This window comes from Streptomyces spinosus (assembly GCF_020400655.1).
GTDB lineage: Bacteria > Actinomycetota > Actinomycetes > Streptomycetales > Streptomycetaceae > Streptomyces > Streptomyces argyrophylli.
Window position 1 is genome coordinate 112,324 of sequence record NZ_JAINRC010000004.1, and the last position, 56,014, is coordinate 168,337.

General features: G+C 72.1%; 52 protein-coding genes (1 of these 52 cut by a window edge). 21 read left to right on the top strand and 31 right to left on the bottom strand.

Translation table 11 applies throughout. The features are described from left to right. Positions 1 to 129 precede the first annotated feature (129 nt). On the top strand, positions 130 to 1,362 hold the full coding sequence (locus LG395_RS09775; RefSeq protein WP_225809113.1) for an MFS transporter: 1,233 nt from the start codon (positions 130 to 132) through the stop codon (positions 1,360 to 1,362). 94 nt (positions 1,363 to 1,456) lie between these two features. Here the strand turns inward: LG395_RS09775 and LG395_RS09780 are convergent, their stop codons facing one another. Together LG395_RS09780 and LG395_RS09785 are read right to left on the bottom strand one after the other, a co-directional pair. Next, positions 1,457 to 2,620 (bottom strand): hypothetical protein, encoded by a 1,164-nt coding sequence (locus LG395_RS09780; RefSeq protein ID WP_171157492.1) that lies wholly within the window; start codon positions 2,618 to 2,620, stop codon positions 1,457 to 1,459. A 34-nt stretch (positions 2,621 to 2,654) separates the two neighbouring features. Further along, positions 2,655 to 3,596, bottom strand: coding sequence for a 5-dehydro-4-deoxyglucarate dehydratase (locus LG395_RS09785; protein ID WP_171157490.1), 942 nt, complete (start codon positions 3,594 to 3,596; stop codon positions 2,655 to 2,657). Between the two features lie 211 nt (positions 3,597 to 3,807). Here LG395_RS09785 and LG395_RS09790 point away from each other — a divergent pair, with 211 nt between their 5' ends. From LG395_RS09790 to LG395_RS09820, 7 genes are all read left to right on the top strand, one after another. Then, on the top strand, positions 3,808 to 4,617 hold the full coding sequence (locus LG395_RS09790) for an NAD-dependent epimerase/dehydratase family protein (RefSeq protein ID WP_171157488.1): 810 nt from the start codon (positions 3,808 to 3,810) through the stop codon (positions 4,615 to 4,617). A gap of 282 nt (positions 4,618 to 4,899) precedes the next feature. Beyond that, the gene (locus tag LG395_RS09795; RefSeq protein ID WP_171157486.1) at positions 4,900 to 5,670 is read left to right on the top strand and encodes a DeoR/GlpR family DNA-binding transcription regulator; all 771 of its coding nucleotides are present in this window, start codon (positions 4,900 to 4,902) and stop codon (positions 5,668 to 5,670) included. Between the two features lie 85 nt (positions 5,671 to 5,755). Beyond that, complete coding sequence (locus tag LG395_RS09800; RefSeq protein ID WP_171157484.1) at positions 5,756 to 7,126, top strand: ABC transporter substrate-binding protein; 1,371 nt, start codon at positions 5,756 to 5,758, stop codon at positions 7,124 to 7,126. Further along, entirely contained in the window at positions 7,123 to 8,061 is a 939-nt protein-coding gene (locus tag LG395_RS09805; protein ID WP_225809114.1) for a carbohydrate ABC transporter permease, read from the top strand. Before LG395_RS09800 ends, LG395_RS09805 begins: the two co-directional genes overlap by 4 nt. Further along, positions 8,058 to 8,885, top strand: a complete 828-nt coding sequence (locus tag LG395_RS09810; protein ID WP_171157482.1) for a carbohydrate ABC transporter permease — start codon at positions 8,058 to 8,060, stop codon at positions 8,883 to 8,885. Before LG395_RS09805 ends, LG395_RS09810 begins: the two co-directional genes overlap by 4 nt. Continuing rightward, positions 8,882 to 9,871, top strand: a complete 990-nt coding sequence (locus tag LG395_RS09815) for a zinc-dependent alcohol dehydrogenase family protein (protein WP_171157480.1) — start codon at positions 8,882 to 8,884, stop codon at positions 9,869 to 9,871. The genes LG395_RS09810 and LG395_RS09815 overlap by 4 nt, the downstream gene beginning before the upstream one ends. 64 nt (positions 9,872 to 9,935) lie before the next feature. Then, the gene (locus tag LG395_RS09820; protein ID WP_171157478.1) at positions 9,936 to 11,105 is read left to right on the top strand and encodes a TerD family protein; all 1,170 of its coding nucleotides are present in this window, start codon (positions 9,936 to 9,938) and stop codon (positions 11,103 to 11,105) included. Between the two features lie 111 nt (positions 11,106 to 11,216). Here LG395_RS09820 and LG395_RS09825 read toward each other — a convergent pair whose 3' ends face one another. The 3 genes from LG395_RS09825 to LG395_RS09835 form a co-directional block, all read right to left on the bottom strand. After that, positions 11,217 to 11,789, bottom strand: a complete 573-nt coding sequence (locus LG395_RS09825) for a TetR/AcrR family transcriptional regulator (RefSeq protein ID WP_171157477.1) — start codon at positions 11,787 to 11,789, stop codon at positions 11,217 to 11,219. Between the two features lie 196 nt (positions 11,790 to 11,985). Beyond that, positions 11,986 to 13,437 carry an alkaline phosphatase PhoX gene (locus tag LG395_RS09830; RefSeq protein ID WP_171157475.1) on the bottom strand — a complete coding sequence of 484 codons (1,452 nt, stop codon included), beginning with the start codon at positions 13,435 to 13,437 and terminating at the stop codon, positions 11,986 to 11,988. 188 nt (positions 13,438 to 13,625) lie between these two features. Further along, positions 13,626 to 15,053, bottom strand: a complete 1,428-nt coding sequence (locus tag LG395_RS09835; protein WP_225809115.1) for a hypothetical protein — start codon at positions 15,051 to 15,053, stop codon at positions 13,626 to 13,628. A 265-nt stretch (positions 15,054 to 15,318) separates the two neighbouring features. Between LG395_RS09835 and LG395_RS09840 the strand changes: the two genes are divergently transcribed. After that, on the top strand, positions 15,319 to 17,145 hold the full coding sequence (locus LG395_RS09840; RefSeq protein ID WP_225809116.1) for a DUF8508 domain-containing protein: 1,827 nt from the start codon (positions 15,319 to 15,321) through the stop codon (positions 17,143 to 17,145). A gap of 130 nt (positions 17,146 to 17,275) precedes the next feature. Here LG395_RS09840 and LG395_RS09845 read toward each other — a convergent pair whose 3' ends face one another. From LG395_RS09845 to LG395_RS09860, 4 genes are read right to left on the bottom strand one after another with little or no spacing between them, the layout of a single operon-like run. Next, a complete protein-coding gene (locus LG395_RS09845; RefSeq protein WP_171157469.1) occupies positions 17,276 to 17,809 on the bottom strand; it encodes a DUF3618 domain-containing protein in 534 nt (177 codons plus the stop codon). Next, positions 17,806 to 18,225: a phage holin family protein gene (locus tag LG395_RS09850; protein WP_171157468.1), complete on the bottom strand. Its 420-nt coding sequence runs from the start codon at positions 18,223 to 18,225 to the stop codon at positions 17,806 to 17,808. The genes LG395_RS09845 and LG395_RS09850 overlap by 4 nt, the downstream gene beginning before the upstream one ends. A gap of 53 nt (positions 18,226 to 18,278) precedes the next feature. After that, a complete protein-coding gene (locus LG395_RS09855; protein WP_225809117.1) occupies positions 18,279 to 18,974 on the bottom strand; it encodes a hypothetical protein in 696 nt (231 codons plus the stop codon). Further along, positions 18,971 to 19,120 carry a hypothetical protein gene (locus LG395_RS09860; protein ID WP_171157465.1) on the bottom strand — a complete coding sequence of 50 codons (150 nt, stop codon included), beginning with the start codon at positions 19,118 to 19,120 and terminating at the stop codon, positions 18,971 to 18,973. Before LG395_RS09860 ends, LG395_RS09855 begins: the two co-directional genes overlap by 4 nt. Before the next feature lie 167 nt (positions 19,121 to 19,287). Between LG395_RS09860 and dapA the strand changes: the two genes are divergently transcribed. Both dapA and LG395_RS09870 read left to right on the top strand, forming a co-directional pair. Continuing rightward, a complete protein-coding gene (dapA, locus tag LG395_RS09865; protein WP_225809118.1) occupies positions 19,288 to 20,187 on the top strand; it encodes a 4-hydroxy-tetrahydrodipicolinate synthase in 900 nt (299 codons plus the stop codon). 147 nt (positions 20,188 to 20,334) lie between these two features. Beyond that, complete coding sequence (locus LG395_RS09870) at positions 20,335 to 20,841, top strand: HAD domain-containing protein (protein ID WP_225809119.1); 507 nt, start codon at positions 20,335 to 20,337, stop codon at positions 20,839 to 20,841. Here the strand turns inward: LG395_RS09870 and LG395_RS41635 are convergent. From LG395_RS41635 to LG395_RS09890, 4 genes are all read right to left on the bottom strand, one after another. Continuing rightward, positions 20,801 to 20,998 (bottom strand): CHAT domain-containing protein, encoded by a 198-nt coding sequence (locus LG395_RS41635; RefSeq protein WP_225809261.1) that lies wholly within the window; start codon positions 20,996 to 20,998, stop codon positions 20,801 to 20,803. The two genes, LG395_RS09870 and LG395_RS41635, sit on opposite strands and share 41 nt — an antisense overlap. An 87-nt stretch (positions 20,999 to 21,085) precedes the next feature. Beyond that, the gene (dapD, locus tag LG395_RS09880; protein ID WP_225809120.1) at positions 21,086 to 22,072 is read right to left on the bottom strand and encodes a 2,3,4,5-tetrahydropyridine-2,6-dicarboxylate N-succinyltransferase; all 987 of its coding nucleotides are present in this window, start codon (positions 22,070 to 22,072) and stop codon (positions 21,086 to 21,088) included. Between the two features lie 45 nt (positions 22,073 to 22,117). Then, positions 22,118 to 22,672, bottom strand: coding sequence for a TetR/AcrR family transcriptional regulator (locus LG395_RS09885; RefSeq protein ID WP_171157457.1), 555 nt, complete (start codon positions 22,670 to 22,672; stop codon positions 22,118 to 22,120). Continuing rightward, positions 22,672 to 22,995, bottom strand: a complete 324-nt coding sequence (locus LG395_RS09890) for a DMT family transporter (protein WP_225809121.1) — start codon at positions 22,993 to 22,995, stop codon at positions 22,672 to 22,674. Before LG395_RS09890 ends, LG395_RS09885 begins: the two co-directional genes overlap by 1 nt. A 106-nt stretch (positions 22,996 to 23,101) precedes the next feature. On the opposite strand from LG395_RS09890, the gene LG395_RS09895 reads away from it, so the two are divergent. Beyond that, positions 23,102 to 23,860: an AbfB domain-containing protein gene (locus LG395_RS09895; RefSeq protein ID WP_225809122.1), complete on the top strand. Its 759-nt coding sequence runs from the start codon at positions 23,102 to 23,104 to the stop codon at positions 23,858 to 23,860. Positions 23,861 to 23,913: 53 nt separating this feature from the next. Here LG395_RS09895 and LG395_RS09900 read toward each other — a convergent pair whose 3' ends face one another. Genes LG395_RS09900 through LG395_RS09935 form a run of 8 tightly spaced genes read right to left on the bottom strand, consistent with a single transcriptional unit; the run spans position 23,914 to position 30,494 of the window. Continuing rightward, positions 23,914 to 24,246, bottom strand: a complete 333-nt coding sequence (locus tag LG395_RS09900; protein ID WP_171157451.1) for a metal-sulfur cluster assembly factor — start codon at positions 24,244 to 24,246, stop codon at positions 23,914 to 23,916. Beyond that, on the bottom strand, positions 24,243 to 24,710 hold the full coding sequence (gene sufU, locus LG395_RS09905) for a Fe-S cluster assembly sulfur transfer protein SufU (protein ID WP_171157449.1): 468 nt from the start codon (positions 24,708 to 24,710) through the stop codon (positions 24,243 to 24,245). Before sufU ends, LG395_RS09900 begins: the two co-directional genes overlap by 4 nt. Before the next feature lie 11 nt (positions 24,711 to 24,721). Further along, on the bottom strand, positions 24,722 to 25,978 hold the full coding sequence (locus LG395_RS09910; protein ID WP_171157446.1) for a cysteine desulfurase: 1,257 nt from the start codon (positions 25,976 to 25,978) through the stop codon (positions 24,722 to 24,724). Next, positions 25,975 to 26,739 carry a Fe-S cluster assembly ATPase SufC gene (gene sufC / locus LG395_RS09915; RefSeq protein WP_014671977.1) on the bottom strand — a complete coding sequence of 255 codons (765 nt, stop codon included), beginning with the start codon at positions 26,737 to 26,739 and terminating at the stop codon, positions 25,975 to 25,977. The genes LG395_RS09910 and sufC overlap by 4 nt, the downstream gene beginning before the upstream one ends. Positions 26,740 to 26,746: 7 nt before the next feature. Then, positions 26,747 to 27,067 carry a non-heme iron oxygenase ferredoxin subunit gene (locus LG395_RS09920; protein WP_171157444.1) on the bottom strand — a complete coding sequence of 107 codons (321 nt, stop codon included), beginning with the start codon at positions 27,065 to 27,067 and terminating at the stop codon, positions 26,747 to 26,749. After that, positions 27,064 to 28,284, bottom strand: a complete 1,221-nt coding sequence (gene sufD / locus LG395_RS09925) for a Fe-S cluster assembly protein SufD (protein ID WP_225809123.1) — start codon at positions 28,282 to 28,284, stop codon at positions 27,064 to 27,066. The genes LG395_RS09920 and sufD overlap by 4 nt, the downstream gene beginning before the upstream one ends. A 57-nt stretch (positions 28,285 to 28,341) precedes the next feature. After that, positions 28,342 to 29,763: a Fe-S cluster assembly protein SufB gene (gene sufB / locus LG395_RS09930; RefSeq protein ID WP_014671980.1), complete on the bottom strand. Its 1,422-nt coding sequence runs from the start codon at positions 29,761 to 29,763 to the stop codon at positions 28,342 to 28,344. Then, positions 29,760 to 30,494: a helix-turn-helix transcriptional regulator gene (locus LG395_RS09935; protein ID WP_225809124.1), complete on the bottom strand. Its 735-nt coding sequence runs from the start codon at positions 30,492 to 30,494 to the stop codon at positions 29,760 to 29,762. The genes sufB and LG395_RS09935 overlap by 4 nt, the downstream gene beginning before the upstream one ends. 182 nt (positions 30,495 to 30,676) lie before the next feature. On the opposite strand from LG395_RS09935, the gene LG395_RS09940 reads away from it, so the two are divergent. Genes LG395_RS09940 through LG395_RS09955 form a run of 4 tightly spaced genes read left to right on the top strand, consistent with a single transcriptional unit; the run spans position 30,677 to position 34,285 of the window. Next, on the top strand, positions 30,677 to 31,492 hold the full coding sequence (locus LG395_RS09940) for an AAC(3) family N-acetyltransferase (RefSeq protein ID WP_225809125.1): 816 nt from the start codon (positions 30,677 to 30,679) through the stop codon (positions 31,490 to 31,492). Between the two features lie 31 nt (positions 31,493 to 31,523). Continuing rightward, positions 31,524 to 32,447 (top strand): ABC transporter ATP-binding protein, encoded by a 924-nt coding sequence (locus tag LG395_RS09945; RefSeq protein ID WP_225809126.1) that lies wholly within the window; start codon positions 31,524 to 31,526, stop codon positions 32,445 to 32,447. 50 nt (positions 32,448 to 32,497) lie between these two features. Further along, complete coding sequence (locus LG395_RS09950; RefSeq protein WP_225809262.1) at positions 32,498 to 33,214, top strand: ABC transporter permease; 717 nt, start codon at positions 32,498 to 32,500, stop codon at positions 33,212 to 33,214. A 60-nt stretch (positions 33,215 to 33,274) separates the two neighbouring features. Continuing rightward, a complete protein-coding gene (locus LG395_RS09955) occupies positions 33,275 to 34,285 on the top strand; it encodes a COX15/CtaA family protein (protein ID WP_171157432.1) in 1,011 nt (336 codons plus the stop codon). A 1-nt stretch (position 34,286) separates the two neighbouring features. Here LG395_RS09955 and LG395_RS09960 read toward each other — a convergent pair whose 3' ends face one another. The 4 genes from LG395_RS09960 to LG395_RS09975 all read right to left on the bottom strand — a co-directional run bounded on the left by LG395_RS09960 (position 34,287) and on the right by LG395_RS09975 (position 37,695). Further along, on the bottom strand, positions 34,287 to 35,024 hold the full coding sequence (locus LG395_RS09960) for a nucleotidyltransferase domain-containing protein (RefSeq protein WP_225809127.1): 738 nt from the start codon (positions 35,022 to 35,024) through the stop codon (positions 34,287 to 34,289). Positions 35,025 to 35,042: 18 nt separating this feature from the next. Beyond that, the gene (locus tag LG395_RS09965; protein WP_225809128.1) at positions 35,043 to 36,149 is read right to left on the bottom strand and encodes an amidohydrolase family protein; all 1,107 of its coding nucleotides are present in this window, start codon (positions 36,147 to 36,149) and stop codon (positions 35,043 to 35,045) included. A gap of 199 nt (positions 36,150 to 36,348) precedes the next feature. Further along, positions 36,349 to 36,669, bottom strand: a complete 321-nt coding sequence (locus tag LG395_RS09970; RefSeq protein ID WP_225809129.1) for a hypothetical protein — start codon at positions 36,667 to 36,669, stop codon at positions 36,349 to 36,351. Between the two features lie 69 nt (positions 36,670 to 36,738). Beyond that, on the bottom strand, positions 36,739 to 37,695 hold the full coding sequence (locus LG395_RS09975; protein WP_171160106.1) for a heme o synthase: 957 nt from the start codon (positions 37,693 to 37,695) through the stop codon (positions 36,739 to 36,741). Between the two features lie 378 nt (positions 37,696 to 38,073). On the opposite strand from LG395_RS09975, the gene tkt reads away from it, so the two are divergent. The 5 genes from tkt to pgl are packed head-to-tail and all read left to right on the top strand — an operon-like array spanning position 38,074 to position 44,750. After that, positions 38,074 to 40,176: a transketolase gene (gene tkt / locus LG395_RS09980; protein ID WP_171157428.1), complete on the top strand. Its 2,103-nt coding sequence runs from the start codon at positions 38,074 to 38,076 to the stop codon at positions 40,174 to 40,176. Between the two features lie 33 nt (positions 40,177 to 40,209). Then, complete coding sequence (gene tal, locus LG395_RS09985; protein ID WP_171157426.1) at positions 40,210 to 41,328, top strand: transaldolase; 1,119 nt, start codon at positions 40,210 to 40,212, stop codon at positions 41,326 to 41,328. A 1-nt stretch (position 41,329) separates the two neighbouring features. Next, a complete protein-coding gene (zwf, locus tag LG395_RS09990; protein ID WP_171157425.1) occupies positions 41,330 to 42,868 on the top strand; it encodes a glucose-6-phosphate dehydrogenase in 1,539 nt (512 codons plus the stop codon). Beyond that, positions 42,865 to 43,971, top strand: coding sequence for a glucose-6-phosphate dehydrogenase assembly protein OpcA (gene opcA / locus LG395_RS09995; RefSeq protein ID WP_225809130.1), 1,107 nt, complete (start codon positions 42,865 to 42,867; stop codon positions 43,969 to 43,971). Before zwf ends, opcA begins: the two co-directional genes overlap by 4 nt. Then, complete coding sequence (gene pgl, locus LG395_RS10000; protein ID WP_171157421.1) at positions 43,968 to 44,750, top strand: 6-phosphogluconolactonase; 783 nt, start codon at positions 43,968 to 43,970, stop codon at positions 44,748 to 44,750. Before opcA ends, pgl begins: the two co-directional genes overlap by 4 nt. Positions 44,751 to 44,821: 71 nt before the next feature. On the opposite strand, the gene LG395_RS10005 is transcribed toward pgl, so the two are convergent. The 6 genes from LG395_RS10005 to LG395_RS10030 all read right to left on the bottom strand — a co-directional run. Further along, positions 44,822 to 49,720, bottom strand: coding sequence for a DUF3320 domain-containing protein (locus LG395_RS10005; RefSeq protein WP_225809131.1), 4,899 nt, complete (start codon positions 49,718 to 49,720; stop codon positions 44,822 to 44,824). A 162-nt stretch (positions 49,721 to 49,882) separates the two neighbouring features. After that, a complete protein-coding gene (locus tag LG395_RS10010) occupies positions 49,883 to 50,722 on the bottom strand; it encodes a carbohydrate ABC transporter permease (RefSeq protein WP_171157416.1) in 840 nt (279 codons plus the stop codon). 10 nt (positions 50,723 to 50,732) lie between these two features. Further along, positions 50,733 to 52,088: an ABC transporter permease subunit gene (locus tag LG395_RS10015; RefSeq protein WP_225809132.1), complete on the bottom strand. Its 1,356-nt coding sequence runs from the start codon at positions 52,086 to 52,088 to the stop codon at positions 50,733 to 50,735. An 11-nt stretch (positions 52,089 to 52,099) separates the two neighbouring features. After that, positions 52,100 to 53,425: an ABC transporter substrate-binding protein gene (locus tag LG395_RS10020; protein WP_225809133.1), complete on the bottom strand. Its 1,326-nt coding sequence runs from the start codon at positions 53,423 to 53,425 to the stop codon at positions 52,100 to 52,102. A gap of 31 nt (positions 53,426 to 53,456) precedes the next feature. Next, on the bottom strand, positions 53,457 to 55,067 hold the full coding sequence (locus tag LG395_RS10025) for a glycoside hydrolase family 13 protein (protein WP_171157411.1): 1,611 nt from the start codon (positions 55,065 to 55,067) through the stop codon (positions 53,457 to 53,459). A gap of 159 nt (positions 55,068 to 55,226) precedes the next feature. Beyond that, positions 55,227 to 56,014, bottom strand: the 3' portion of a protein-coding gene (locus LG395_RS10030) for an ABC transporter substrate-binding protein (protein WP_225809134.1). The gene runs 484 nt beyond the window's last position; 788 of the gene's 1,272 nt are visible here — the last part of the coding sequence; its start codon lies beyond the right edge, outside the window; the stop codon is at positions 55,227 to 55,229.

Sequence of the window (56,014 nt, forward strand, 5' to 3'; positions counted from 1 at the left end):
GTTCCGACGGATTGTCGCCGTCACGCCGGGAGGCGGCCGTCCGCCGTATCCAGGGCCTGATCCAGACGAGGGGTCTTAGGTCACCTGCCCGATCCGCCGCCCCCCGCCTTAGGCCCACGATGACCGGGCATGACGACTTCCTGGACCGTGTCCCGCGTGCTGCGGGACCGCAACGCGGGGCTGTGCCTCACCGGCCTGGTGGTGTCCGCCTTCGGCACCTCCTCGCTGTGGCTGGCGTCGGGTGTGTGGGTGAAGGAGCTGACCGGCTCGGACGGGCTGGCCGCCCTGTGCCTTCTCGCGCTGTGGGCGCCCACCCTCGCCGGCCCGGCGCTCGGCACGCTCGCCGACCGGTTCCGCCGCAAGCCCCTGCTCATCACGGTGAACCTGGGCCTCGCGGCGCTCCTGCCCGTCCTGTTCGCCGTCGACTCCCCCGGCCGCCTGTGGCTGCTGTTCGCCGTCCTGGTGGTGTACGGCGCCGCCGGTGCCGTCCATGACGCCGCCGAGTCGGCGCTGATGGCGGCGGCGGTCGGCCCGGAGCTGCTCGGTGACGTCAACGGGCTGCGGACGACGCTCACCGAGGGCATGAAACTCGTCGCCCCGCTGACCGGGGCGGGTCTCTACGCGGCCTGGGGCGGCCCGGCCGTGGCCTGCCTGGACGCCGTCACCTTCCTGCTCACCGCCGGGCTGTGCGGCCTGCTGCGGGTGCGTGAGGAACGGCCCGTCCGGTCCGGCGACGGCTGGCGGAAGCGGACCGCGGAGGGTGTCCGGCACCTGTGGGGCCACCCCGAGCTGCGCCCGCTGCTCCGGGCGGGCGGTGCGACGATGCTGCTGACGGCGCTGAGCGGCACCACGGTGTACGCCGTGGTGGACCGCCTCGGCCACTCCCCGGCGTACACCGGCGTGCTGTACGCCGCCCAGGGCGCCGGGTCGGTGACGGCGGGGCTGCTGGCCGGGCCGGCGCTGCGCAGGCTGGGCGGGCGGCGGTTCGCGGCGGCCGGGATCGCGCTGACCGGGGCGGCGGTGGTGGCACGGGCCGTGCCGTGGGACCCGGTGGCCCTGGCCACCAGCGTGGCGTGCGGCCTGGGCCTGCCCTGTGCGCTGGTCGCCGCGCTGACGGCGGTGCAGCGGGAGACCCCAGGCCCGCTGCTGGGGCGGGCGACGGCCACCGCCGGCACGCTGCTCTTCACCCCGAACGTGCTCGGCCTCGCCCTCGGCGCCGGCCTGGTCGAACTGGCCGGCCCCGGGGTGCTGCTGCCGCTCTACGGCCTGGCACTCCTCCTGACGGCCACCCTGCTGGCCCGGCTTCCAGCGAGCGCGTCCGGGACCACCGCCGGGCCCCCGTCCGACGCCGGCCCGGCGTGACACGACCGCGCTTCCACCGCGCCTTCCTCCAACACACGCGCCGCGACCGGCCGGCCCACACCGGCCCCACCGCCGCACACCCGCACGCCCCGCCTCAACGCACCGCCAGCGCCTCCCGGACCGCCGCCAGGTCCGCGTCCGACGCCAGCCCGGCGTGGTACAGCCGCAGTTCCGTCGCGCCTTCGGCACGCGCGCGTGCCGCGTCCGCCGCGAGGGTGGCGGGGCTGCCGCCCATCCCCGCGACGACCGTCAGGTTGGCGGCCAGCACCGTGTCCTCGCGCGCCTGGGCGGCGAAGGGTGCCAGCAGGGCCGTACCGCCGGTGCAGGGCACCACCACGCCGTCGGCGACGGACAGGATGTGGGCCGGGTCGACGCCCACGTTGGCACCGCAGTGGTACGGGACCGGGTCGGCGTGCAGCAGGATCCGGAAGCCGTCCGGTGCGGCGGCGCGCACGGCGGCGACGGCCTCCTCCTGGAGGCTGCGGGCGGTGGTGTCGCGCCACGCGCGCGTGGCGGCCGCCGTGTCCTGGCCGAGCAGCTTCTCCACCGTCGGCCAGCCCTCGTCGTCCGCCGTGCCCCGCCACAGCGGCTCCAGCGCCCCGCGCACGGCCCCGGCCAGCGCGTCGGCGTCCAGTCCCCGCTCGCCGTAGCCGGTGCGGCAGGACGGGCAGAAGCACAGGGACATCAGGTACTGCCCGGCGTCCCCGAGGCCGACGCCGGCGGTCTTGTCGTGGGCGTGCAGGTGCTGCAGCCCGTACCAGCCGAGGGATTCCAGTTCGGTGCCGCGCGCGCCGGGGCGCACGGCGGCCTCGGCGGCCAGGTCGACCAGGTACGCGCGCGTGGCGGGCTGGGCGACGCAGGGGGCCCACGGGTAGCGGTCGCCGTAGGCGTTGACGACCGAGGTGTCCGGATGCTCGGCGCCCAGCCGGGAGTTGTGGGCGAGGACGACCCAGGTGTGCACCTCCAGGCCGGCCGCGGCGAGGGCTTCGGCGGCCTCGCCGTGGGCGTTGCCGGGGGCCCAGCGGCCGGCGGGGTAGGGCCGCAGGCCGCGGCCCGCCCAGCGGTCGCCCGGCGGGTAGAGGACGGCCGCGTACTCGGCGGTGACGATGCGGTGGCGGGGGTGGCGGGGGGTGAGGGCACGGGTGGAGTGGTAGGCGGAGGCCAGGGTCACCTGCTCCACACCGAGTCCGGCGATCCGCTCCGGGGCGGCGGGGTCCCCGTTGACGTCCCAGGGGTAGACGAACGCCGACGCCTTCACCCGTCCTCCCCCGGCAGGGCGTGGCCGTGCTCGCTCACGCGTCCTCCTCCAGCAGTTCGTAGCCGCGTTCGATGAGCCGGGCGAGCTGTTTGACGTGCTCCTCGGCGGGCTCGTGCAGCGGGGGCCGGACCTCGCCGACGTCGAGGCCGCGCAGCCGGACCCCGGCCTTGACGAGGGAGACGGCGTATCCGCGGCCCTGCGCGCGCAGTTCCACGAACGGGCGGTAGAAGCCGTCCAGGAGGCGGTGGACGGTGGGCAGGTCGTCCGTCCGCAGGGCTTGGTGGAAGGCGAGGGCGATCTCCGGCGCGAAGCAGAACACGGCGGAGGAGTAGAGGGTGATGCCGAGGGCGCCGTAGGCGAGCTGGGTCTGCTCGGCGGTGGGCAGGCCGTTGAAGTACAGGAAGTCGCCGGGGGTCTCGGTGCGGACCGCGCTGACGACCCGCTGCATGAGGTCGAGGTCGCCGAGGCCGTCCTTGAGGCCGATGACACCGTCGGTGCGGGCCAGTTCGACCACGGTCGCCGGGGTGAAGACGGCGTTGTCGCGCTGGTAGACGATGACGGGCAGGCCGGTGGCGGCGGCGACCTCCCGGTAGTGCCGCAGCAGGCCCTCCTGGCCGGCGACCACGAGGTAGGGCGGCATGGCGAGGAGGCCGTCGGCGCCCGCACCGGCGGCGATGCGCGCGTAGCGGACGGCGAGGGCGGTACCGTAACCGGCGCCCGCGACGACCGGGACGCGCCCTTCGGCCGCCTCGACGGCCGCCCGGACGCAGGCCTCGAACTCCTCCGGCAGCAGCGCGTGGAACTCCCCGGTGCCGCAGCAGGCGAAGACGGCGGCCGCGCCGGCCGCGACACCGCGGCGCACATGGGTGCGGTAGGTGTCCAGGTCGAGCGAGCCGTCGGGGCCGTAGGCCGTGACGGGGAAGAACAGCGGCCCGCGCGGATCGCTGAGCCGTTCGGTCAGAGGGGCTGGCGTCACGGACTCTCCCTTGGACACGCCGGTGCATGTTTCTGATCCACGTCCATATTTCTGAACGTGACCACGCTAAAGGGCCGTGTCGCGGCGGGTCAAGCAGGCGAACTCGCACGACCGGGCGCGAATTCGACGACTTCACGCGACACTTGACGGTGCCCGGTGAACTCTCTAGCGTGTCCACGTATGTGAATACCGGCCACAAGGAGAACCGAGGATGCCCGCTCCCCGCACGATCCTGCTCACCGGCGCCGCCGGCGGGCTCGGCACCCTGATGCGGTCCCTGCTGCCGGAGTACGGTTACACGCTGCGCCTGTTCGACGCGCGCCCCGTCGAGGGCGAGCCCGGCGCGATCACCGCGGACCTCGGCGACAAGGAGGCGCTCGGCGAGGCCGTACGGGGCGTGGACGCGGTCCTGCACCTCGCGGGGATCTCCCTGGAAGCGCCCTTCGAGAAGATCCTCAGGTCGAACATCGAGGGCACCTACAACCTGTACGAGGCCGCCCGGCTCGCGGGCGTGCCGCGGATCGTCTTCGCCTCCTCCAACCACGCCGTCGGCTTCACCCCGGCCCCGCGCGCGGGCGAGCCGCTGATCCCCGTCGGCACCCCGCGCCGCCCGGACACCTTCTACGGCCTGTCGAAGTCCTTCGGCGAGGACCTGGCACAGCTCTACTGGGACAAGCACGGCCTGGAGACCGTCTCGGTGCGCATCGGCTCCTGCTTCCCGGAGCCCACCAGCGTCCGCATGCTGTCGGTGTGGATGAGCCCGGCTGACGGCGCCCGTCTCTTCCACGCGGCACTGACCGCCGAGGAGGTCGGCCACACGGTCGTCTACGGCTCCTCCGCCAACACCCGCCTGTGGTGGGACCTGAGCACCGCGCGGGCACTCGGCTACGACCCCCAGGACGACTCCGAGCCGTACGCCGGGAAGCTCATCGCCGAGCAGGGCGAGCTGGACCCGGAGAACCCGGCCCACCGTCACCTGGGCGGGCACTTCGTGAATGACCCGCCGATCTGGCCGTACTGACCCTGTGCCGGCTCCCCGGGGCACCCGGCGGCCGGAAACGATCCTCCACGCGCGCGGGCGGGCACCGAACGGGCCCGCCCGCCGCCGTGTCCGGGCATCCGGCGTGCCCGATCCCACCCCGGCCCGGACAGCCGCGCAGGTCCGCGACGGGCACGGCCCGCGCGAAGCGGGCACAAGCGGGCAGTATCGGGCCCGCAACAGACCTGGTCAGCGCCGCGCGCCGACGGTAGAACTTCCCCCATGGGCCCGAACGGGCAAGTCCACAGGGAAGTGGGTGACGACATGACCACCAGGACGGCGGAAGAACGCCAGCGCGAGATCGTGCGGGCCGCCCGCGCCACCGGCTCCGTGGACGTCACCGCGCTCGCCGCCGACCTGGGCGTGGCCAAGGAGACCATCCGGCGCGACCTGCGCGCCCTGGAGGACCACGGCCTGGTCCGCCGCACCCACGGCGGCGCCTATCCGGTGGAGAGCGCCGGGTTCGAGACGACCCTCGCCTTCCGCGCCACCAGCCACGTGCCCGAGAAGCGCCGGATCGCCGCCGCGGCGGCCGAACTGCTCGGGGACGCCGAGACCGTCTTCGTCGACGAGGGCTTCACCCCCCAGCTCATCGCCGAGGCGCTGCCCAGGGGCCGGCCGCTGACCGTGGTCACCGCGTCCCTGCCGGTCGCGGGCGCGCTGGCGGAGGCCGACCAGGTCTCCGTGCTGCTGCTCGGCGGCCGGGTCCGCCCGGGCACGCTGGCCACCGTCGACCACTGGACGACGAAGATGCTGGCGGGCTTCGTGATCGACCTCGCCTACATCGGGGCCAACGGGATCTCCCGCGAACACGGGCTGACCACCCCCGACCCGGCGGTCAGCGAGGTGAAGGCACAGGCCGTCCGGGCCGCGCGGCGCACGGTCTTCGCGGGCGTGCACACCAAGTTCGGCGCCGTCAGCTTCTGCCGGTTCGCGGAGGTCGGCGCGCTGGAGGCGATCGTGACCAGCACCCTGCTCCCGGCCGCCGAAGCCCACCGCTACTCCCTGCTGGGCCCGCAGGTCATCCGGGTCTGATTGCGCGATCCGTCCCCCGTCCAGGGGCGCTCCACACCGTGGAGCGTCCCTTATGTCCCCCTTTCCCCTCCTTCAGGAGCGATCCATGCGCACCCCGAGCCGACGGAGGCCGCGAGCCACGCTCGCCCTGGCCGCCGCAGGGACGCTGCTCGCCCCGCTGCTCTCCGGCTGCTGGGCCGGTGCCGGCGGGACCGGTTCCGGCGGCGACTCCATCAACGTCCTGATGGTCAACAACCCGCAGATGACCGAGTTGCAGAAGCTGACCGCCGCCCACTTCACCAAGGACACCGGCATCAAGGTCAACTTTACGGTCCTGCCCGAGAACGACGTCCGCGACAAGATCAGCCAGGACTTCGCCAACCAGGCCGGCCAGTACGACGTGGCCACCCTGTCCAACTACGAGATACCGATCTACGCCCGCAACGGCTGGCTGCACGAGATGAACTCGTACGTCGCCAAGGACGCCTCGTACGACGAACGCGACGTCCTCAAGCCGATGCGCCAGTCCCTCACCGGCGACGACGGCAAACTCTACGGACAGCCCTTCTACGGCGAGTCGTCCTTCCTCATGTACCGCAAGGACGTGTTCGCGGCGAAGGGCCTGACCATGCCCGAGCGTCCCACCTGGCGGCAGGTCGCGGACCTCGCCGCGAAGGCGGACGGTGCCCGGCCGGGCATGCGGGGCATCTGCCTGCGCGGGCTGCCCGGCTGGGGCGAGCTGATGGCACCGCTGACCACGGTCGTGAACACCTTCGGCGGCACCTGGTTCGACACGGACTGGAAGGCACGGCTGGACTCGCCGGCCTTCGAGAAGGCGACGAAGTTCTACGTCGGCCTCGTCCGCGAGCACGGCGAGTCCGGCGCCGCCCAGTCCGGCTTCGCCGAATGCCTGAACAACATGACCCAGGGCAAGGTCGCCATGTGGTACGACGCCACCTCCGCGGCCGGCCTGCTGGAGGCGGCCGGCTCCCCGGTCAAGGGCAAGCTCGGCTACGCCCCCGCCCCCGTCGAGCGCACCGCGTCCTCCGGCTGGCTCTACACCTGGGCCTGGGGCATCCAGCAGGCATCCCGCAACCCCGACAAGGCCTGGAAGTTCGTCTCCTGGGCGTCGGGCAAGGGATACGAGCGGCTGGTGGGCGAGACCAGCGGCTGGTCGAACGTCCCGGCGGGCAAGCGGGCGTCGACCTACACCAACGCCGACTACCGCGAGTCGGCCGCCGCGTTCCAGGAGATGACCAAGGAGGCCATCGAGAGCGCCCGGCCGAACGACCCCGGGGTGCAGCCGCGGCCCGCGCCCGGCATCCAGTTCGTCGGCATCCCCGAGTTCACCGACCTCGGCACCAAGGTCTCCCAGGAGATCAGCGCGGCCATCGCCGGACGCCAGTCCGTCGACGCGGCCCTGAAGAAGTCTCAAGCACTCGCCGAGCAGATCTCCAAGGAGTACGAGGGACGATGACAGCGACGACCACGGCCCCCCTCGCGGCCACCCCCGCACGGACGGTCCGGCAGCCCCCGGCCCGGCTGCGCGCCTGGGCCACCCGCGCCCCGCTCCTGCCGGCCCTCGTGTTCATGATCGTGGTGACCCAGCTGCCCTTCGTGGCCACGCTGGTGATCTCCTTCTTCGACTGGAACGCCCTCTACCCCAAGGCCCGCCGCTTCACCGGCCTGGACAACTACCGCCAGGTGCTCACCGACGCCGGCCTGCGCCACTCGGTGTGGACGACCGTGCTGCTCACGGCGGCCGTGGTGCTGGCCAGCCTGGTCATCGGGCTGGCGCTGGCGCTGCTGCTGGACCGGCGGTTCCGCGGCCGGGGCATCGTCCGCACCCTGCTCATCGCCCCCTTCCTGGTGGTGCCGGTGGCCGCCGCGCTGCTGTGGAAGCATGTGCTCTACAACCCCGAATACGGCTTGCTCAACGGGTTGCTGCACTATGTGGGCGGGCCACAGCCGGACTGGGTCTCCCGCACCCCGCTCCTCGCGGTCGAGGCCTCCCTGGTGTGGCAGTGGACGCCGTTCATGATGCTGATCCTGCTCGCCGGACTGCAGAGCCGGGACCAGCAGCAGATCGAGGCCGCGCGCGTCGACGGCGCGAGCGACTGGCAGATCTTCCGCCATCTCACCCTGCCCCACCTGCGCCGCTACCTGGAACTGGGCGCACTGCTCGGGTCGATCTACATCGTCCAGAACTTCGACGCGGTCTTCACGATCACCTCCGGCGGCCTGGGCACCGCCAACCTGCCCTACACCGTCTACCAGAGCTTCTACCAGGCCCACGAGAACGGCCTGGCCTCGGCCGCCGGTGTCCTGGTGGTCATCGGCTCGATCGTCATCGCCACCTTCGCCCTGCGCGTGGTGTCGTCCCTGTTCCGCGAGGAGGTGTCCCGCGCATGACCGCCGTACTGCGTCGCAACGGTCTCGGCCTGGTGGCCTGGCTGGCCGGCGTCGTCTTCTTCCTGCCCATCGCGTGGATGGCCCTGACGTCCTTCCACTCCGAGGCGGACGCGGCCACCAACCCGCCGTCCCTCACCGCGTCGCTGACGCTCGACGGCTACCGCGAGTTCTTCGGCAGCGGCGGCGGGGCGAGCCCGTGGCCCGCGCTGGTCAACTCGACGGTGGCGTCGGTCGCCTCGACGCTCCTGGTCCTGCTGCTGGCCCTCCCGGCGGCCTACGCGCTGTCGATCCGGCCGGTGCGCAAGTGGACCGACGTCCTGTTCTTCTTCCTGTCCACCAAGATGCTGCCGGCCGTGGCGGGCCTGCTGCCGGTCTACCTCTTCGCCAAGAACGCCGGGATGCTCGACAACATCTGGCTCCTGGTCGTCCTGTACACCTCCATGAACCTGCCGATCGCGGTGTGGATGATGCAGTCCTTCCTCGCCGAGGTGCCGGTCGCGGTCATCGAGGCGGCGCGGGTGGACGGTGCCCGGCTCCCGGTGATCCTCGCGCGCGTGGTGGCCCCGATCGCCCTGCCCGGCATCGCCGCCACCGCCCTGATCTGCTTCATCTTCAGCTGGAACGAACTGCTCTTCGCCCGAGTCCTGACGGGCGTGGTCGCCGAGACCGCCCCCGTCTTCCTGACCGGTTTCATCACCAGCCAGGGCCTTTTCCTGGCCAAGGTGTGCGCCGCGTCGCTCGTCATCTCCCTGCCGGTGCTCGCCGCGGGGTTCGCCGCCCAGGACAAGCTGGTCCAGGGCCTGTCGTTGGGAGCCGTGAAATGAAGGCCGCCGTCATCGAGTCCGTGGGCCGAGCCGTCGTCACCGAGGTGCCCGACCCGACGCCGGGCCCCCGCGAGGTGGTCGTCGAGGTCGCGGCCTGCGGTCTGTGCGGCACCGACCTGCACATCCTCCAGGGCGAGTTCGCGCCCAAGCTGCCGATCGTGCCCGGGCACGAGTTCGCGGGCGAGGTCGTCGGTGTCGGCACCCAGGTCACCGAGGTGGCCGTCGGCGACCGGGTGGCCGTGGACCCCTCGCTGTACTGCTACGAGTGCCGGTACTGCCGTACGGGCCACAACAACCTGTGCGAGCGGTGGGCGGCGATCGGCGTGACGACGGCGGGCGGCGCGGCCCGGTACGCGGTGGCGCCGGTCGCCAACTGCGTGAAGCTGCCCGACCACGTTCGCACCGAGGACGCGGCCCTGGTGGAGCCCCTGTCCTGCGCGGTGCGCGGCTACGACGTCCTGCGCTCCCGCCTGGGCTCCCACGTGCTGATCTACGGCTCCGGGACCATGGGCCTGATGATGCTGGAGCTGGCCAAGCGGACCGGTGCGGCGAGCGTGGACGTGGTCGACGTCAACCCGGCCCGCCTGGAGACGGCCCGGCTGCTCGGCGTCTCGGCGGCCGCGGCGAACGCCGACGAACTGGACCGCCCGCGGGGCTGGGACGTGGTGATCGACGCGACCGGCAACGCGGCGGCGATCCAGGACGGCCTGGACCGGGTCGCGAAGGCGGGCACGTTCCTGCAGTTCGGGGTGGCGGACTACGCGACCCGCGTGACGATCGACCCGTACCGGATCTACAACCAGGAGATCACGATCACCGGCTCCATGGCGGTGCTGCACAGCTTCGAGCGGGCGGCCGAGCTGTTCGCGAACGGCGTGCTGGACCCGGGCGTCTTCATCAGCGACCGGATCCCGCTGGAGCGGTACCCGCAGGCGCTGGAGCAGTTCGCGGCGGGGGTGGGGCGGAAGATCGTGGTGGTGCCCTGAGCCGATCGGGGGGTGGGTAAGGGAACGGTAAAGCGGTGTCGTTCGTTCTCCCGGCATGACAGCTATGACCCCTGGCTCGAACATCCCCCTCCCGGCCGCGCGCGTGACGGTGGACGTCTCCGCTCCGGTGCGGCTCGATGTGTCGGGCCTGCTGCTCACCGGTGACGGCAAGGTGCGCTCCGACGACGACTTCATCTTCTACAACCAGCCCGCGGGGCCCGGCGTGGCGTACCGGTCGGGAGGCGGTACGGCGCCGGACGCGGTCACGGTCGACACGGCCGCCGTACCGCCGGAGATCGAGAAGATCGTCGTCACGGCCAGCCCGGACGCGGCCGGCCAGACCTTCCGGGGCATCGAGCCGACGGCCACGATCCGGGACGCCGACGGCGGCGCCGTGCTGGCGACGTTCACCCCGCCGCAGCTCGGCGACGAGACCGCGCTGGTGGTCGTCGAGATCTACCGCCGGGCCGGCCAGTGGAAGGCGCGGGCCGTCGGGCAGGGGTACGCCAACGGGCTCGCGGGCATCGCGACCGACTTCGGCGTGACCGTGGAGGAGCCGGCCGCGGCTCCGGCCGCACCGCCGCAGCCGGCCGCCGCCCCGGTGGCCGCTCCCCCGCAGCCGGCGGCACCGCCGGCCGCTCCCGCGCCGGGCGCCGGGAAGATCAACCTGGACAAGGGCCGGGTCAGCCTGCAGAAGAACCAGACGGTGTCCCTCATCAAGGGCGGCCGGCCGCTGCTCTCCCAGGTGCGGATGGGCCTCGGCTGGGAACCGGCGTTCCGCGGCAAGGACATCGACCTGGACGCCTCGGTCATCGCCTACGGCCCCCAGCGCAACCACGTCGACAGCTGCTACTTCGGCAAGCTGACGATCCTGAACGGCGCGATCCGGCACTCCGGGGACAACCTGACCGGCGAGGGCGGCGGCGACGACGAGGTCATCACGGTCGACCTGGGCCGGCTGCCCCAGGAGGTCACCGGGCTGGTCTTCACCGTGAACTCCTTCTCCGGCCAGAAGTTCACCGAGGTCGCCAAGGCGTACTGCCGTCTGGTCGACGACTTCTCGGGCGAGGAGCTGGTCCGCTTCGACCTCACCGGCGCGGAGCCCCGGACCGGCGTCATGATGGCCAAGCTCATCCGCCAGTTCTCCGGCGAGTGGGACATGACGGCGATGGGCGAGTTCGTGAAGGCCCGCACCGTGCGGAACATGGTGGAACCGGGGGCACGGGCTCTGTAAGCCCGCGGAGACGGTGGCACGGGGACCCCGCGGTCGTGCGCGGCGGGTTCCCCGGCAGCCTGGCCGGCGGGCGGGTTCCCCGGCCGCCGTCCCGGCCGCGGCCGGGACGCCTCAGCCGGCCCGCAGGCCCTCCGTCAGCAGCCGCAGGTACCGCCGGATCTCCCGCTCCCCCGCCCCGGCGAGCTCCGCCGCCGTGGTCACCCCGTGGGTCAGGCGCAGCACGTCGATCGGCTCCACGTCCCCCCGCAGCGTGCCCTCCGCCTGCGCCGCCTTCACCAGCCGGGTCACCGCGCCGTGCACCACCGTGCCGCACGCCGTCAGCGCAGCCGCGCCGCCGTGCTCGGTCACCGCCGAGCCGAGCAGGGCCCTCATCCCCCGCACCTGGAGGGAGCCCACCGCCAGCTCGTACAGCCACTCCGCGAGCGCCTCACCCGGCGGCCGTTCACCCGCCAGCTCGTCGGCGCGTACCCCGAACGCCTCGATCCGGTCCACGTACGCCGCCTCCAGCAGCGCCTGCCGGGTCGGGAAGTGCCGGTAGAGGGTGCCCGAGCCGACACCCGCCCGTTTGGCGATGTCGTCGAGCGACGCGTTCTCCCCGTGCTCCGCGAAGGCCCCGGCCGCCGCCTTCAGCAGCCGCTCGTAGTTGCGCCGGGCGTCCGCGCGCATGGGCCTGCCCTGCGTCATGCACTCACTCCTCGCGAACCGGGGACCCTCTCCGCATGGTATCCGGCGACGGCGTCCCGGCGCCGGTCCCGGCAGGAGGCACGCGGCGGGGCCGCCGTGCGGTGGGACGGCGGCGGCCCGGCGCGGGCTCCCCACGCCGGGCCGCCACCCGCCGCCGCCACGGGTTCCGGGACGCCCCCGTGCGGCCGGCGGTGTTCTAGCGGGCCTGCCGCTTCCAGGGGCCGGTGATGGCGAGCATGATGCCGGGCGTCTGGATGTTGGCGAAGAGGGTCCTGCCGTCGGGCGAGAAGGTGACGCCGGTGAACTCGCTGTACTCCGGCTCCTCGGCGGTGCCGATGTTCAGCTCGTTGCGGGCGATCGGGTAGGTCCGGCCGCTGTCGGTGGCCCCGAACAGGTGCTGGACGCCCTCGCCGTCCTCGGCGATGACCAGGCCGCCGTACGGGGAGACGGTGATGTTGTCGGGGCCGTCGAAGGCGCCGTCCTGCGCCGGGTCCGGGTTCACGCCGAGCAGCACCTTCAGCGTCAGCGTGCGGCGCTTGGGGTCGTAGAACCAGACCTGGCCGTCGTGCTGGACCGGGCTCTCCTGGCGGGCGTAGGAGGAGACGACGTAGACGCCGCCGTCGCCCCACCACATGCCCTCCAGCTTGCGGGCGCGGGTGACCTGGCCGTCGGTGAACTGCTTGCGCACCGAGACGGTCCTGGCGTCGCGGTCGGGGACGTCCACCCAGTCGACGCCGTACACGGTGCCGATCCTGGTGGCGCGGGACAGGTCGTCCACGAACTTGCCGCCGGAGTCGAAGCACTTGAACGCCTGGAGCACGCCCGCGTCGTCGGCGAGGGTGCGCAGCTTGCCCCGGCCGTGGCGGAAGCCCTGCGGCGGGGTCCAGCGGTAGAACAGGCCGTTGGGGCCGGAGGCGTCCTCGGTGAGGTAGACGTGGCCGCGCTTGGGGTCGACCACGACGGCCTCGTGGGCGTAGCGGCCCAGCGCCTTGACCGGCTTGGGGTCGCGGTTGGCCCGGCGGTCCTCCGGGTCGACCTCGAAGACGTAGCCGTGGTCCTTGGTGAAGCCGTTCTTGCCGGCCTTGTCCTCGGTCTCCTCGCAGGTCAGCCAGGTGCCCCAGGGGGTACTGCCGCCGGCGCAGTTGGTGGCGGTGCCGGCGATGCCCACCCACTCGGCGACCTCGCCGCCGTGGCGGACCTCCACGACGGTGCAGCCGCCGGCCGCCGCCGGGTCGTAGACCAGGCCCTCGGTGAGCGGCACCGGGTACGGCCACTGGGCGCGGGCACCGGCCAGCTCGTGGTTGTTGACCAGGAGGGTGGTGCCGCGCGGGCCCTCGAAGGTGGCCGTGCCGTCGTGGTTGGAGGGGGTGAACTCGCCGGACTCCAGCTTGGTCCGGCCGCTGTACGTGATGATCTTGTACGAGAAGCCGGCGGGCAGGGCGAGGATGCCCTTGGGGTCGGCGATCAGCGGGCCGTAGCCGACGCCGTGGTGGTGGCCCCCGTGCGCGGACTCCGCCTCGGCGTCCCCGGAGTCCGTGGCGGCGAGGGCGTTCGGCGCGGTGGCGAGCGCGCCGACGCTGCCCGCCAGGGCGACCCCGGCCCCGGTGATCGCGGATTTCCTGGCGAAGTCCCTGCGGGTGAGCGACATGGTGTCTCCTGTGACGACGGTGGTAGTGCCGTGGAGGGTGGGGGGCCTCGGTTCGGCGCACACGCTCCCGCCCACTTGTGAACGCGAGTTGAACGCCGGGCTACTTCACCGGTCCTTGTTCAAGAATCCGTACGCACCACCCCATCGCCAGCAAAAGACACCGGCCGGGCCCGCCACCGGCCGGGCCCTCAACCCGCGTGCTGGGAGCGGGCCTTGAAGGCGGCCTTCCGTGCCTGCTTGGCCACCTTCTTGTCCGGGTGCAGGCGCCCCATCGCGTCGAGGACCTCCGCGGTGGCGGGGTGCTCCACCCGCCAGGCCGCCGCGAAGAACCCGCTGTGCTGGGCGGCCAGCCCCTCCACGAGGGCCTGGAGCTCCTCGGAGTTGCCCTCGGCCGCCAGCTGTGCGGCCAGGGTGTCGACGGTCAGCCAGAACACCATGTCCTCGGAAGGTGCCGGCACCTCGGCGGCGCCCCGCTCGCTCAGCCACACCCGGGCGAGCCCGCCCAGCTCGGGGTCGTCCAGCACCTCGCGCAGCGCGGGTTCGGCCTCCGCGCCGACCAGCGACAGCGCCTGCTGGCAGCGGAGCCTGCGCAGCGGGGCCCCGGCGTCCGCGCCGCGCGCCGCCGCCAGCAACTCCCGTGCCGCCGCGAGCGGTTCGCGCCGGGCCAGCCACTGCTCGGTCTCGGCCCGGGCGGCGAACCGGCCGAACCGGGCGGTGCCGTCGAGCAGGACGTCCGCGCCCTTGTCCGCCAGGTCGCCGACGGCCGGCGCCTCGAACCCGGCCTCCAGCAGCCGTGCCCGCAGCCCGTACACGCCGAGCGGGGTGAGGCGGACCATGCCGTAGCGGGCGACGTCGGTGTCGTCCACGGTCGCGGCGGGTTCCTCGTCGGTGTCGGCCATCAGCGCCTCGTCCACCGGCCGGTAGTCCACGAGTCCGACCGGTTCCAGCACCCGGAACTGGTCGTCCAGCCGCATCATCGCGTCGGACACCTGCTGCAGGACGTCGTTGGTGGGCTCACCCATGCCGTCGGGCACGAGCATGGAGGCGGCGAGGGCGGGCAGCGGGACGGTGCCGTCGCCGGGGCCGTCCTCACCGACGGTCAGCAGGTAGAGGTTGCCGAGGACGCCGTCGAGGAAGTCCGCCTCGGTCTGCGGGTCCCAGCCGAGTGACGAGAAATCGACCTCGCCGCCCTCGTCCAGCGCGTCGACCAGGTCGTCCAGGTCGGGGACGGCCGCGTCGGCGATGACGGTCTCCAGCGCGGCCAGCCACACGGTGAGCACGTCCCGCGGGGAGCCGCCGGTGAGCAGCTCCAGCTCCTCACCGGGCCGGACGGTACCGGCCTCCTCGTCCACGATCTCGACCAGTCCGGCGTCCACGGCGACCCGCCAGGCCTCGCTCGCGTACGCGGCGGCGTCGTCACCGCTCAGCCCGAGCAGTTCCACGGCGGCCGGCAGCTGTTCCTCGGCCAGCCCGCCGCCGGCGTCGACGCGGGTGCCGGGCCCGGCCCAGCGGGCGAGGCGGACCGCGCGGGAGAGCAACGGCGTGGACAGCGCGGCCCGCGCCAGCTCCGCTTCGGGATGCAGCCGTACGGGCGGCAGGGGGGAGCTGTCTGACATCGGCTGGTTCTCCTCGGACCGTGAAAGGACTCAGCCGCTCAGCCTAGACGGATTTCCACCCATGCCGCCCGGTTCATCTCACCGTAAGCGGTCGTCCATGGCCGAAACCTTGACAACTCCCGGGGCCAGGCAGGAGATTGACGCGCGTAGAAGTTGGGGGGACAACTGTTCACTCGGCTCTATGCGTGTCACAGAGGGCCACCACCTCCACACGCTCCCGTTCCACCCTCGTCCCGGCGCATCGTCACGTCCCCGGAGGGATCCCTTGCCGAGCAGGTCTTCCGCGCGCCTCGCCGCGCTCACCGTCGCCGCCGTCTGCAGCGCGGCCTCCGCCGTCGCCCTCACCTCCCCCGCGCACGCCGACTCGGTGCGCGTGCACGACATCCAGGGCACGACCCGGATATCCCCGTTCGCCGGGCAGAAGGTGACGGACGTGCCCGGCATCGTCACGGCCACCCGCGCGTACGGCTCCTCCAAGGGCTTCTGGCTCCAGGACCCGACCCCGGACGACAACCCGGCCACCAGCGAGGGCGTGTTCGTCTTCACCAGCTCCACGCCGAAGGTCGCGGTCGGTGACGCGGTGAAGGTGACCGGCACCGTCTCCGAGTACGTCCCGGGCGGCGCCTCCTCCGGCAACCAGTCGCTGACGGAGATCACCAAGCCGGTGATCACCACCGTCTCCTCGGGCAACGCGGTCCCGGCGCCGGTCGTCGTCGACGAGGACGCGGTGCCGGACGCGTACGCGCCCACCGGCGACGCCGCCGCCGCCAACTCGATCAACGGCCTCCCCCTGGACCCGTCCGCGTACGCCCTGGACTACTACGAGTCCCTGGAGGGCATGAACGTCCAGGTCGCCGACGCCCGCGTGGTCACCGCCACCGACCCGTATAGCGAGCTGTGGGTCACCGTGAAGCCGTGGGAGCACCGCAGCCGGCGCGGCGGCACGGTCTACGGCTCCTACGACTCCCAGAACACCGGCCGGCTCCAGATCCAGTCGCTGGGCCCGGCCGCCGACTTCCCGAAGGCGAACGTCGGCGACACCCTGGAGGGCACCACCACCGGCCCGCTGGACTTCAACCAGTACGGCGGCTACACCCTCGTCGCGAGCCGGCTCGGCACGCTCGCCGGCGCCGGCCTGGAGCGGGAGACGACGCGGAAGCAGTCGGACCGCGAGCTGGCGGTGGCGACCTACAACGTCGAGAACCTCGACCCGTCGGACACCACCTTCGACCAGCACGCCTCCGCGATCGTGCACAACCTCCAGTCACCGGACATCGTGTCCCTGGAGGAGATCCAGGACAACAACGGCGCCACGGACGACGGCACGGTCGACGCGGACCGGACGGTGACGAAGCTGATCGACGCGATCGTCGCGGCCGGCGGCCCGCGGTACGACTGGCGCTCGGTCAACCCGGTCAACGACCAGGACGGCGGCGAGCCCGGCGGCAACATCCGCCAGGTGTTCCTGTTCAACCCGGAGCGGGTGTCCTTCACGGACCGCGCGGGCGGCGACTCGACCACCGCGGTCGGCGTCACCAAGGTGCACGGCAAGGCACAGCTGACGGTGTCCCCGGGCCGGATCGACCCGGCGGACGCGGCCTGGAGCAACAGCCGCAAGCCGCTCGCGGGCGAGTTCGTCTTCCGCGGCAAGACCGTCTTCGTGATCGCGAACCACCTCAACAGCAAGGGCGGCGACCAGGGTCTGGCCTCGCAGTACCAGCCGCCGGTGCGCAGCTCGGAGATCCAGCGGCACGCCCAGGCGACCGAGGTGAACGCGTTCGTCAAGGACATCCTGGCCGCGCAGAAGAACGCGGACGTCATCGCGCTCGGCGACATGAACGACTTCGAGTTCTCGGGCACCGCGCGGATCCTGGAGGGCGACGGCGAGCTGTGGTCGGCGATCAAGTCGCTGCCGAAGAGCGAGCGTTACACGTATGACTACCAGGGCAACCAGCAGGTCCTGGACCAGATCCTGATCAGCCCGGCGATCCGCCGCGGCTGTGACTTCGAGTACGACAGCGTGCACATCAACTCGGAGTTCAACGACCAGATCAGCGACCACGACCCGCAGGTGCTGCGGTTCCGTCCGTGACACGGCGGCGGGACCGGCCCGGCTCCACGCCCGGCCGGTCCCGCAGTACCGTGCTCACCGGCCGCGGCTCGGCGGCCGGCGGCTCACCGGCGCCGGCCCACCACCCGGAGGCAGCCCGGCGAGCAGGGGCTCACCGGCAACGGTCGATCCGGCGCCAGACCACGGCCACGCCGAAGACGGCGGCGCCCGCCGCGCCGATGATCAGGGCCGGCCGGGGGTGCCGCATCGCGGCGCTCAGGGCCGACCGTACCGGGCCCGGGACCCGCGTGTCGTGCTCCGCGGTGTGACCGGCGTGCACCGCCCGGTCCCGCAGGGCGTGCCCGCTGTGCCCGGCCCGCTCCTGCACCAGGTGCCCGGCCTTGGTCATCCGTTCCTGCGCGGTGTGGCCGGCCCGCGCGGCGCGGTCCTGGACCAGGTGGCCCGCCTTGGCCGCCCGGTCCTGCACACCGTGCCCCGCCTGGGCGGCGCCGGCGCGCAGCTGGACGGTCATGGCGCCGGCCTTGTCCTTCAGGTCGGCGGCGCGCGCCCGGGCCCGACCCTTCACATCGACCCGTTCCACCAGCTGGGCGACGGTGTCGCCGAGCTGGCTCCGGGTCTGTTCGATCTGCCGCCGCAGTTCGTCGGGGCCCTTGGCGCCCGAGCCGTGCGCGTTCCTGTGCGTCATCGGTGTGCCCTTTCCCTGATGGCGTCGACGTCCGCCCTGACGCTGCCGAGCGTCTTCTCGGGCGTGGGCGGGGCGGCACGGCGCAGCTGGGCGCGGCCGGTCGCGGCCAGCAGGCCGGCGACGGCGAGGAACACCGCCGCCACGATGAGCGCCGCCGCCCACACGGGCAGTGCAAGACAGAGGGCGGCGGTGGCCGCTGCGGCCAGGGTGATCAGCCCGACGTAGCCGACGGCGCCGGCGGCGCCCAGCATGCCGCCGCCGCGTCCGGCGCGGCGTCCTTTCTCGGCCAGTTCCTCCTTGGCGAGGGCGACCTCCTGCCGCAGCAGCCGGGAGAGCTGTTCGGTGGCCCGGCCGACGAGTTCGCCCGTGGAGGGGTGCCCGTCGGCCGCGGGCCTGGTGTGCGGGGTCACGGTCACGGCGTTCCGCCTCCTCTCAGTGCGGAACTGCCGGGTACCCGGGCCGAAGGTCGTTAGCCCTGCCCGGTGCCGCCGGGTCCGCGTTCGCCGAGACGCGCGAGTTGGGACTGGAACCAGTCCAGGCGCGCCTGCAACAGGGCGGCCTCGGCGGCCAGTTCGGGCACGCCCGGCTCGCCGCCCGCTGTCAACCCGGCGGCTGCGGGGGCGGTACCGCCGACGCCCGCGATCACCCGGAGCCCGTGCCCGGCCAGCCGGGCGAAGCCCGCGAGCGACACCGGCGCCCGCCCGCGCACGCAGCCCGTGCAGACGGGTGCCAGGACCCGCCAGCCCGGCCGGCCCCAGCCGGCGTCGGCCAGCGCGACGGCTCCGGCGCCGCAGCCGCAGGGTCCGGCCGTGGCCGTGCGCACCCGCTGCCGGGCGTAGCGGAAGCCGCGTTCGAAGCGGATGTAGGCGCCGAGGACGGAGACCTCCAGCAGGACGGCCGCGCGGTGCTCGGCGGTGCACAGCAGTGCCTCGGCCGCCGCCCGGTCGTGCACGCAGTGGAAACCGCAGTCGCACCGGCGGGCCGGCGGACGGTGCCGGAAGCCGTAGACGCAGGAGGCGTCGTCCAGCACGCCGTACGGCAGCGCGCCGCCGAGCGACACGCCGGTGAACCCGGCCCGGGTGCCGTCCTGGGAGAGCACCGGGTGGGCGATCTTGTAGCCGGTCGGCGGCTCCGTCGGGCGTTCCGCCGGGAGCCGCAGCCTCATCGGGCGGCCGGGACCTCTTCGCGGACCGGCCCGGCCGGTCCGGCCGCGTCCGTGCGGACGGTCTCCTGCGGGACCTGCGGCTTCTCCTCCCGGACGACCGGCTGTTCCTCCGCGACCCCGGTGGCCAGTGCCTTGCCGAGCTTCATGGTGCCTCCCATGACGGACGTCGGTGACCCTCCGCCCATAGTGACCCATGATGCGCCGAGTTGGACACAGGGCCTTAGCCCGCCCGCGACCCGATTCAGTAACTCTTACCAGTACCTCGTAGGAGATTTAAGTAGAGCTTCACTGACGTGCGGCCGAGACTACTCCCATGACGAGTACCCGCGGGGCCGCCCCCTTCGGCCGCACCCTCTGCGCCATGATCACGCCGTTCACCGAGGAGGGCGCCCTCGACCTGGACGGCGCCCAGCGGCTGGCCGCGCACCTGGTGGCGCGGGGCTGTGACGGCCTGGTCCTCAACGGCACCACCGGCGAGTCGCCGACCACCACGGACGAGGAGAAGGCGCGGCTCGTCGCGGCCGTGCGGGAGGCGGTCTGCGACCGGGCCTCACTGGTCGCGGGCGTGGGCACGTCCGACACCCGGCACACGGTGGAGCTGGCGCGGGCGGCCGCGAAGTCGGGCGCCGACGGTGTCCTGGTGGTGACGCCGTACTACAGCCGCCCCCCGCAGGAGGCCGTGGCCGCCCACTTCCGCCAGGTCGCCGACGCGAGCGACCTGCCGGTGATGCTCTACGACATCCCGGGCCGCACGGGCACCCGGATCGAGCCGGACACGATGGTCCGCCTCGCGGACCACCCGCGGATCGTCGCCGTCAAGGACTGCTCCTACGACTTCCTCGGCACCCTGTCGGTGCTCCGGCGCACGGAGTTGGCGTACTACGCGGGCTGCGACGAGCACGTACTGGCGCTGTACGCGGTCGGCGCGGCGGGCTGTGTGAGCACGGTCGCGAACGTCGTACCGGACCGGGTCGCGGCGATCCTGGCCGCGTTCGACGCCGGCGACACCACTCGTGCGGCCGAACTCCAGCTGGCGGTGACCCCGTTGACGGAAGCGATGACGGGTACGGGCCTGCCCGGCACGGTCACGGCCAAGGCCCTCCTCGCCCACGTCGGTCTGCCCGCGGGCCCGGTCCGCCCCCCGCTGCTGCCCGCCGACCGGGAGGCGGCCGAGGGGCTGCTGGCGCACTACGAGGAACTCGTGGCGGCCTGATCGGCGATCGACGGACGCCCGGGCGACGCGCCGGGAGCGGCCCCGGCGGCGTCCGGGCTCCGCACGCCCGTGACGCCGGGCCACACCTGTCCCACGACCGCGGGAATCCCGGCGGCCGCGGGAGCCCGCTGCCGTAGCGTGTCCCCCGTGAGCCGCCCCCTGCTGTTCCTGGACGTCGACGGCCCCCTCAACCCGTACGCGGCCAAGGCACAGCGCCGCCCCGAGGGCTATACGACCATCAGGCCGACCGTGGGCCCGTTCCGACGCCCCCTGCGAGTCTGGCTGAACCCGTCCCACGGACCGGCCCTGCTCGGCCTGGGCTACGACCTGTGCTGGGCGACCACGTGGATGGCCGAGGCCAACCGCTGGATCGCCCCGGTCGTCGGCCTGCCCGAGCTGCCGTACGTCGACTTCGGCGCGGGCCTGTTCGCGTACCGCCCCGACGGAGTGCACTGGAAGACGGAGGCGATCGTGGCGTACGCGCAGGGCCGCCCGTTCGCCTGGGTGGACGACGAACAGAGCCCACCGGACTCCGTCTACGTCAGCACCCACCACCCCGGCCCGGCCCTGCTGCATCACGTCGATCCACGGGTCGGCCTACGAGAGGACGACTTCACGGCGCTGGCGGCGTGGTCGGCGGAGCACAGGCGATGAGGGGGCTCCCGGACTCCGGCCCGAGCCGCTCGTAGAAGTCACGCCTCAGCGGCGACGCGGAGTGATCGTCCACCGACCACTGGCGGACGGTCACGGATGCGGCGCCGGCGGTCGGGAAACCGCGGACGAGTCCGGTCAGCGCGTCACCGGGGCGCAGGCCCTCTCGTCAAGGCCCGCGCCAGACCGGTGATCGGTACCCCAGCGTCGATCGATCAGGCGGCCGCAGGTTCACGGCCGCCCGTGATCAGTTGTGGCTGTGCAGGATGTCGTTCAGGCCGCCCCAGACCGCGTTGTTCGGGCGGGCCTCGACCGTGCCGGTGACCGAGTTGCGGCGGAAGAGGATGTTCGAGGCGCCGTTCAGTTCGCGGGCCTTGACGATCTGGCCGTCGGGCATGGTGATGCGGGTGCCCGCGGTGATGTACAGGCCGGCCTCGACCACGCACTCGTCGCCGAGCGCGATGCCGACGCCCGCCTCGGCGCCGACCAGGCAGCGCTCACCGATGGAGATGATCACGTTGCCGCCGCCCGAGAGGGTGCCCATGGTGGAGGCGCCGCCGCCGATGTCCGAGCCGTCGCCGACCACGACACCCGCGGAGATCCGGCCCTCCACCATGGAGGTGCCGAGGGTGCCGGCGTTGAAGTTGACGAAGCCCTCGTGCATGACCGTGGTGCCCGCCGCGAGGTGCGCGCCGAGGCGGACCCGGTCGGCGTCGGCGATGCGCACGCCCTTCGGGGCCACGTAGTCCGTCATGCGCGGGAACTTGTCGATCGAGGTCACCTGGAGGTGCAGGCCCTCGGCGCGGGCGTTCAGGCGCACCCTCTCGATGTCGTCCACGGCGACCGGGCCGAGCGAGGTCCAGGCGACGTTGGCGAGGTGGCCGAAGATGCCGTCCAGGTTCTGGCCGTGCGGCTTGACCAGGCGGTGCGAGAGCAGGTGCAGGCGCAGGTAGACGTCGTGGGCGTCGAGCGGCTTCTCGTCCAGCGAGGCGATGACCGTGCGGACCGCGACCACCTCGACGCCCCGGCGGGCGTCCGGGCCGGTCGCCGCGGTCGCGCCGCCGCCCAGCAGCTGGGCCGCCTGCTCGGCGGTCAGCCGCTCGGTGCCGGCCGGACCCGGCTCCTCGACCAGCTCGGGGGCCGGGAACCAGGTGTCGAGGACGGTGCCGTCGGAGGCGATCGTGGCGAGGCCGGCGGCGACGGCGCCGGTGGTACGGGTTGCAGACTCGGTCATGGGAGAAAACCTAACGTGGGCGGGGTGGTGAGGGCGAACCGCGTCTCACGTGCCGGGCGCGGGTCTCGGGGGGATCAGCCGGGCCAGCGCGGCGCGCGCGTACTCCTCGTCGTAGGAGCCTTCCGTGAGCAGCACCTGGAGGCAGATGCCGTCCATCAGCGCGAGCAGGGCGCGCGCCGTGACCGGGTCGGTGCGGCGAGCCAGCAGCGCGGCCCCCCGCTCGGTCCACTCGGCGGCGACGGGACGCAGTGCGGGGCGGCGCAGCGCGGCCAGGTACAGCTCGTACTCCAGTTCCACGCCGGTGCGTCCGCCCGTCAGCCACTGCCCGAGCGCCCGGGCGAGGTCCGCGGCGAGGTCGCCGTCGCCGCCCTCCGGCAACAGCGCGGCCAGCATCCGGCCGAACCCCTCGTTCGCCTGCCGCAGCGCGGCCACCAGCAGTTCGTCGAGGGTGGCGAAGTGGTACGTCGTGGAGCCGAGCGGTACGTCCGCCTCGGCGGCGACCGTACGGTGGCTCAGCCCGGCGATGCCGTCCCGGCCGGCCACCCGGATCGCCGCGTCGATGATCCGCTGCCGGCGCCCGGGGTCGTGGCGGCGCGGCATCAGTGGGCCGCCCCGCCGAGGTTCAGCACGACCACTCCCCCGATGATCAGCACGATCCCGGCGACCTTGGCCGGGCTCAGCCCCTCGCCGAACAGCAGCAGACCGAGGACGGCGATGGTCGCGGTGCCCACGCCGGACCAGATCGCGTACGCCGTGCCGATCTGGACGGTCTTCAGCGTCCGCGCGAGCAGCGCGAACGAGACGACGTACCCCACAGCGGTCACGAGCGAGGGCCAGAGCCGGCTGAATCCCTCGCTGTACTTCATGGCCGTCGTGGCGGCGACCTCGGCGGCGATGGCGCCGGAGAGCAGCAGATACCCCATGTGTACGAGCGTACACAGCGACTGCGTACGGCCGTACACAACGAGGTGGTCCCACTTCGCCGGAAACCGCTCGCGGCCGGCCCCGCCTCCACTACTGTGCGGGCCCGTGCTCGACAACACCCCCCGCATCCGAAGACTCGGGCCGGCCGCGGCACTGGCGCTGGCGGCAGCCGTCGCCTGCGTGGCCGTGGCCGTGACCGTCCTGGACGACCGTCCCGGCGAGACGAGGGCCGCCGCGCCGCCGACGCCGCCCGACAACGGTCCCGGCCTGCTCTCCTTCGCCTCCCCGTCCGCCTCCCCGTCCGGCTCGCCGGCGCACACGCCCGCTCCCGCGCGCGACCGCACGGCCCCGTCGCCCTCGTCCCCCGCCCCCGAGTCCCCCGCCCGCCCGAAGCGCACGCCCGCGAAGTCGCCCACGCCCACGGCCGGTTCGTCCCGCCCGGCGGAGCACGGGACGTCCGTCCGCTCCCTCAACTACCCCGACCGCTACTGGCACGAGAGCGGCGGCCTGGTGAAGCTGGACCCCGTCACCTCGGCCGCGGACCGGCGCGCCGCCACCTTCACCCGGGTCAAGGGCCTTGCCGACGCCCGCTGTTACTCCTTCACCACGGCCGACGGGGGCTACCTGCGCCACCGCGACTTCCTGCTGCGCGCCGAACCCGAAGACGGCTCGCCCCTGTTCGCCAGGGACGCCACGTTCTGCCCCCGCCCCTCCGCCGTCACCGGCGCCGTCGTACTGGAGTCGGTCAACTACCCCGGCCGCTTCCTGCGCCACCGGGACTTCCAGCTCCGCCTGGATCCGTACCAGAACACGGACCTCTACCGGTCCGACTCGGCGTTCTCGCTGGTGGGCGGGCTCGCCTGAGCACGCGGCAGGGGCCGTGGCCCATGGCCACGGCCCCTGTCACAGGTCGTGTGTCAGACGTTGAACCCGAGCGCCCGGAGCTGCTCGCGGCCGTCGTCCGTGATCTTGTCGGGACCCCACGGCGGCATCCAGACCCAGTTGATGCGGAGTTCGTTGACGAGGCCGTCCGTGGCGGACTTGGCCTGGTCCTCGATGACGTCCGTCAGCGGGCAGGCCGCCGAGGTCAGGGTCATGTCGACCGTGGCGATGTTGGAGTCGTCGATGTGGATGCCGTAGATCAGGCCGAGGTTGACGACGTCGATGCCCAGCTCGGGGTCGACCACGTCCATCAGGGCCTCGCGGAGTTCTTCCTCCGAGACCGGCTTCATCTCTGCGGTGTCGGTCATGCCGTCTTCCTTTCGGCGTCGGCGCCACCCAGCGCCTGGGCCGTCGCGTCCTTCCACGCCATCCAGCTCAGGAGGGCGCACTTGACCCGCGCGGGGTACTTGGAGACACCGGCAAACGCGACCGCGTCCTCCAGGACCTCCTCCATCGCGTCGTCGGGCTCGATCTTGCCCTTGGACTGCATCAGCTCCAGGAAGGTCTCCTGGATCTTCCGCGCCTCGGCCAGGTCCTTGCCGACGAGGAGCTCGTTGAGCACGGAGGCGCTCGCCTGACTGATCGAGCAGCCCTGGCCCTCGTACGAGACGTCCTCGATCGTCGTGCCGTCGTACTTCACGCGCAGGGTGATCTCGTCGCCGCAGGTCGGGTTCACATGGTGCACCTCGGCGTCGCCATCCCTCAGACCACGCCCGTGCGGGTTCTTGTAGTGGTCCAGGATGACGTCCTGGTACATCGAGTCCAACTTCACGAAGACGCCTCTCAGCCGAAGAAGTTCCGTACGTGCTCCAGGCCGTCGACCAGAGCGTCGATCTCGGCCGGCGAGGAGTACAGATAGAACGACGCTCGCGTGGTCGCAGGAATTCCGTAGCGCAGGCAGACCGGGCGGGCGCAGTGGTGGCCGACCCGGACCGCGATGCCCTGCTCGTCCAGGACCTGGCCCACGTCGTGCGGGTGGATGTCCCCGAGCGTGAAGGAGATCGCCGCCCCGCGGTCCTCGGCCGTCGTCGGGCCGATGATCCTCAGGTCGGGAACCTCCGCCAGGCGCCGCACCGCGTACTCCGTCAGCGCGTGCTCATGGGCGAGGATCTTGTCCATGCCGATCGACTGGAGGTAGTCGATCGCCGCGCCGAGACCGACCGCCTGGGCGATCGGGGGCGTGCCCGCCTCGAACTTGTGCGGAGCGGGGGCGTAGGTCGAGGAGTGCATCGAGACCGTCTCGATCATCTCGCCGCCGCCCAGGAACGGAGGCAGGTCCTCCAGCAGCTCCTGGCGGCCCCACAGGACGCCGATGCCGGTCGGGCCGCACATCTTGTGGCCGGTGAAGGCCACGAAGTCGGCCTGGAGGGCCTGCACGTCCAGCGGCATGTGCGGGGCGGCCTGGGAGGCGTCGATGCAGACGAGCGCGCCGACCTCCTGGGCGCGGCGGATTATCGTCTCGACCGGGTTGACCGTGCCGAGGATGTTGGAGACCAGCACGAAGGAGACGATCTTCGTCTTCTCGGTGATGATCTCGTCGATGTTCGACAGGTCGAGACGGCCGTCGTCCGTGAGGCCGAACCACTTCAGCTTCGCGCCCGTGCGCTGCGCGAGCAGCTGCCACGGCACGATGTTGGAGTGATGCTCCATCTCGGTGATGACGATCTCGGTCTCGTGGTCCACCCGGTAGGGCTCGTCGGCCCAGCCCAGCATGTTCGCCACGAGGTTGAGCGACTCGGAGGCGTTCTTGGTGAAGATCACCTCGTCGCGGCTCGGCGCGTTGACGAACGCGGCGACCTTGTCGCGCGCGCCCTCGTACAGCGCCGTGGCCTCCTCGGCGAGCACATGCACACCGCGGTGGACGTTGGCGTTGTAGCGCTCGTAGTACTCGCTCAGGGCGTCCAGTACCTGGCGCGGCTTCTGCGAGGTCGCCGCGTTGTCCAGGTACACGAGCTTCTTGCCGTCGTGGACGACTCGGTCCAGGACGGGGAAGTCCTTGCGGATCGCCTCGGTGTCGAGGAGGCCCGGCAGCTGTGTCACGCGGATGCGCCACCCTTCACGTATGCCTCGTAGCCCTCGTTCTCCAGCTTGTCCGCGAGCTCCGGGCCGCCGGACTCGACGATGCGGCCGCCGGCGAACACGTGGACGTGGTCGGGCTTGATGTAGCGCAGGATGCGCGTGTAGTGCGTGATCAGCAGGGTGCCGACCTCGCCGGACTCGCGGACGCGGTTGACGCCCTCGGAGACGATGCGCAGCGCGTCGACGTCCAGGCCGGAGTCGGTCTCGTCCAGGATCGCGACCTTCGGCTTGAGCAGCTCCAGCTGGAGGATCTCGTGGCGCTTCTTCTCACCGCCGGAGAAGCCCTCGTTGACGTTGCGCTCGGCGAAGGACGGGTCCATGTTGAGGCGCTCCATGGCCTCCTTGACCTCCTTCACCCAGGTGCGCAGCTTGGGGGCCTCGCCGCGGATGGCGGTGGCGGAGGTGCGCAGGAAGTTGGAGACCGAGACGCCGGGGACCTCGACCGGGTACTGCATCGCCAGGAACAGGCCGGCACGGGCGCGCTCGTCGACGGACATCTCCAGGACGTCCTCGCCGTCCAGGGTGACGGTGCCGCCGGTGATCGTGTACTTCGGGTGCCCCGCGAGGGAGTAGGCGAGGGTCGACTTGCCGGAGCCGTTGGGGCCCATGATGGCGTGCGTCTCGCCCTGCTTCACGGTGAGGTCGACGCCCTTGAGGATCTCCTTCGTGGCGTTGTCGGCCTCGACGGTGACGTGCAGGTCTCGGATTTCAAGCGTTGCCATGGGTGCCTCAGGACTCCTGGGTGAGGGAGACGAGAACGTCGTCCCCTTCGATCTTTACGGGGTATACGGGGACGGGGCGCGTCGCGGGGAGGCCGGACGGCTTGCCGGTGCGCAGGTCGAAGGCGGAGCCGTGCAGCCAGCACTCGATCTGGCAGTCCTCCACCTCGCCCTCGGAGAGGGAGACGTTCGCGTGGGAGCAGATGTCGTGGATCGCGAACACCTCGCCCTCGGTCTTCACGACCGAGATGGGCGTGCCGTCGAGTTCCACCCGCTTCGGGGTGTCCTCCTCCAGCTCGCTGAGCCCACAGGCGCGTACGAACGACGTCATGCGACCGAAGCCTCCAGCTCTTCCTCGATCTTGGCGAGCAGGCGCTCCTCGATGTCGGCGACACCGATCTGCTGGACCAGTTCGGCGAAGAAGCCGCGGACCACCAGGCGGCGGGCCTCGTGCTCCGGGATGCCGCGGGCCATCAGGTAGAAGAGCTGCTCGTCGTCGAAGCGGCCGGTGGCGGAGGCGTGTCCGGCGCCGACGATCTCGCCGGTCTCGATCTCCAGGTTCGGCACCGAGTCGACGCGCGAGCCGTCCGTGAGGACCAGGTTGCGGTTCATCTCGTAGGTGTCCGTGCCCTCGGCCTTGGCCTCGATGAGCACGTCACCGATCCAGACCGCGTGCGCGTCGTCGCCCTGGAGGGCGCCCTTGTAGACGACGTTCGACTTGCAGTGCGGGGTGTTGTGGGTGACCAGCAGGCGGTGCTCCTGGTGCTGCCCGGCGTCGGTGAAGTACAGGCCGAACAGCTCGGCCTCGCCGCCGGGGCCGGCGTACTCCACGCGCGGGTGCAGGCGGACCACGTCACCGCCGAAGGTCACGACCACGGACTTGAAGGAGGCGTCCCGGCCGACCAGCGCGTTGTGCTGGGCGACGTGGACGGCCTTGTCGTCCCAGTCCTGGACGGAGACGACGGTCAGCTTGGCACCGTCCCCGAGGACGTAGTCGACGTTCGCGGCGAGCACGGCGTCACCGGTGTGGTCGATGACCACGACGGCCTCGGCGAAGGCGCCCAGTTCGATCACCTGGTGGCCGAAGGCGGTGCCGCCCCGGCCGTGCACGGCGACGCGGATCGGCTCGGTGAGGACGGTCTCCTTGGGGACGGTCACGACCGAGGCCTTCTCGAAGGCGGAGTACGCCTGGGCGGCGACACGGTCCACCGGGGTGCCCGCCTTGCCGAGGCGCGCGTCGTCGCGGCCCACGGTCTCGACGGTGACGCCCTCGGGGGCCTGGACGTCGACCTTCACACCGTCACCGTTCGCGACGGCGGTGCCGTCGTGCAGGCCGCGCAGCCGCTCCAGCGGCGTGAACCGCCACTCCTCCTCGCGGCCGTGCGGGACCGGGAAGTCCGCGACGTCGAAGGACGGGGGCGCGCTCATGCGCGAGACGACGGTCGACTCCGCGGCGACCGCGATCGAGCCGGCGGTGGTCGACCCCAACGGTGGGGGTCCCCCCGCGCGAGCGGTGCCGAGCGTGGGGGAGTTCTGGGCCTCAGCCATGGCTGTCGTGATGCTCTCTTTCTTACGGGTGGGCGTGACGGGGGTGCGGGGCGGTGATCAACCGACCGCGCCCTCCATCTGCAGCTCGATCAGCCGGTTGAGCTCCAGCGCGTACTCCATGGGCAGTTCCTTGGCGATCGGCTCGACGAAGCCGCGCACGATCATCGCCATGGCCTCGTCCTCGGAGAGACCGCGGCTCATCAGGTAGAAGAGCTGGTCCTCGGAGACCTTGGAGACGGTGGCCTCGTGACCCATGGACACGTCGTCCTCGCGGACGTCGACGTAGGGGTACGTGTCCGACCGGGAGATGGTGTCGACCAGCAGCGCGTCGCACAGCACGTTCGACTTCGACCCGGCGGCACCCTCGCCGATCTCGATGAGACCGCGGTAGGACGTACGGCCGCCACCGCGCGCGACCGACTTGGAGACGATGTTGGACGAGGTGTTCGGCGCCATGTGGACCATCTTGGCGCCCGCGTCCTGGTGCTGGCCCTCGCCCGCGAAGGCGATGGACAGGGTCTCGCCCTTGGCGTGCTCGCCCATCAGGTAGACGGCCGGGTACTTCATCGTCACCTTGGAGCCGATGTTGCCGTCGATCCACTCCATGGTCGCGCCCTCGTAGGCCACGGCGCGCTTGGTGACCAGGTTGTAGACGTTGTTCGACCAGTTCTGGATGGTCGTGTAGCGGCAGCGGGCGTTCTTCTTGACGATGATCTCGACGACCGCGGAGTGCAGCGAGTCCGACTTGTAGATCGGGGCGGTGCAGCCCTCGACGTAGTGGACGTAGGCACCCTCGTCGACGATGATCAGGGTCCGCTCGAACTGGCCCATGTTCTCCGTGTTGATGCGGAAGTAGGCCTGGAGCGGGATCTCGACGTGCACGCCCTTGGGGACGTAGATGAAGGAGCCGCCGGACCACACGGCGGTGTTCAGCGCGGCGAACTTGTTGTCACCGGCGGGGATGACGGTGCCGAAGTACTCCTTGAAGAGCTCCGGGTGCTCCTTCAGCGCGGTGTCCGTGTCGAGGAAGATGACGCCCTGCTCCTCCAGGTCCTCGCGGATCTGGTGGTAGACGACCTCGGACTCGTACTGGGCGGCGACACCGGCGACGAGGCGCTGCTTCTCGGCCTCCGGGATGCCCAGCTTGTCGTAGGTGTTCTTGATGTCCTCGGGCAGGTCCTCCCAGGACTCCGCCTGCTTCTCCGTGGAGCGCACGAAGTACTTGATGTTGTCGAAGTCGATGCCCGAGAGGTCGGAGCCCCAGTTCGGCATCGGCTTCTTCTCGAAGAGCTTCAGGCCCTTCAGGCGCAGCTTCGTCATCCACTCCGGCTCGGACTTCTTGCCCGAGATGTCGCGGACGACGTCCTCGTTGAGGCCGCGCCTGGCGGAGGCACCGGCCACGTCGGAGTCGGCCCAGCCGTATTCGTACTTGCCCAGGCCCTCCAGCTCAGGGTGGGCAGTCTCCGTGGGGAGAGTCATGCGGGGTTCCTCCCGGCCGTGCTTGCAGGTGCGTCAGTGGAAATCTTGGGGATGAACGTCGTGCAGACGCCGTCGCCGTGCGCGATGGTCGCCAGTCGTTGGACGTGGGTGCCCAGCAGCTCGGCGAAGATCTCCGTCTCCGCCTCGCACAGCTGCGGGAACTGTTCCGCGACGTGGGCGACCGGGCAGTGGTGCTGGCAGAGCTGCTCGCCGACCGGTGCGCTGCGCGCCGTAGCAGCGTACCCGTCGGCGCTCAGGGCCTTGGCCAGCGCTTCGGCGCGTTTGTCCGGTGTCACGGCCTCGATCGCCTCGCGGTACGCGCCCGCCTGGGCGGCGATCCGGGCGCGGGCGAAGGCGGCGACCGCCTCGGGGCCGCCCCCCTGCTCGGCGATCCAGCGCAGCGCGTCCGCGGCGAGCTTGTCGTACGACTGGTCGAAGGCGTCCCGGCCGCAGTCGGTGAGCGCGAAGACCTTCGCGGGGCGGCCGCGCGTGCGCGTGCCGTACACCCGCTGCTCGCGGGCCTCCACGACGTCGTCGGCGACCAGCGCGTCGAGGTGACGCCGGACGGCCGCCTGGGTCAGCCCCAGCCGGCCGGCGAGTTCGGCGACGGTCGACGGCCCGTGGTCCAGGATGGAGCGCGCGACCCGGTTGCGCGTCGAGCGCTCACCGGTCGCTAGCTCCTCCTGAGGGGCCCCTGTGGGGGTCTCCCGAGCCTCGCCGACGTTTTTCACAACGCCATTGTTGCGTAATTCCGAGGAGCCTGACAAGCGCCGTCCGGATCACCGGCGGTGCCCTGCGTCACTTAGGCATACCTAACGTGACCTGCGTAAACGATCACCCGGTCGATCGTCCGCGGCGTCGCCCGGGGTAATCCGGTGGCGTCCCGCGCGCCCGTCCGGAAGACTCCCGGACCATGCCCACACCCCCTCCGACCGGCCCTCTCGTCACCCGGGACGGCATCGCCGCACAGCTGGGACAGCTCGGCGCCGAGGCCGGTGAGACCCTTCTGGTGCACTCCTCGCTCAGCTCCCTCGGCTGGGTCAACGGAGGCGCGGTCGCGGTGGTCCAAGGGCTTCTGGACGCGCTCGGCCCGTCGGGCACGCTCGTCGTCCCCACCCAGACCGGCGGCCACTCCGATCCGGCCGTCTGGGCGAACCCTCCCGTGCCCGAGGAGTGGTGGGACCGCATCCGCGCCACCATGCCGCCGTACGACCCGCTGATCACCCCCTCCCTCAGGGTCGGTGTCGTCCCGGAGACCGTGCGCACCTGGCCGGGCGCCCTGCGCAGCGCGCACCCGCAGACCTCCTTCGCCGCGCTCGGCCCCCGCGCGCGGGAGATCACCGACGGCCACGCCCCCGACTGCCGGCTCGGCGAGCACAGCCCGCTGGCCCGGCTGGAGAGGCTGGGCGCCCGGGTCCTGCTGCTCGGCGCGGGCTACGACTCCTGCACCGCCTTCCACCTCGCCGAGTACCGGATACCCGCGCCCCGCGTGCGGGTCGGCCGGCCCGCTCCCGGCGGCGGCTGGGAGACGGTGACCGAGGTCTCGATCAGCTCCGACCGGTTCGACGAGCTGGGGCACGACTTCGAACGGGACCGGCCGGTCGTCCGGGGCACGGTGGGCGCGGCCGACGTCCGGCTGTTCCCGGTGGCGGACGCCGTCGCCTACGCCCAGCGGTGGCTGCCCCTGCACCGGCCCCGTGAGGAGGACTTCCACCACCCCCTCGCCTGAGGGCCGGACGGCGTACCTAGACTCTGGACCCATGCGAAGTGAGCCGGTGGTCCAGGTCCAGGCCTTGGTGAAGCGGTACGGCACGAAGACCGCGGTGGACGGCCTCGACCTGGTGGCCCGGCCGGGCGTGACCGCCGTACTCGGGCCCAACGGGGCCGGGAAGACGACCACGGTCGAGACCTGCGAGGGGTACCGGAAGCCGGATTCCGGCACGGTGCGCGTCCTGGGCCTCGACCCGGTACGGCAGTCCGCCGAGCTGCGCCCCCGCATCGGCGTGATGCTCCAGTCCGGGGGCGTGTACTCCGGTGCCCGGGCGGAGGAGATGCTGCGCCACATGGCGAAGCTGCACGCCCACCCGCTGGACGTCGACGCCCTCGTCGAACGCCTCGGGCTCGGCTCCTGCGGCCGGACAAGCTACCGCCGCCTCTCCGGCGGCCAGCAGCAGCGGCTCGCGCTCGCGATGGCCGTCGTGGGCCGCCCGGAACTGGTGTTCCTGGACGAGCCGACCGCCGGGCTCGACCCGCAAGCCCGCCGGGCCACCTGGGACCTGGTCAGGGACCTGCGCGCCGACGGCGTCTCGGTGATCCTCACCACGCACCACATGGACGAGGCCGAGCAGCTCGCCGACGACGTCGCGATCATCGACGGCGGCCGGGTCATCGCCCAGGGCTCCCCGGAGGAGCTGTGCAGGGGCGGCGCCGAGAACACCCTGCGCTTCACCGGCCGGCCCGGCCTCGACGTCGGCTCCCTGCTCAAGGCGCTGCCGGCCGACTGCACGGCCGCCGAGCTGACCCCGGGCTCCTACCGGATCGTCGGCAAGGTCGATCCCCAGCTGCTGGCCACGGTGACGTCCTGGTGCGCCCAGCACGGGGTGATGCCCGACCGGATCTCGGTGGAGCGGCACACGCTGGAGGACGTCTTCCTGGAGCTGACCGGCAAGGAGCTGCGCTCGTGACCACGGCGGGTACGTACACCCCGAAGCCCGGAGCCGCCCCGCTCCCCCGCATGATCGCGGCGCAGGCGGCGCTGGAGACGAGGATGCTGCTGCGCAACGGCGAGCAGCTGCTGCTGACGGTCGTCATCCCGACCCTGCTGCTGGTGCTCTTCAGCTCGGTCGACATCGTGGACACCGGCAAGGGCGAGGCCGTCGACTTCCTCGCCCCCGGCGTCCTGGCCCTGGCCGTGATGTCGACGGCGTTCACCGGCCAGGCCATCGCCACCGGTTTCGAGCGCCGCTACGGCGTCCTGAAGCGGCTCGCCTCCTCGCCGCTGCCCCGCTGGGCCCTGATGGCCGCGAAGACGGCGTCGGTGCTGGTCACCGAGGTCCTCCAGGTCGTCCTGCTGACCGTCATCGCCTTCGCGCTGGGCTGGTCCCCGCACGGCGACCCGGCCGCCGTCCTGCTGCTGCTCGTCGTCGGCACCGCCGCCTTCTCCGGGCTCGGCCTGCTGATGGCGGGCACGCTGAAGGCGGAGGCGACGCTGGCCGCCGCCAACCTGGTCTTCCTGCTGCTGCTCGTCGGCGGCGGGGTCATCGTGCCGCTGGAGAAGTTCGGCACGACGGGTGAACAGGTCCTCGGCCTGCTGCCGATCTCCGCCCTGTCGGACGGTCTGCGGGACGTGCTCCAGCACGGTGCCGGCATGCCCTGGGGCGACCTGGGGATTCTCGCCGTCTGGGCGGTGGTAGGCCTCGCCGCGGCGGGGAAGTTCTTCCGCTGGGAGTGACCGATGCCGCACGCCCCCGGGGCGGACCCTCGTGAACGCGTGCACAAGCGGCGGCCTACCATGGTGCGCGTGCCAAAGCTGAACCGCGCCGACGCCGAAGCCGCCCTGCGCAACCCGCTCGCCTTCATCGCCGACCGCTGGACCCCGGACCCCCGGACCGTCCGGCGGGCGGCGCTCGCCGCGCTCGTGATGTCGGTGGTCATCGTCGTGACCGGCGGCGCCGTCCGCCTGACCGGCTCGGGCCTCGGCTGCCCGACCTGGCCCACCTGCACCGACGACTCCCTGACCACCACCCGGGCCATGGGCTTCCACGGGGTCGTCGAGTTCGGCAACCGCATGCTGACGTACGTGCTGTGCGCGGCCGTCGGCTGGGCGATCGTCGCCGCCCGGGCCCACAAGCCGTGGCGGCGCGACCTGACCCGGCTGGGCTGGGCCCAGTTCTGGGTGGTCATGGGCAACGCCGTCCTCGGCGGCATCGTCGTCCTGGTCGGCCTCAACCCGTACACCGTCGCCGCCCACTTCCTGCTCTCCACCGCCCTGATCGCCATCGCCACGGTGATGTGGCAGCGCGCGCGGGAGGGCGAGGCGGCGCCGCGTCCGCTGGTCGGCAAGGCGGTGCAGCAGCTGGTGTGGTTCCTGGTGCTCGCGTCGGTGCTGCTCATCGCGGCCGGCACGGTGGTGACCGGGGCCGGGCCGCACGCCGGCGACTCCAGCGAGGTCGACCGCATCCCGATCGACTGGGAGACGGTCGCCAAGCTGCACGCGGTGCTCGCGTGGATCGTGGTGACGCTGACGTTCGCCCTGTGGTTCGTGCTGAAGGCGGTCGACGCGCCGCAGGGCCCCCTGGCCCGGACCCGCGAGCTGTTCGTCGTGCTGCTGGCCCAGGGCGTGATCGGCTACGTGCAGTACTTCACGCACCTGCCGGAGGTCCTGGTCGCCCTGCACATGCTCGGCTCGTGCCTGATCTGGATCGCCGTCCTGCGGGTCCTGCTGTCGCTGCGCGAGCGCCCGGAAGCCGCCCCGGACCTGCCGGGCCCGGCGGCCGAGGTGCCGGTCGGCACCCGCGCCTGAGTCACCCGTACGTGGCGACGAGGGCGTCGATCGCCGGCCCCAGGTAGGCGCGGGTCAGCCCGGCCCGGCGGCTGGACCAGCCGGCGGCGGCCGTGGCGGGGGTGCCGTAGCGGCGGCGGGTGACGTCCTCGACGACCTCCGCCGGAGCACCGAGCGCCACAAGCTCCGCCAGCGCCTCCCGCTTGGAGATCAGCCGGCCCTCGCGCAGGGTCACGGTGGCCCGGGCGAAGGTCAGCAGGCCCAGGTCGACCCAGATGTCCTGCCGCCACAGCCGGGCCTTGTCCACCGCCGGCCGCCAGTAGTCGCGCTGGTCGCGTACGACGAAGTGGGCCAGTTCCCGGTCCGGTACCGGCGGGAGCAGCGCCGCCGGGGCCTCGCCGTGCAGCACGCGTCCGAAGGTGTGCAGCTCGCGCCGGGTGACGGGGGTGACCGGCCGGCGCGTCACCCGTTCGTGGGCCCAGGTGAGGTGGGGCCGGTCCGTGTCGTGCAGGGTGGCCGGCGTGAGGTAGCTGCAGTGGAGTTTCGCCGCGAGGGGTTCCCCGCGCTGCCCGCGGTGCAGCGCCACGAGCCGTCGTACGGTCCCCAGGGTCGGCGGGCCCGGCAGGACGGCGATCAGGTCGAGGTCGCTGCGGCCCTCCTGGTAGTCGCCGCCGGCCAGTGAGCCGTGCGCCCAGACGGCGCGGGGGCGCAGGGGTCGCAGGGCGTGCAGGAACCCGTCGAGCAGGGACGCGGTCGTCATCCGCCCAGTCTGGACGGCTCACCCCAGCCCGTACACCCGTCGCGCGTTGTCCGCCGCGATCATCCGCGCCACCCGCTGGGCGTCCTCCAGGGACCAGGCGCCGTCGGCGACCCAGTGGCCCAGGACGCGGCTCAGCGCCTCCCGGAAGAGCCGGGCGCCGACGACGTGCAGTTCCGGCAGGCCCCGCGCACCGGTGGAGAAGAGGATCTTGCCGAAGGGGGCCAGTTCCAGGATCTCGGCGAGGACCGTGGCCGCCCGGGCGCCGGTGCGGACCAGCGCGGCGCCGGAGTCGGCGTAGACGTGCGGGAAGACACCGGCCAGGTGGGCGGCGTGGCGGTGGTACGGATAGCCGTGCAGCAGGATCAGGTCGGTGCCGAGGCCGGCGGTGGCCCGGACGAAGTCGGTGAGCAGCACCGGGTCCGTGCGGTCGATGCGGGAGCCGGGCTCGCCGAGGCCCGCGTGCAGTTGCAGGGGCAGACCCGAGGCGACGGCGATCCACAGCAGGTGGCGGAGCAGGACGGGGTCGCTGAGCGCGCCGCCGACGCTCCGGCCGGCCAGCCAGCGGCCCGCCGCGCCGCGCACCTCCCCCGGTTCCGGCGGCTCGGGTGCGAGGGCCAGGCCGTGTCTGAGGCCCGCGACGGAGGTGAAGGCGACGGCGGTGGCCGCGGCTCCGTGCACCGACTCGGCGAGGTTGGCGAGGAAGGAGTCGACGGTGCCGGAGGTGTCGGCGACCTGCTCCGCGAGGGGTTCGAGCCGGATGACCTCGCGGGCCTGGGCCGCCGCCGCCGAGGCCAGTTCGGCGGGGCCGGTGAGGTCGCCGGGCAGCCCGGTGTCGACCAGGTACGTCGTGATGCCGCTGCCGCGCAGCAGCCTGCGGCCCGACTCCAGGACGCCCAGTTCGCGGCGCCGGGCCAGGTAGCGGGCGGGCGGGCAGTGCGGTTCGAGGCCGAGCAGGGGCGGGCACCAGCGCCGTACGGCGAAGCCGGTCTGGGTGTCGAAGAGCGTGGTGCCCGGGGCGGGGGGTCCCTCGGTGCGGGCCAGCTGGGCCTCGAAGGTGCCGAGGCCCAGTTCCGTCCGCAGCACGCCGTGGCAGTACTGGTCCACCAGGGACGGCGTTTCGATCATTCCGGCTCCCCGTGGGACGTGGGCGCTGTGCTGCCTTACACGTCCTAACGGGTGGCCGGGGGTTCAGGTGGCGGCGGGCGGCCCGGGAGGAACCCGGCACCGCGTCGGCGCGCGGCCGGGCGCCGCTCCCGGGGCCGGGGTCCTCCGTGTGGATCAGGCCCCGGAGCCCGGCACGATCCGGCCTGTCCGAACGGAGGACCTAGCCGCCGATCTGGATGCCGGCCATCCGCTTCCACTCGTACGGCCCCGTCGTCACCTTCGCGGCGAACTCGCCGTCGAAGGACTCGTGGACCGTGATGCCCGCCTTCTCGACGGCCTTCTCGGCGATCTCGTACGTGGGAGCCACCAGGTCGCCCCAGCCGCCGTCCGCGCCGACGAGGACGATCCGGGCGCCGCGTTCGCCGATGTGGGCCACCTGGCCCTCGGCGCCACCGTGGGCCTTGGAGAAGGCGCCGATCTCCCGGGCGAGCCTCGCCACCTTGCGCTCGGCCCGTGCGTCAACCTGCTGCGTGTCTGCCATGCCCAGGATGCTACCGACGGGTAGATCGGCTGGCGAGATCAGGGCGCTGTGACGTGCGCCCGGGCGTGTTCAGCGCAGGAACGGGTCCACCGCGACCGCGACGAACAGCAGCGACACATAGGTGATCGACCAGTGGAACAGCCGCATTTCCTTGAGCTTGCCACCGGTGACCTCGGCCTTGGCCCGGTTCTGCAGCGCGTGCGCCTCCCACAGCCACCATCCGCCGGCGGCCAGCGCGACGGCCGTGTAGAACCAGCCGGTGTAGCCGAGGGGGGTGAGGAGCAGGGAGACGGCGACCATGACCCAGCTGTAGAGGACGATCTGCCGGGCCACGACCTTGTTGGAGGCGATGACCGGCAGCATCGGCACGCCCACGCGGGCGTAGTCGTCCTTCACCTTCATGGACAGCGGCCAGTAGTGCGGCGGGGTCCAGAAGAAGATCACCAGGAACAGGACGACCGGGGCCCAGGAGAGCGAGTTCGTCACAGCCGACCAGCCGATCAGCACGGGCATGCAGCCCGCGATGCCGCCCCACACGATGTTCTGCGACGTACGCCGTTTGAGGAGCATCGTGTAGACGACGACGTAGAAGAGGAGCGCCCCGAGCGAGAGCCAGGCGCTCAGCCAGTTGACGGTGAAACCGAACAGCAGTGTCGACACGACCGCGAGGGTGATGCCGAAGACCAGGCACTCGGCCGGGCTGACCATGCCCGTCACGAGGGGCCGCTGCGAGGTGCGGTCCATCAGGGCGTCGATGTCCCGGTCGATGTACATGTTCAGCGCGTTGGCACCGCCCGCCGACAGATAACCGCCGACGCAGGTGAGCAGGACCAGCCTGAGGTCGGGCACGCCCTGCTGCGCCAGGAACATCACCGGAACGGTGGTGATGAGCAGCAGCTCGATGATCCGCGGCTTGGTCAGCGCCACGAAAGCCTTGACACGGGCCCCGAACGGCCGATGAGCCGGGCCCTGGCTCGCACCATCGAGCAAAGCCGCTGGACGGGATTCGACGGCCGTCACGCACACCCCTGACAGAGACATCCCAGCAAGCCCCCCGTATGAAGTCCCGGTAAAGGCTCGCGCGTACCACGCCACTTTAGACGTTGCCCATACCCCGCCCTTCGCGGGGGTGGGGTCGTGTTGACGCACGCCCCATAAGAGGGGTCCCGGCACTCGATTGAGCGCTCAGATGACCGGCTCCGTATTCATGTGCCAAATGCCGTTCCCGGCCAGTCGGGAGGCGGATCGCGCGGACTCCCGGCAGTCTGGAAACACTCGAAAAAACGCACGTCCTTACGGGGGTAGGCTCGACAACGGCCGGCGGGCGGCAAGTCCGTCGGCGGCCGGGTGGGCGCATGCCCCGACGACCGGCGACCGACATGTGGAGAGGAGCCCTGACCCAGGGTGAGCACCAAGCCGACCACCACAGACCTTGAGTGGACCGAGCTGGACCAGCGGGCCGTGGACACCGCCCGTGTCCTGGCCGCAGACGCCGTACAGAAGGTCGGCAACGGCCATCCCGGTACGGCGATGAGCCTGGCCCCGGCCGCCTACACCCTCTTCCAGAAGGTGATGCGGCACGACCCGGCGGATCCGGAGTGGGTCGGCCGCGACCGCTTCGTGCTGTCCGCCGGGCACTCGTCCCTGACCCTCTACACCCAGCTCTACCTGGCCGGCTTCGGCCTGGAGCTGGACGATCTGAAGTCGTTCCGGACCTGGGGCTCCAAGACCCCCGGTCACCCGGAGTACGGGCACACCAAGGGCGTCGAGACCACCACGGGCCCGCTGGGCCAGGGTGTCGCCAACGCGGTGGGCATGGCGATGGCCGCCCGCTACGAGCGCGGTCTGTTCGACCCTGAGGCCCCGGTCGGCGAGTCCCCCTTCGACCACTTCGTCTTCTGCATCGCCGGTGACGGCTGCCTCCAGGAGGGCATCTCCGCCGAGGCGTCCTCGCTCGCCGGCCACCAGAAGCTCGGCAACCTGATCCTGCTGTGGGACGACAACCACATCTCGATCGAGGGCGACACCGAGACGGCCGTCTCCGAGGACACCGTCAAGCGGTACGAGGCCTACGGCTGGCACGTGCAGCGCGTGGAGGCCCAGGAGAACGGCGACCTGGACCCGCAGGCGATCTTCGCCGCGATCCAGGAGGCGAAGCGGGTCACCGACCGGCCGTCCTTCATCGCGATGCGCTCCATCATCGCCTGGCCGGCCCCGAACGCCCAGAACACCGAGGCCGCGCACGGCTCGGCGCTGGGCGAGGACGAGGTCGCGGCCACCAAGCGCGTCCTCGGCTTCGACCCGGAGAAGTCGTTCGAGGTCGCCGACGAGGTCATCGCCCACACCCGCAAGGCGCTGGAGCGCGGTGCCCAGGCGAAGTCCGAGTGGGACAAGTCCCTCCAGCAGTGGCGGGAGGCCAACCCGGAGCGGGCCGCCGAGTTCGACCGGATCAGCAAGGGCGAGCTGCCCACCGGCTGGGAGGAGAAGCTCCCGGTCTTCGAGCCCGGCAAGGGCGTCGCGACGCGTGCCGCGTCCGGCAAGGTGCTGCAGGCGCTCGGCGCGGTGATCCCCGAGCTGTGGGGCGGCTCCGCCGACCTCGCCGGGTCGAACAACACCACCATCGACAAGGACAGCTCGTTCCTGCCCGAGGGCAACCCGCTGCCCGAGGCCAGCCCGTACGGCCGCACGATCCACTTCGGCATCCGCGAGCACTCGATGGGCGCGGAGCTGAACGGCATCACGCTGCACGGCAACACCCGCGTCTACGGCGGCACCTTCCTCGTCTTCTCCGACTACATGCGCAACGCGGTGCGCCTGTCGGCCCTGATGCACCTGCCGGTGACGTTCGTGTGGACGCACGACTCCATCGGCCTCGGCGAGGACGGCCCCACCCACCAGCCGGTCGAGCACCTGGCCTCGCTGCGCGCGATCCCGGGTCTGAACATCGTGCGGCCGGCGGACGCCAACGAGACGGCCATCGCCTGGCGCGAGATCCTGCGGCGCTGGACCAAGGAGTTCGGCAAGGGCCAGCCGCACGGCCTGGCGCTCACCCGCCAGGGCGTGCCGGTGTACGAGCCGAACGAGGACGCGGCCAAGGGCGGCTACGTGCTGTTCGAGGCCGAAGGGCCCGACGGGCAGAGCGCCGAGGCGCAGGTGATCCTGATCGCCACCGGTTCCGAGGTGCACGTGGCCGTGGAGGCCCGCGAGCGGCTCCAGGGCGAGGGCGTGCCCACGCGTGTCGTCTCGATGCCGTGCGTCGAGTGGTTCGAGCAGCAGGACCAGGGGTACCGGGACTCCGTGCTGCCGCCGTCCGTCAAGGCCCGGGTGTCCGTCGAGGCGGGCATCGGCCTGACCTGGCACAAGTACGTGGGGGATGCCGGCCGCATCGTCTCGCTGGAGCACTTCGGTGCTTCCGCCGACGGCAAGCTGCTCTTCAAGGAGTTCGGCTTCACCGCGGAGAACGTGGCCGCGAAGGCGCGGGAATCCCTCGCCGACGCTCAGCGCTGACGCTCATATACGACACGTAGGAGATGTAATTCCATGACAGACGCACTCAAGCGCCTCTCCGACGAAGGCGTCGCGATCTGGCTGGACGACCTGTCGCGCAAGCGGATCACCTCCGGCAACCTCGCCGAGCTGATCGACCAGCAGCACGTCGTGGGCGTCACCACCAACCCGACGATCTTCCAGAAGGCGATCTCCCAGGGCGACGGCTACGACCAGCAGCTGTCGGACCTCGCCGCCCGCAAGGTCACCGTCGAAGAGGCCATCCGCATGATCACGACGGCGGACGTCCGCGACGCCGCCGACATCCTGCGGCCGGTCTTCGACGCGACGAACGGCCAGGACGGCCGGGTCTCCATCGAGGTCGACCCGCGCCTCGCGCACAACACCAAGGCGACCGTCGCCGAGGCCAAGCAGCTGGCCTGGCTGGTGGACCGCCCCAACACCCTGATCAAGATCCCGGCCACCGAGGCGGGTCTGCCGGCGATCGCCGAGACGATCGGCCTCGGCATCAGCGTCAACGTCACGCTGATCTTCTCGCTGGAGCGCTACCGCAAGGTCATGGACGCCTACCTGACCGGCCTGGAGAAGGCCAAGGAGCGCGGTCTAGACCTGTCGGAGATCCACTCGGTGGCGTCCTTCTTCGTGTCCCGCGTGGACACCGAGATCGACAAGCGGCTGGACGGCATCGGCACCGACGAGGCCAAGGCGCTGCGCGGCAAGGCCGCCGTCGCCAACGCGCGCCTCGCCTACCAGGCCTACGAGGAGGTCTTCTCCTCGGACCGGTGGAGCGCGCTGGAGAACGCGGGCGCCAACAAGCAGCGTCCGCTGTGGGCGTCGACCGGTGTGAAGGACCCGGCGTACCCGGACACCCTGTACGTCACCGAGCTGGTCGCCCCGAACACGGTCAACACCATGCCGGAGGCCACGCTGGAGGCCACCGAGGACCACGGTGAGATCACCGGCGACACCGTCACCGGCACCTACGAGCAGGCGCGCGCCGACCTCGACGCGCTGGAGAAGCTCGGCATCTCGTACGACGACGTCGTGCAGGTGCTGGAGGACGAGGGCGTCGAGAAGTTCGAGGCGTCCTGGACCGACCTGCTGAAGTCCACCCAGGCGGAGCTTGAGCGCCTCGCCCCCTCGGAGGGCTGACTTGTCACCCGTTTCCGGTTCCGGAGCGAACCCGCTTCGTGACCCGGCCGACCGACGGCTCCCGCGTATCGCGGGGCCGTCGGGCCTGGTCATCTTCGGCGTCACCGGCGACCTGTCGCGCAAGAAGCTGATGCCCGCGGTGTACGACCTCGCCAACCGGGGTCTGCTGCCGCCGGGCTTCTCGCTGGTGGGCTTCGCCCGCCGCGACTGGGAGCACGAGGACTTCGCCGAGGTCGTCCACGACGCGGTCAAGGAGCACTCGCGTACTCCGTTCCGCGAGGAGGTCTGGCAGCAGCTCATCCAGGGGATGCGCTTCGTCCAGGGCACCTTCGACGACGACGAGGCATTCGAGCGGCTGCGCGCCACCATCGAGGAGCTGGACAAGGCACAGGGCACGGGCGGCAACTTCGCCTTCTACCTGTCCGTGCCGCCGCGCTCCTTCCCGGTGGTCATCCAGCAGCTGAAGAAGCACGGTCTGGCCGACCAGACCGGCGGTTCCTGGCGGCGAGCGGTCATCGAGAAGCCGTTCGGGCACGACCTGGCGTCGGCCGAGGAGCTGAACAAGGTCGTGCACGAGGTCTTCGAGCCGGACCAGGTGTTCCGGATCGACCACTACCTCGGCAAGGAGACCGTCCAGAACATCCTGGCGCTGCGCTTCGCCAACCAGATGTTCGAGCCGATCTGGAACCGGTCCTTCGTGGACCACGTGCAGATCACGATGGCCGAGGACATCGGCATCGGCGGCCGGGCCGGCTACTACGACGGCATCGGCGCCGCCCGCGACGTCATCCAGAACCACCTGCTCCAGCTCATGGCCCTCACGGCCATGGAGGAGCCCGCCTCCTTCGGCGCGGACGCGCTGGCCGCGGAGAAGGAGAAGGTGCTCGGCGCCGTCCGGCTGCCGAAGGACCTGGGCGCCGACACCGTGCGCGGTCAGTACGCGGCGGGCTGGCAGGGCGGTGAGAAGGTCATCGGCTACCTCGAAGAGGAGGGCATCGACCCGAAGTCGAAGACCGACACCTACGCGGCGGTCAAGCTGGAGATCGACAACCGCCGCTGGGCGGGTGTCCCCTTCTACCTGCGCACCGGCAAGCGCCTGGGCCGCCGGGTGACCGAGATCGCGGTCGTCTTCCAGCGGGCCCCGCACTCGCCGTTCGACACGACGGCGACCGAGGAGCTGGGCCAGAACGCGATCGTCATCCGCGTCCAGCCCGACGAGGGCGTCACCGTCCGCTTCGGCTCCAAGGTGCCGGGCACCTCGATGGAGATCCGGGACGTCTCGATGGACTTCGCCTACGGCGAGTCGTTCACGGAGTCCAGCCCGGAGGCGTACGAGCGGCTGATCCTGGACGTGCTGCTGGGCGACGCCAACCTCTTCCCGCGCACGGAGGAGGTGGAGCTGTCCTGGAAGATCCTCGACCCGATCGAGGAGTACTGGGACACGCACGGCAGGCCCGCGCAGTACAAGTCGGGCACCTGGGGTCCCGTGGAGGCGGACGAGATGCTCGCACGAGACGGACGGAGCTGGCGCCGGCCATGAAGATAGACCTGACCGACACCACCGCCGGCGCCATCAACAAGGCGCTCGTGCGGGGCCGCCGTGCCATCGGCACGCCCGCCGTCGGCATGGTGCTGACCCTCGTCATCGTCACCGACGAGGAGAACGCCTACGACGCCCTGAAGGCCGCCAACGACGCCTCGCGCGAGCACCCCTCGCGCACGCTGGTGGTCATCAGGCGGGTCTCCCGCTCCCCGCGCGACCGTACGTCCTCGCGGCTGGACGCCGAGGTGCGGGTGGGCGCGGAGGCGGGCACCGGCGAGACGGTCGTCCTGCGTCTGTACGGCGAGGCCGCCGACCACGCCGACTCGGTGGTCCTGCCGCTGTTGCTGCCGGACGCGCCCGTCGTCGTGTGGTGGCCGGTGAACGCCCCGCTCGACCCGGCGAAGGACCCGCTGGGCGCGCTCGCCCAGCGCCGGGTCACCGACACCTACGCGGCCGAGCAGCCGGTGCGGGAGCTGGCGGCCCGCGCCGAGGCCTACACGCCGGGCGACACCGACCTGTCCTGGACGAGGATCACCCCGTGGCGTTCCATGCTCGCGGCGGCGCTCGACCAGGTCACCTGCGAGGTGAAGGCCGTCGAGGTGGAGGGCGAGGAGTTCAACCCGAGCTGTGAGCTGCTGGCGATGTGGCTCGCGGACCGGCTGGACGTGCCGGTGAAGCGCTCCCTGTCCTCCGGCCCGGGGCTCACGGCCGTCCGCATGGACACCGACTGCGGGCCGATCGTGCTGGACCGGGCCGACGGCTCGCTGGCCACGCTGTCCATCGAGGGCCAGCCGGCCCGCGCGGTGGCGCTGAAGCGGCGGGACACCGCCGAGCTGATCGCGGAGGAGCTGCGCCGGCTGGACCCGGACGACACCTACGCGTCGGCGCTGCGCTACGGCGTGGAGCGGCTGGACACGGTGCCGCGGCAGGCGTCCGGGGCGCCGGCCGGGGACGCGGGCGCCGAGTCCGCGGCCGAGCCGGTCGCCGTACCGGAACCGGTCGAGGAAGCGGCCAAGGCCCCCGCGAAGAAGGCGGCGGCCAAGACCGCGAAGAAGGCACCGGCCAAGAAGGCACCGGCGAGGAAGGCGACGGCGAAGTGAGCACTCCGCAGCTGGTCGTCCACCACGACAAGGAACTGATGGCGCAGGCCGCCGCGGCGCGCCTGATCACGAAGATCGTGGACGCGCAGACCTCCCGGGGTACCGCGTCCGTGGTCCTCACGGGCGGCCGCAACGGCAACGGCCTGCTGGCCGCGCTGGCGGCGGCCCCCGCCCGGGACGCCATCGACTGGGGCCGCCTCGACCTGTGGTGGGGCGACGAGCGCTACCTCCCCGAGGGCGACCCCGAGCGCAATGTCACGCAGGCCCGTGAGGCGCTGCTGGACTCGGTGCCGGTGGACCCGGAGCGCGTGCACGCCATGCCCGCCTCCGACGGCCCGCACGGCGCGGACGTGGAGGCGGCGGCCGAGGCGTACGCGGCGGAGCTGGCGAAGGCGGCCGGTCCGGAGAACCACGGCGCGGTGCCCACCTTCGACGTCCTCATGCTGGGCGTCGGCCCGGACACCCACGTGGCCTCGCTCTTCCCCGAGCTGCCCGCGGTCCGGGAGACCGAGCGCACGGTGGTCGGCGTGCACGGCGCCCCCAAGCCGCCGCCCACCCGGATCTCCCTCACCCTGCCGGCGATCCGCGCGGCCCGCGAGGTCTGGCTCCTCGCGGCCGGCGAGGACAAGGCGGAGGCCGTGGCCATCGCCCTGTCCGGCGCGGGCGAGATCCAGGCCCCGGCGGCGGGTGCGTACGGCCGTGCGCGCACGCTCTGGCTGCTGGACTCGGCGGCGGCCGCGCAGCTGCCGAGGTCGCTGTACCCGCCGGCGTCACCGTGAGCGGGTGAAGGCGGGAGACCGACAGGGGCGGCGAGATTCTTCTCGCCGCCCCTTTCCGCGTCGCCGCCGCCTCAGCGCACCGCGCTGAGGCGGCCGGGGTCGCCGGCCAGCCGGCCCTGCTGTCGCAGCTCGGCGACGTCCGAGGCGAGGCGGTCGCGGATGTCCTTGCCGGTGCGCCGCCAGCCGAAGAACTCGCAGGCCTGCCTGATCAGCTCGTCCTCGGTCATACCCGGGCACTCCAGGGCCAGTTCGTACAGCGCCAGGTGCCGTTCGGCGGGGGCGATGTGCACGATCTTGCGGGGTGTCGTGCCGTCCTCGGGCCGGCGGGCGCTCGGCGCGTCCCGGTCCGGGACGTCGTAGAACGGCCCGTCGGCGGCGGCCCGGCCGGAGCGGACGAGGGCGAGCGCCACCGCACGCACGTTGTCCCGGATGCGGTTGCCCGCCCGGCCGACGCCCCACGCCTCCCGGGCCCGCTGGACCAGCAGGTCCTCGTGAACCGGGCCTTCCGTCTCGATGACCTCGGTCAGCAGGGCGCTCAGCCGGGGACGCGCCTCCTGGGTGTGCAGTTCGTGGCGGGGTGCGACGGAGGGGGTGCTGATCCGGTACCGGGTGCTCCACCGCCGCTCGGAGGTGATGTCCACGGGGACGCGCTCGTACACCGGTTCCGGCTGCTCCGGGGTGCGGGACGGTGCCGTGGCCGGCGCCGCCTCGGCCGGCTCGGGCCGTGCGGGCGCGGTGGGCGCCGGGGAGACGGCGGAGGGCGGCGCGGGAGCGGCCGGCGCGGGAAGCGGCCCCTCGGCCAGCGCCTGTTCGACCGCCTCGCGCAGCCGCTGCTCGGCGGCGGCCCGGCCGCGGTACCAGTCCGTGCCCCAGATGCGGTGCAGGCGCCAGCCGAGTCCGTTCAGCACCTGCTCGCGCAGCCGATCGCGGTCCCGGGCGGCCTTCGAGGAGTGGTACCTCGCGCCGTCGCACTCGATGCCGAGGGCGTACGCGCCGGGCAGTTCGGGGTGGCGTAGGCCGATGTCGATGCGGTAGCCGGCCACGCCGACCTGCGGCTGGACCCGGTAGCCCCAGCCGCGCAGCACCGCGATCACCGACTCCTCGAAGGGGCTGTCCGGCTCGGCGTCGCACTGGACGACGTCACGGGCGAGGACGGAGGGGCCGCTCTCGGCGTATTCGAGGTAGCGCTTGAGGTACTGGATGTTCTCGTTGGTGCTGTCCGGCATGCCCGCGCCGCGGAAGGAGGCGACGACCTCCATGCGGTAGCGGGCCCGGGTCACGGCCACGTTGAGCCGGCGCCAGCCGCCGCCCTTGTTGATCGGGCCGAAGTGGAGGCTCAGCTTCCCGTTCTCGTCGGGGGCGTAGCCCACCGACATGATCATCACATCGCGCTCGTCGCCCTGCACCGACTCCAGGTTCTTGACGAAGAAGCCGTCGAGGCGGTCCTCGGTGAAGCAGTGGTCGAGGTCGGGACGGCTCAGCCGGGCCTGCTGCACGGCCAGGTCGATGGCGGACGCCTGGGCCTGGGAGAGCGCGACGACTCCGAGCGTTCTGCCGGGGCGGGTGTCGAAGTGGTGCAGGACGCGTCGCGCCACGAACTCCGCCTCGGTCTGGTTGTCCCGGCGGCCTCCCCGGTCGTAGACACCGCCGCCGTCGAAGAAGGCGACGCCGACGTCGTTCCCCTCCTCCAGGGCACCCGGGAAGGTGATCATCGAGTTGCCGTAGAACTCGTGGTTGCTGAAGGTGATGAGGTTCTCGTGGCGGCTGCGGTAGTGCCAGCGCAGCGGGAGTTCGCGCATGGCGCCGGCCTTGCAGGCGTGCAGCAGCGACTCGAAGGAGTCGGGGACCTCGTCGTCGTACTCGTCCGGGTCGTCGTCCGCCGAGGAGTCGAAGAAGGAGGTCGGGGGGAGCTGCTTCTCGTCACCGGCGACGATCAGGGTGCGTCCCCGGTAGATGCAGTTGACGGCGTCGCCGGGCCGGACCTGGGACGCCTCGTCGAAGACGACGACGTCGAAGTGGAAGTCGGCGGGCAGAAACTGGCTGACCGTCAGCGGGCTCATCATGAAGCAGGGCTTGACGGCCTGCACCACCTCGCGGGTGCGGCCGAGCAGTTCGCGCACCGGCAGGTGACGGGTCTTCTTCTCCGCCTCCCGGACGATCACCGCGCCCGAGCCGCCGGCGAAGCTGCGGGGGCGGCGCTTGTTGCACGCCTCGATGACGGCGCCGCCGGCAGCGGCGATCAGCCGCCGGTCGGCCGCCCGGAAGTCGGCCACCCGCGCGTCGAGGTCGGCGGCGCGGGTGGTGCGCAGCCGTAGGTCGGTGGCGAGGACGTCGTCGGCCCAGGTGCGCAGCAGGGCCTGCTCCACCACGTCGGGCAGGCACCGCGGGTCGAGTCCGCGCTCGGCCACGCTCCCCACCAGCGCGTCGGCGCCGTACCGGCTCAGCACGGCGAGGCCGTCGCGGTGGGCGCGCCACACCTCGGGGCCCTGCGGGTCGGCGCGCAGCGCGCCGAGCACCTGTCCCGCCTGCTCCAGGGGGCCGAGCACGGCGGGTGACAGCCGGGTCCGGCGGTCGGCGTCGAAGAGGTCGAGCAGTTCGGTCGCGGAGCGGGTCCAGCGCTCCGCGCGGGCGGCGGCCATCGCGCACCACGCTCCCAGCGCCCGGCGGATGTTCTCCGCGAGCAGCGCGGGCAGCGGATCGGTGTCGGCCCCGTCCGCGAGGTGCTCGACGAGCAGTCCGCGCCGTACGGCGGTGCCGCTCAGCGCCGCGATGCGGTCGGCGGTCGCCAGGGCGGCGTCGAGGTCCGCGCACGCGTCCGGGGTGCGCGGGGTGTACCTGCCGAGGAGGTCCGCGTGCCCGTCGGCCAGCCGGGTCACCTCGGTGGCGGCCCGCTGCCAGGCAAGGGCGTCCTCCAGGCGGCCCACGAGGGACTTGTTCCAGGTGCCGGTGCGGGTGAGCGCGACGACGGCGTCCCGGTCCTCCTTGAACCGCCCCGAGAAGCGGGACATCAGGCCCCGGTGCTCCGTGGCGAAGCGCTGTGCCAGCTCGGGCAGGTCCGCCCGGCGGAGCACCTGCTCGCCGAAGACGTCGGCCGCGGCGGCTCGGGCGGCCGCCTCGGCGTCCAGGGCGGTGCGCAGTTCCCGGGCCGCCGTGTGGGCCCGGCCGAGGACGTCCGGGTCGAACCAGCCGCTCGGCGGGCGCCGGCCGGCGCGGGTGAGGTCGGCCAGCTCGCACAGGTCGAAGGCCGCCTCCGGGTGGTCGGGCTTGGGCATGCCGAGCAGGTCGGCGAGCTGGGCGGCCTGTACCGAGGCGTCGTCGGGCACGCTGCCGTCGCCCGCGCCCGCCCCGTCGGGCAGCCGGGAGCGCAGGGAACGGACGAGCTGCTGGACCTCCCGTACCGTGCGGGGCTCGTCCTGGGTGGCCGCGAACGGGCGGCGCCCGGCCGCCGTCGACAGGCCGTCGAGGGCGTCGGCGGCCTCGATGACGACCTGGTGCGCCGAGTCGCCGACCAGTCCGCGCCAGGGGAACGCCTCGCCCTCGGCGGCGGGGCGCCAGGCGCGGGCGACCGCCTGGGCGGCTGCGGCGAGTTCCTGGAGGGCTCCGGCGCTGAGCGTGCGCACCGTCCGCGTGTCGCCCGCACCGAGTGCCGGGGTGCCGGACTGCTCCAGGAGGACGAGCCGTCCGAGCACGTCGTGCAGGGTGCGGCCGAGGGGTTCGCGGGTCTCGTTCATCGCCGCCGCGTACGCGGACAGCTCCTCGCGGAGCCTGCGGGCCCGCTCCAGTTCGTGCTCCGCGGCTCCGGTGACGCGGGCCTCGGTGGTCAGCACGCGGGCGAGCTCGGTGGCCACCGCCTTCTTGCTCGTGTCACCGCTGTGCAGCGCCATGACGAAGTCCCCGAGACCGACGCTCCTGAGCCGGTTGCGCACGACGTCGAGTGCCGCCGCCTTCTCGCTGACGAAGAGCACACTGCGGCCGGCGTGCATGAGCGCGGCGATCATGTTGGTGATGGTCTGGCTCTTGCCGGTGCCGGGCGGACCGCTCATGACGAAGGACCGCTGGTCGAGGGCGGCGGCTATGCACTGGCGCTGCGAGGCGTCGGCGTCGAGGACCAGCGGCGTGCGTTCGGGCAGCTGGACGTCGTCGATGCGGTCCGCGTCCGGGGGGTCGAAGGAGAGGAGACCGGCGGGCACGTCCGCGTCGGGTCCGAGGGCGACGGCCCGCACCAGGGGGTGGGCGAGGATCTGTTCCTCGTTCTGCTGGAGGTCCTGGTACATCGCCTCCCGGTGCGAGGCGAACAGCCCGAGCACCGCCCGGTCCGCCACCGACCAGCCCTTCGGGCGGGACGCGACCGCGCGGGCCGCGGTGAGGACGCCGGGCAGGTCGGTGACGTCGGTGCCGGTGACGGGACTCCAGTCCACGCCGAGCCGTTCCAGCTTCACCGCGAGGGCCGGGTTGTGGATGCGTTCCTGGTCCTCGGCGGCGTGCAGGCGGTAGCGGCGGTCGCCGTCCCTGCGCAGTTCCACCGGGACCAGCAGCAGCGGCGCCGCGCTGGACTCGTGGGCGCCGGCCTCGCGCCAGTCGAGCATGCCGACGCCGAGCCAGAGCACCCACAGACCGTAGTCGTTGTACATCTGGCCGGACTTCTTGCGCAGTTGGTAGAGCGCGCTGTCCAGGGACGCCTGCGTGCTCTTGTGGGTGAGGAGTCCCGGGCGTGCCCCGCGTCCGGCGGAAGGGGCCCGTTCGTCGGTGGCCTTCTCCAGCCCGACTCCGGTCCCCCGTTCGAGGACCGGCGCGAAGTCCCAGCCTCGCGCGAGGTCCGCGAGGAGGGCGTCGGTGCCGGGCGTGGTGATCTCCAGGCTCGCCGTCCTGGCGTGCCGGAAATTCAGCAGCCGGTTGCGTCCGCCCATGTCCAGCAGGGAGTTCCGCCAGCCGTCGAGGACGGCCCTCACGGTCGGGTGCTGGTGAGCCATGGGCTGGGTACCTCCTGAGCTGCGCACAGGGAGATCCACCCGTACCGGCCCCCCTGGAGATCTCTCCCTATCAGTTCGGAAGTACCGGCACGCCCGGGACGTCTGACACGATATGAATTTGTTGTGAACGAAGTGCACACAAAGTGCGCCGCTCGCCTTCCGTCACTTGACCGAACCCGCCATCACGCCCTGCACGAAGTGCCGCTGGAACGCGAAGAACACCACCACCGGCACGATCAGGGACAGGAACGCTCCCGGGGCGAGGACGTCGATGTTGCTGCCGAACTGGCGTATCTGCGACTGCAGTTCCACCGTCAGCGGCTGTGAGGAGCTGTCGGCGAAGAGCAGGGCGACCAGCATGTCGTTCCAGACCCACAGGAACTGGAAGATGGCGAGCGAGGCGATGGCCGGGCGGCCCACCGGCAGGACGAGGCGCGTGAAGATGCGCCACTCGCTGCCGCCGTCCATCCGTGCCGCCTCCAGCATCTCCTTCGGCATCTCCGCGAAGTAGTTCCGCAGCAGGAAGACGGCGAAGGGGAGGCCGTAGGCGACGTGGAACAGGACGACACCGGGAATCGTGCCGAACAGGCCCAGTGCGCCGAAGAGCTTGGCGACCGGCAGCAGGCCGATCTGCACCGGCACCACCAACAGGGCCACCACCAGCAGGAAGACGGGCTCCCGCAACGGGAAGTCCAGCCAGGCGAAGGCGTATCCGGCCAGGGCCGCGATGACGACGACCAGGGTGGTGGCCGGCACCGAGATCAGCACGGTGTTCCAGAAGGCCTGGGTGATGCCCGCGTTCTTCAGCAGGGCCGAGTAGTTGTCGAAGGACAGCTGGCCGGGGCCGGCCAGCGCCGTCCACCAGCCGCCCTTCGCGGTGTCCTGGGCCGAGCGCAGGGAGGACAGGAACAGGCCGGCCAGCGGGGTCAGCCAGACCAGGCCGATGACCACCAGGAAGGCCTGCACCAGGCCGCTGCCCAGGCCGCGCCTGATCGCGTTCATCGGTGACTCCTCATCGTTGACTGTTGCGGAAACGGCGGACGTTGAAGACCATCGCGGGGATCACCAGGAGCAGCAGGAGCACGCCGAGGGCGCTGCCGAGGCCCTGGTCGTTGCCGCCGCCGAAGGACACCAGCCACATCTGGGTGGCGAGGACGGTGGCGTCCTCCTGCACCGGGCCGGGCGCGATGATGTAGACGAGGTCGAAGACCTTCATCACGTTGATCACCAGGGTCACGAAGACCACGGTGAGCACGGGCGCGAGCAGCGGGACGGTGATCCGCCGGAAGATCTGCCACTCGTTGGCGCCGTCCATCCGGGCGGCCTCCAGCGCGTCGCGCGGCAGCGTGGACAGGCCGGCGCCGATCAGGACCATCGCGAAACCCGTCCAGATCCACAGGTAGGCGCCGATGATCGCGGGGGTGACGAGGGTCGGGCCGAGCCAGGAGACGCCCTGGTAGGGCGGGGCGAAGTTCGACTCCGGCAGTTTCACCGTGTACGGGCCCGCCGTGAGCCCGGAGAAACGGAAGGATCCGTCGGCGGCGGTGGTCGCGCTCGCGACCGTCTCGCCGTCGCGGACCGCCTCGACCTTCATGCCGGGCAGGCCGCTCTCCTGGGCGTCGACCCGGCCCTGCCTGCCGCCCCCGCCGGGGGTGAAGTCCAGGTACACGACGCCGCGCAGTTCGCCGGGGGCGGCCTTGCGCGCGGCAGCCGTACGGGCGGGTGAGGCGTTGCCGGGCAGGTCCCCCGGCAGCACGCCGACCATCGGCAGCGCCACGGTGTCGCCCGCGGAGGCGGTCGTGCGGTAGGAGCCGTCCCGGTCCTGGGTGAGCAGTCCGGTGCGGCCCCGGGCGGTCGGGTAGGTCGAGGTGCCCTTGAAGGCGTCGTGGACGGAGACGACGGCGGCGTTGAGCACGCCCTTGTCCGGGTCCTCGTCATAGGCGAGGCGGAAGATGATGCCGGCGGCGAGGAAGGACACCGCCATCGGCATGAAGAGGAGCAGCTTGAAGGCCGTCGCCCAGCGGACCTTCTCCACCAGGACGGCCAGGATCAGGCCGAGGCCGGTGAGCAGGGCGGGGGCGACGACGACCCAGATGGTGGTGTTGCGGATGGCCTTGAGGGTGGCCGGGTCGCGGAACATCTCGGTGTAGTTGTCGCCGCCGACGAACCGGGTGCCGGAGGCGTCGAAGAAGCTGCGGCCGACGGAGAACAGCACCGGGTAGACGACGAGCGCGCCGAGCAGGAGCAGCGCCGGGAGGACGAAGAGCAGGGCGATCAGCCGGGCGCGCCGCCGGCCACGGCGCGCGGGCGCCGGGCCGGCGGCGCGACGCGGGCCCGCCTGCTGTTTCACGACGGTGGTGGCGGTCATGGGTGTGCCGCTCAGTTCCGGTAGGCCTTGGCCGCGGCGGCTTCGAGCTTGGCCGCCGTGCCCTTCGGGTCCGACGGGTCGCGCAGGAAGTCCTGGAGGAGCTTCCACTCGCCGGTGCCCTTGGTGCCGCCGAAGGCCGCCGGTGCCTGGTCGGACATGTCGAAGCGGACCGAGTCCCCGGCGCCCACGAGGGACTTGGCGGTGGCGCGGGTGACGTCGTCGCCGTACGCGGTAAGGCTCAGCTTCCTGTTCGGGGACAGGAAGCCGCCCGCCTTCGCCCACACGGCCGCGGCCTCGGGGGTGGCCAGGTACTCCACGAGCTTCATGCCGGCCCCCGCGTTCTTGCCGTCCTTGAGGACGACGGCCGCGTCACCGCCGCTGACGACGGGTGCCGTGCCGCCGCCGACCGCCGGGAAGGGGAAGAAGTCGGCGTCCTTGCCGATCTCCTTGCCGTACTGGTCGTGGGCGACGCCGGCGACGAAGTCGCCCTCGTAGACCATGCCGGCCTGGGGTTTGGGCCCGAACACCTTCTCCACGGAGCCGGGGAAGTCGGTGTTCAGGGCCCCGTTCTGGCCTCCGGCGATGAGCTGCTTGTCCTCGAACAGCTTGCCGAGGGTGGTGAGCGCCTTGACGACCGACGTGTCCGTCCAGGTGAGCTTGTGCGCGGCGAGGGCGTCGTACTTCTCGGGGCCGGCCTGGGAGAGGTAGATGTTCTCGAACCAGTCGGTGAGGGTCCAGCCGTCCTGTCCGGCGACGGCGAAGGCGGCGAGGCCGGAGTCGGAGACGGTGTGACCGGCCTTGAGCAGCTCGTCGTACGTCTTCGGCGGCTTGACCCCGGCCTGGGCGAGGGCGTCGGGGCTGTACCAGACGGTGGATTTGTGGGCGGCCTTGAAGTAGAGGCCGTAGAGGGTGCCGTCGACGCTGCCGTACTTCTTCCAGACGGGGGCGTAGCCGGCGTCGACGGTCCGCTGGGCGGCCGGCGAGAGCGGCTTGAGCCAGCCCTTCTGCGCGAACTGGTTCAGGACGCCGACCTGCGGGACCATCACGACGTCGGGTGCGTTGCCGCCCTCGATCTTGCTGCCGACGACCGTGGAGACGTTGTCGCCGGTCGACACGAACTGGGTCTTCGCACCGGTCTTCTCGGTGAAGGCGTCCAGCACCTTCTGGAAGTTCTTCTGCTCGCTGCCGGACCAGACGCCGGCCACGGTGACGGTCTGGCCGCTGAGCGCCTTGTCGCCGCCGCCCGCCGAGACGGGTCCGCCGCCGCAGGCGGTGGCGCCGAGGGCGAGGGCGAGGGCGGTGCAGCCGGTGAGCAGGGTCGTGCGTCGTCGCATCATCGTTGACGGACCTTTCATTGGGGACGGGTGATCACAGGTCGTTCAGCCACCAGGCCGCCGTCGCGCCGGGCAGGACGCCGGGCGGGCAGGGGCCGCTGGACAGCAGGAGGGTGCCGGAGGCCGGCGCGGGGGCTGGGGCGGTGCCGAAGTTGACGGCGCAGACCAGGCCGTCGCCGCGGACGAAGGCGAGGACGTCCGGCGGGGCATCCAGCCAGCGCAGTGTGCCCTCGCCCAGCTGGGGCAGGGATGTGCGCAGGTGGAGGCCGTCGCGGTACAGGTGCCAGAAGGAGCGGGTGTCGGCGAGGGCGCGGTCGGTGGCGTACTCGGCGAAGTAGTCGGGCTGCGGCAGCCAGGGCTTGGCGCCCTCCACCCCGGAGGTGAAGCCGAACGGGGATGCCTGCCCGGACCAGGGCAGCGGGACCCGGCAGCCGTCGCGGATGCGGGCGCGGCTGCCGGTGCGCCGGAAGATCGGGTCGGTGAGCACGTCGTCCGGCAGGTCGACGACCTCGGGCAGGCCCAGTTCCTCGCCCTGGTAGATGTACGCGGCTCCGGGCAGCGCCAGCATCAGCAGCGCGGCGGCGCGGGCGCGGGCGGCGCCGAGACCGCTGCCCTCGGTGGCGGGTTCGCCGTAGCGGGTGACGGTGCGGACCTGGTCGTGGTTGTTGAGGACCCAGGTGACCGTGGAGCCGGTGCCGGCGATGTCCTGCATAGCCTCGGAGATGACCTTGCGGAAGGCGTCGGCGTCCCAGGGGGCGCCGAGCAGGTCGAAGAAGAAGGCCTGGTGGAGCTCGTCCGGGCGGACGTACAGGGCGTGTTCGCGGGCGGTGGGGACGGAGACCTCGCCGACGAGCAGGCGCTCGCGGCCGTCCCGGTCGGCGTACTCCTCGCACAGGGAGCGCCAGCGGCGCCACACCTCGTGCACCTCGGGCTGGTTCCAGGCGAGCGGGTTGACCGAGTCGCGGGTGCGGGCGTCGGCCTCCGGGTCGTCGGAGTCCGGCAGGGCGGGGTGCTTGAACAGACCGGCGGCGACGTCGATGCGGAAGCCGTCGACGCCCCGGTCGAGCCAGAACCGCAGGGTCCGGTCGAACTCGTCGGGGATCTCGGGGTTGCGCCAGTTCCAGTCGGGCTGCTCGGGCGTGAACATGTGCAGGTACCACTGGCCGTCGGGGACCCGGGTCCAGGCGGGTCCGCCGAACATGGCGTGCCAGTTGTTGGGCGGCTCGCTGCCGTCGGGGCCGCGGCCGTCGGCGAAGTGGAAGCGGGCGCGGGCCGGGCTGCCGGGCTCGCCGGCCAGGGCCTCGCGGAACCACGGGTGCTCGCTGGAGCAGTGGTTGGGGACGATGTCGAGCAGCACCTTGATGCCGAGCCGCCGGGCCGCGGCCATCAGCAGGTCGAACTCGGCGAGGTCGCCGAAGATCGGGTCGACACCGCGGTAGTCGGCCACGTCGTAGCCGTGGTCGTGCTGCGGCGAGGGGTAGAAGGGGCTCAGCCAGATCCCGTCGACGCCGAGCTTCTTCAGGTACGGCAGCCCGGCCCGGACGCCGGCCAGATCGCCGATGCCGTCACCGGTGCTGTCCAGGAAGCTGCGGACGTACACCTGGTAGATCACGGCGTCGCGCCACCAGTGGTACTTACTCAACATGCATGCATGTTAGGTAGGCGTGTCGCGGCAGTGTCAACGAAAAGAACAAGTGTTACCGAGCAGTTGGGGTGACGAATGCGGACTTACCGTGACATCCGGAAGCCAGTTGAGATGTCCGCGTTACCTAACAAGTAACTAGCAGCCGTGAGGGGTGGCCGGCTAACGGCCGGCGATGGCGTCGAGTTCGCGTGCCAGCCGGCGCACGGCCTGCCCGGGCGTCTGCCGCCCGGTCAGCGCGTCCTGCACGACCGCCTGCACGGCCAGGCTGACCTGGTCGTAGTGCGGGCTCTTGGGGCGCGGCCGGGCGGTGAGGACGGCGGTGCGCAGGGTCGGCAGATAGGGGAACCGCCGGACGAGCGCGGGGTCCTCGTAGAGCCCGGCGCGTACCGGCGGCAGCGCGCCCCGCGTGAGCACCTGGCGCTGCACGGGCGCGCTGGTGAGGTAGGCGATCAGGCGCGCGGCGGAGTCCGGGTGCCGGGCGTGGGTGTTGACCGCGAGGTTGGAGCCGCCGAGGACGCTCGTCCCCGGCCCGTCCGGCCCCGGCAGCGGTACGGCGCCGATCTTCCCGGCGACCCTGGAACCCGGGGCGGAGGCGACGGCGTAGGCGTAGGGCCAGTTGCGCAGGAAGAGCAGCCTGCCGTCCTGGAAGGCCTGTTTGGACTCCTCCTCCTTGTACGTCAGCGCCTGCCTCGGGATCCAGCCCTCGCGGATGCCGCGGGCGAGGAAGCCGATGCCCTCGCGGGCGGCGGCCGAGTCGACGGTGACACGGGTGCCCTCGCCGCCGAGGATGGTGCCGCCCGCCGAGTACACGGCCTCGGCCGCGTTCACGGTGAGGCCCTCGTAGGGCAGGAACTGGCCCGCGTAGCCGCCGAGTCCGTACTTCGGCGCGATGGTCCTCGCGTCGTGCTCCAGCTCGGCCCAGGTGCGCGGCGGGGCCACCCCCTCCC

What these genes read in the sequence shown, in the direction of transcription:
- LG395_RS09775 (WP_225809113.1), top strand. Translation starts at nt 130, where the DNA reads ATGACGACTTCCTGGACCGTGTCCCGCGTGCTGCGGGACCGCAACGCG.
- LG395_RS09790 (WP_171157488.1), top strand. Translation starts at nt 3,808, where the DNA reads ATGCCCGCTCCCCGCACGATCCTGCTCACCGGCGCCGCCGGCGGGCTC.
- LG395_RS09795 (WP_171157486.1), top strand. Translation starts at nt 4,900, where the DNA reads ATGACCACCAGGACGGCGGAAGAACGCCAGCGCGAGATCGTGCGGGCC.
- LG395_RS09800 (WP_171157484.1), top strand. Translation starts at nt 5,756, where the DNA reads ATGCGCACCCCGAGCCGACGGAGGCCGCGAGCCACGCTCGCCCTGGCC.
- LG395_RS09805 (WP_225809114.1), top strand. Translation starts at nt 7,123, where the DNA reads ATGACAGCGACGACCACGGCCCCCCTCGCGGCCACCCCCGCACGGACG.
- LG395_RS09810 (WP_171157482.1), top strand. Translation starts at nt 8,058, where the DNA reads ATGACCGCCGTACTGCGTCGCAACGGTCTCGGCCTGGTGGCCTGGCTG.
- LG395_RS09815 (WP_171157480.1), top strand. Translation starts at nt 8,882, where the DNA reads ATGAAGGCCGCCGTCATCGAGTCCGTGGGCCGAGCCGTCGTCACCGAG.
- LG395_RS09820 (WP_171157478.1), top strand. Translation starts at nt 9,936, where the DNA reads ATGACCCCTGGCTCGAACATCCCCCTCCCGGCCGCGCGCGTGACGGTG.
- LG395_RS09825 (WP_171157477.1), bottom strand. Translation starts at nt 11,789, where the DNA reads ATGACGCAGGGCAGGCCCATGCGCGCGGACGCCCGGCGCAACTACGAG.
- LG395_RS09830 (WP_171157475.1), bottom strand. Translation starts at nt 13,437, where the DNA reads ATGTCGCTCACCCGCAGGGACTTCGCCAGGAAATCCGCGATCACCGGG.
- LG395_RS09835 (WP_225809115.1), bottom strand. Translation starts at nt 15,053, where the DNA reads ATGTCAGACAGCTCCCCCCTGCCGCCCGTACGGCTGCATCCCGAAGCG.
- LG395_RS09845 (WP_171157469.1), bottom strand. Translation starts at nt 17,809, where the DNA reads ATGACGCACAGGAACGCGCACGGCTCGGGCGCCAAGGGCCCCGACGAA.
- LG395_RS09855 (WP_225809117.1), bottom strand. Translation starts at nt 18,974, where the DNA reads ATGAGGCTGCGGCTCCCGGCGGAACGCCCGACGGAGCCGCCGACCGGC.
- LG395_RS09860 (WP_171157465.1), bottom strand. Translation starts at nt 19,120, where the DNA reads ATGAAGCTCGGCAAGGCACTGGCCACCGGGGTCGCGGAGGAACAGCCG.
- dapA (WP_225809118.1), top strand. Translation starts at nt 19,288, where the DNA reads ATGACGAGTACCCGCGGGGCCGCCCCCTTCGGCCGCACCCTCTGCGCC.
- dapD (WP_225809120.1), bottom strand. Translation starts at nt 22,072, where the DNA reads ATGACCGAGTCTGCAACCCGTACCACCGGCGCCGTCGCCGCCGGCCTC.
- LG395_RS09885 (WP_171157457.1), bottom strand. Translation starts at nt 22,672, where the DNA reads ATGCCGCGCCGCCACGACCCCGGGCGCCGGCAGCGGATCATCGACGCG.
- LG395_RS09890 (WP_225809121.1), bottom strand. Translation starts at nt 22,995, where the DNA reads ATGGGGTATCTGCTGCTCTCCGGCGCCATCGCCGCCGAGGTCGCCGCC.
- LG395_RS09900 (WP_171157451.1), bottom strand. Translation starts at nt 24,246, where the DNA reads ATGACCGACACCGCAGAGATGAAGCCGGTCTCGGAGGAAGAACTCCGC.
- sufC (WP_014671977.1), bottom strand. Translation starts at nt 26,739, where the DNA reads ATGGCAACGCTTGAAATCCGAGACCTGCACGTCACCGTCGAGGCCGAC.
- LG395_RS09920 (WP_171157444.1), bottom strand. Translation starts at nt 27,067, where the DNA reads ATGACGTCGTTCGTACGCGCCTGTGGGCTCAGCGAGCTGGAGGAGGAC.
- sufD (WP_225809123.1), bottom strand. Translation starts at nt 28,284, where the DNA reads ATGGCTGAGGCCCAGAACTCCCCCACGCTCGGCACCGCTCGCGCGGGG.
- sufB (WP_014671980.1), bottom strand. Translation starts at nt 29,763, where the DNA reads ATGACTCTCCCCACGGAGACTGCCCACCCTGAGCTGGAGGGCCTGGGC.
- LG395_RS09940 (WP_225809125.1), top strand. Translation starts at nt 30,677, where the DNA reads ATGCCCACACCCCCTCCGACCGGCCCTCTCGTCACCCGGGACGGCATC.
- LG395_RS09945 (WP_225809126.1), top strand. Translation starts at nt 31,524, where the DNA reads ATGCGAAGTGAGCCGGTGGTCCAGGTCCAGGCCTTGGTGAAGCGGTAC.
- LG395_RS09950 (WP_225809262.1), top strand. Translation starts at nt 32,498, where the DNA reads ATGATCGCGGCGCAGGCGGCGCTGGAGACGAGGATGCTGCTGCGCAAC.
- LG395_RS09955 (WP_171157432.1), top strand. Translation starts at nt 33,275, where the DNA reads ATGGTGCGCGTGCCAAAGCTGAACCGCGCCGACGCCGAAGCCGCCCTG.
- LG395_RS09960 (WP_225809127.1), bottom strand. Translation starts at nt 35,024, where the DNA reads ATGACGACCGCGTCCCTGCTCGACGGGTTCCTGCACGCCCTGCGACCC.
- LG395_RS09965 (WP_225809128.1), bottom strand. Translation starts at nt 36,149, where the DNA reads ATGATCGAAACGCCGTCCCTGGTGGACCAGTACTGCCACGGCGTGCTG.
- LG395_RS09970 (WP_225809129.1), bottom strand. Translation starts at nt 36,669, where the DNA reads ATGGCAGACACGCAGCAGGTTGACGCACGGGCCGAGCGCAAGGTGGCG.
- tal (WP_171157426.1), top strand. Translation starts at nt 40,210, where the DNA reads ATGACAGACGCACTCAAGCGCCTCTCCGACGAAGGCGTCGCGATCTGG.
- opcA (WP_225809130.1), top strand. Translation starts at nt 42,865, where the DNA reads ATGAAGATAGACCTGACCGACACCACCGCCGGCGCCATCAACAAGGCG.
- LG395_RS10005 (WP_225809131.1), bottom strand. Translation starts at nt 49,720, where the DNA reads ATGGCTCACCAGCACCCGACCGTGAGGGCCGTCCTCGACGGCTGGCGG.
- LG395_RS10010 (WP_171157416.1), bottom strand. Translation starts at nt 50,722, where the DNA reads ATGAACGCGATCAGGCGCGGCCTGGGCAGCGGCCTGGTGCAGGCCTTC.
- LG395_RS10015 (WP_225809132.1), bottom strand. Translation starts at nt 52,088, where the DNA reads ATGACCGCCACCACCGTCGTGAAACAGCAGGCGGGCCCGCGTCGCGCC.
- LG395_RS10020 (WP_225809133.1), bottom strand. Translation starts at nt 53,425, where the DNA reads ATGATGCGACGACGCACGACCCTGCTCACCGGCTGCACCGCCCTCGCC.
- LG395_RS10025 (WP_171157411.1), bottom strand. Translation starts at nt 55,067, where the DNA reads ATGTTGAGTAAGTACCACTGGTGGCGCGACGCCGTGATCTACCAGGTG.